53 protein-coding genes (1 of these 53 cut by a window edge) are annotated in these 57,421 nt (G+C 69.1%); 24 read left to right on the top strand and 29 right to left on the bottom strand.

The window, feature by feature from the left end; translation table 11 throughout:
- On the bottom strand, positions 1–374 hold the beginning of the coding sequence (gene secA, locus ACFV2O_RS30605; protein ID WP_379254935.1) for a preprotein translocase subunit SecA. 2,491 nt of this gene lie to the left of the window's left edge; only the first 374 of its 2,865 coding nucleotides appear in the window; its start codon is at positions 372–374; its stop codon lies beyond the left edge, outside the window.
- Positions 375–766: 392 nt separating this feature from the next.
- Between secA and ACFV2O_RS30600 the strand changes: the two genes are divergently transcribed.
- From ACFV2O_RS30600 to ACFV2O_RS30570, 7 genes are all read left to right on the top strand, one after another.
- Positions 767–2,188: a wax ester/triacylglycerol synthase family O-acyltransferase gene (locus tag ACFV2O_RS30600; protein WP_379254933.1), complete on the top strand. Its 1,422-nt coding sequence runs from the start codon at positions 767–769 to the stop codon at positions 2,186–2,188.
- A 10-nt stretch (positions 2,189–2,198) separates the two neighbouring features.
- Entirely contained in the window at positions 2,199–2,744 is a 546-nt protein-coding gene (locus tag ACFV2O_RS30595; protein WP_379254974.1) for a DUF6912 family protein, read from the top strand.
- 125 nt (positions 2,745–2,869) lie between these two features.
- Positions 2,870–4,024, top strand: coding sequence for a ferredoxin reductase (locus ACFV2O_RS30590; RefSeq protein ID WP_356967366.1), 1,155 nt, complete (start codon positions 2,870–2,872; stop codon positions 4,022–4,024).
- Positions 4,025–4,069: 45 nt separating this feature from the next.
- A complete protein-coding gene (locus ACFV2O_RS30585; protein WP_379254932.1) occupies positions 4,070–5,506 on the top strand; it encodes a fatty acid desaturase in 1,437 nt (478 codons plus the stop codon).
- Between the two features lie 99 nt (positions 5,507–5,605).
- Positions 5,606–6,862 carry a fatty acid desaturase family protein gene (locus tag ACFV2O_RS30580; RefSeq protein WP_379254930.1) on the top strand — a complete coding sequence of 419 codons (1,257 nt, stop codon included), beginning with the start codon at positions 5,606–5,608 and terminating at the stop codon, positions 6,860–6,862.
- A gap of 103 nt (positions 6,863–6,965) precedes the next feature.
- Positions 6,966–7,586, top strand: coding sequence for a 5,6-dimethylbenzimidazole synthase (gene bluB, locus ACFV2O_RS30575; RefSeq protein ID WP_356967412.1), 621 nt, complete (start codon positions 6,966–6,968; stop codon positions 7,584–7,586).
- A 136-nt stretch (positions 7,587–7,722) separates the two neighbouring features.
- On the top strand, positions 7,723–7,893 hold the full coding sequence (locus ACFV2O_RS30570) for a hypothetical protein (RefSeq protein WP_356967360.1): 171 nt from the start codon (positions 7,723–7,725) through the stop codon (positions 7,891–7,893).
- A gap of 32 nt (positions 7,894–7,925) precedes the next feature.
- Here the strand turns inward: ACFV2O_RS30570 and ACFV2O_RS30565 are convergent, their stop codons facing one another.
- Positions 7,926–9,218, bottom strand: coding sequence for an acetyl-CoA C-acyltransferase (locus tag ACFV2O_RS30565; RefSeq protein ID WP_364432462.1), 1,293 nt, complete (start codon positions 9,216–9,218; stop codon positions 7,926–7,928).
- 305 nt (positions 9,219–9,523) lie between these two features.
- Here ACFV2O_RS30565 and ACFV2O_RS30560 point away from each other — a divergent pair, with 305 nt between their 5' ends.
- Genes ACFV2O_RS30560 through ACFV2O_RS30545 form a run of 4 tightly spaced genes read left to right on the top strand, consistent with a single transcriptional unit; the run spans position 9,524 to position 12,399 of the window.
- On the top strand, positions 9,524–10,225 hold the full coding sequence (locus ACFV2O_RS30560) for a multiprotein-bridging factor 1 family protein (protein WP_379254929.1): 702 nt from the start codon (positions 9,524–9,526) through the stop codon (positions 10,223–10,225).
- A gap of 10 nt (positions 10,226–10,235) precedes the next feature.
- Positions 10,236–10,673 carry a hypothetical protein gene (locus ACFV2O_RS30555; protein WP_379254927.1) on the top strand — a complete coding sequence of 146 codons (438 nt, stop codon included), beginning with the start codon at positions 10,236–10,238 and terminating at the stop codon, positions 10,671–10,673.
- A 47-nt stretch (positions 10,674–10,720) separates the two neighbouring features.
- On the top strand, positions 10,721–11,245 hold the full coding sequence (locus ACFV2O_RS30550; RefSeq protein ID WP_355077130.1) for a hypothetical protein: 525 nt from the start codon (positions 10,721–10,723) through the stop codon (positions 11,243–11,245).
- A complete protein-coding gene (locus tag ACFV2O_RS30545; RefSeq protein ID WP_379254926.1) occupies positions 11,242–12,399 on the top strand; it encodes an MAB_1171c family putative transporter in 1,158 nt (385 codons plus the stop codon). Before ACFV2O_RS30550 ends, ACFV2O_RS30545 begins: the two co-directional genes overlap by 4 nt.
- Here the strand turns inward: ACFV2O_RS30545 and hpf are convergent.
- The 15 genes from hpf to cofD form a co-directional block, all read right to left on the bottom strand.
- Positions 12,375–12,983, bottom strand: a complete 609-nt coding sequence (hpf, locus tag ACFV2O_RS30540; protein ID WP_379254973.1) for a ribosome hibernation-promoting factor, HPF/YfiA family — start codon at positions 12,981–12,983, stop codon at positions 12,375–12,377. The two genes, ACFV2O_RS30545 and hpf, sit on opposite strands and share 25 nt — an antisense overlap.
- A 300-nt stretch (positions 12,984–13,283) precedes the next feature.
- Positions 13,284–13,928 carry a ComF family protein gene (locus ACFV2O_RS30535; RefSeq protein WP_379254924.1) on the bottom strand — a complete coding sequence of 215 codons (645 nt, stop codon included), beginning with the start codon at positions 13,926–13,928 and terminating at the stop codon, positions 13,284–13,286.
- Between the two features lie 217 nt (positions 13,929–14,145).
- Positions 14,146–15,969, bottom strand: coding sequence for an MtrAB system accessory lipoprotein LpqB (gene lpqB / locus ACFV2O_RS30530; RefSeq protein ID WP_379254922.1), 1,824 nt, complete (start codon positions 15,967–15,969; stop codon positions 14,146–14,148).
- Entirely contained in the window at positions 15,966–17,918 is a 1,953-nt protein-coding gene (gene mtrB / locus ACFV2O_RS30525; protein ID WP_379254971.1) for an MtrAB system histidine kinase MtrB, read from the bottom strand. The genes lpqB and mtrB overlap by 4 nt, the downstream gene beginning before the upstream one ends.
- Positions 17,919–17,962: 44 nt before the next feature.
- Positions 17,963–18,640: an MtrAB system response regulator MtrA gene (gene mtrA / locus ACFV2O_RS30520; RefSeq protein ID WP_039800350.1), complete on the bottom strand. Its 678-nt coding sequence runs from the start codon at positions 18,638–18,640 to the stop codon at positions 17,963–17,965.
- Between the two features lie 78 nt (positions 18,641–18,718).
- The gene (locus tag ACFV2O_RS30515) at positions 18,719–19,366 is read right to left on the bottom strand and encodes a dTMP kinase (protein WP_355077139.1); all 648 of its coding nucleotides are present in this window, start codon (positions 19,364–19,366) and stop codon (positions 18,719–18,721) included.
- A gap of 136 nt (positions 19,367–19,502) precedes the next feature.
- Complete coding sequence (gene ahcY, locus ACFV2O_RS30510; RefSeq protein ID WP_355077141.1) at positions 19,503–20,981, bottom strand: adenosylhomocysteinase; 1,479 nt, start codon at positions 20,979–20,981, stop codon at positions 19,503–19,505.
- A 105-nt stretch (positions 20,982–21,086) separates the two neighbouring features.
- Positions 21,087–22,223: an alkane 1-monooxygenase gene (locus ACFV2O_RS30505; RefSeq protein WP_355077143.1), complete on the bottom strand. Its 1,137-nt coding sequence runs from the start codon at positions 22,221–22,223 to the stop codon at positions 21,087–21,089.
- Between the two features lie 190 nt (positions 22,224–22,413).
- The gene (locus ACFV2O_RS30500; RefSeq protein WP_355077145.1) at positions 22,414–23,034 is read right to left on the bottom strand and encodes a TetR family transcriptional regulator; all 621 of its coding nucleotides are present in this window, start codon (positions 23,032–23,034) and stop codon (positions 22,414–22,416) included.
- A 40-nt stretch (positions 23,035–23,074) separates the two neighbouring features.
- The gene (locus tag ACFV2O_RS30495; protein ID WP_355077147.1) at positions 23,075–23,257 is read right to left on the bottom strand and encodes a rubredoxin; all 183 of its coding nucleotides are present in this window, start codon (positions 23,255–23,257) and stop codon (positions 23,075–23,077) included.
- Positions 23,254–23,427 carry a rubredoxin gene (locus tag ACFV2O_RS30490; RefSeq protein ID WP_355077148.1) on the bottom strand — a complete coding sequence of 58 codons (174 nt, stop codon included), beginning with the start codon at positions 23,425–23,427 and terminating at the stop codon, positions 23,254–23,256. Before ACFV2O_RS30490 ends, ACFV2O_RS30495 begins: the two co-directional genes overlap by 4 nt.
- Positions 23,424–24,683: an alkane 1-monooxygenase gene (locus ACFV2O_RS30485; RefSeq protein WP_379254919.1), complete on the bottom strand. Its 1,260-nt coding sequence runs from the start codon at positions 24,681–24,683 to the stop codon at positions 23,424–23,426. The genes ACFV2O_RS30490 and ACFV2O_RS30485 overlap by 4 nt, the downstream gene beginning before the upstream one ends.
- 187 nt (positions 24,684–24,870) lie before the next feature.
- A complete protein-coding gene (locus ACFV2O_RS30480; RefSeq protein WP_355077151.1) occupies positions 24,871–25,389 on the bottom strand; it encodes an NUDIX domain-containing protein in 519 nt (172 codons plus the stop codon).
- Between the two features lie 34 nt (positions 25,390–25,423).
- Positions 25,424–26,770: a coenzyme F420-0:L-glutamate ligase gene (locus ACFV2O_RS30475; RefSeq protein WP_379254918.1), complete on the bottom strand. Its 1,347-nt coding sequence runs from the start codon at positions 26,768–26,770 to the stop codon at positions 25,424–25,426.
- On the bottom strand, positions 26,767–27,720 hold the full coding sequence (gene cofD, locus ACFV2O_RS30470) for a 2-phospho-L-lactate transferase (RefSeq protein WP_355077377.1): 954 nt from the start codon (positions 27,718–27,720) through the stop codon (positions 26,767–26,769). The genes ACFV2O_RS30475 and cofD overlap by 4 nt, the downstream gene beginning before the upstream one ends.
- A 537-nt stretch (positions 27,721–28,257) precedes the next feature.
- On the opposite strand from cofD, the gene ACFV2O_RS30465 reads away from it, so the two are divergent.
- The 7 genes from ACFV2O_RS30465 to ACFV2O_RS30435 all read left to right on the top strand — a co-directional run bounded on the left by ACFV2O_RS30465 (position 28,258) and on the right by ACFV2O_RS30435 (position 34,743).
- Complete coding sequence (locus tag ACFV2O_RS30465; RefSeq protein WP_029901515.1) at positions 28,258–28,491, top strand: WhiB family transcriptional regulator; 234 nt, start codon at positions 28,258–28,260, stop codon at positions 28,489–28,491.
- Positions 28,492–28,615: 124 nt separating this feature from the next.
- Entirely contained in the window at positions 28,616–29,095 is a 480-nt protein-coding gene (locus tag ACFV2O_RS30460) for a metallopeptidase family protein (RefSeq protein WP_168434228.1), read from the top strand.
- Between the two features lie 296 nt (positions 29,096–29,391).
- Entirely contained in the window at positions 29,392–29,772 is a 381-nt protein-coding gene (locus tag ACFV2O_RS30455; RefSeq protein WP_039800382.1) for a DUF3499 domain-containing protein, read from the top strand.
- A 52-nt stretch (positions 29,773–29,824) separates the two neighbouring features.
- The gene (locus tag ACFV2O_RS30450; RefSeq protein WP_355077155.1) at positions 29,825–31,201 is read left to right on the top strand and encodes a phosphomannomutase/phosphoglucomutase; all 1,377 of its coding nucleotides are present in this window, start codon (positions 29,825–29,827) and stop codon (positions 31,199–31,201) included.
- Between the two features lie 118 nt (positions 31,202–31,319).
- Positions 31,320–32,522: a tobH protein gene (locus tag ACFV2O_RS30445; RefSeq protein ID WP_355077157.1), complete on the top strand. Its 1,203-nt coding sequence runs from the start codon at positions 31,320–31,322 to the stop codon at positions 32,520–32,522.
- The gene (manA, locus tag ACFV2O_RS30440) at positions 32,522–33,742 is read left to right on the top strand and encodes a mannose-6-phosphate isomerase, class I (protein WP_379254915.1); all 1,221 of its coding nucleotides are present in this window, start codon (positions 32,522–32,524) and stop codon (positions 33,740–33,742) included. The genes ACFV2O_RS30445 and manA overlap by 1 nt, the downstream gene beginning before the upstream one ends.
- 74 nt (positions 33,743–33,816) lie before the next feature.
- Complete coding sequence (locus ACFV2O_RS30435) at positions 33,817–34,743, top strand: cation diffusion facilitator family transporter (protein ID WP_356967334.1); 927 nt, start codon at positions 33,817–33,819, stop codon at positions 34,741–34,743.
- A 23-nt stretch (positions 34,744–34,766) separates the two neighbouring features.
- Here ACFV2O_RS30435 and ACFV2O_RS30430 read toward each other — a convergent pair whose 3' ends face one another.
- Together ACFV2O_RS30430 and ACFV2O_RS30425 are read right to left on the bottom strand one after the other, a co-directional pair.
- Positions 34,767–36,236 (bottom strand): phytoene desaturase family protein, encoded by a 1,470-nt coding sequence (locus ACFV2O_RS30430; protein ID WP_379254913.1) that lies wholly within the window; start codon positions 36,234–36,236, stop codon positions 34,767–34,769.
- A gap of 39 nt (positions 36,237–36,275) precedes the next feature.
- Positions 36,276–36,455, bottom strand: a complete 180-nt coding sequence (locus tag ACFV2O_RS30425; protein ID WP_379254911.1) for a hypothetical protein — start codon at positions 36,453–36,455, stop codon at positions 36,276–36,278.
- 126 nt (positions 36,456–36,581) lie between these two features.
- Between ACFV2O_RS30425 and ACFV2O_RS30420 the strand changes: the two genes are divergently transcribed.
- A complete protein-coding gene (locus ACFV2O_RS30420; protein ID WP_355077166.1) occupies positions 36,582–36,797 on the top strand; it encodes a DUF4287 domain-containing protein in 216 nt (71 codons plus the stop codon).
- Positions 36,798–36,851: 54 nt separating this feature from the next.
- Here the strand turns inward: ACFV2O_RS30420 and ACFV2O_RS30415 are convergent, their stop codons facing one another.
- A complete protein-coding gene (locus ACFV2O_RS30415; protein ID WP_355077168.1) occupies positions 36,852–38,210 on the bottom strand; it encodes a cation:dicarboxylate symporter family transporter in 1,359 nt (452 codons plus the stop codon).
- Positions 38,211–38,332: 122 nt separating this feature from the next.
- Between ACFV2O_RS30415 and ACFV2O_RS30410 the strand changes: the two genes are divergently transcribed.
- Together ACFV2O_RS30410 and ACFV2O_RS30405 are read left to right on the top strand one after the other, a co-directional pair.
- Complete coding sequence (locus tag ACFV2O_RS30410; RefSeq protein ID WP_356967325.1) at positions 38,333–39,904, top strand: ATP-binding protein; 1,572 nt, start codon at positions 38,333–38,335, stop codon at positions 39,902–39,904.
- A complete protein-coding gene (locus ACFV2O_RS30405; RefSeq protein ID WP_379254908.1) occupies positions 39,901–40,602 on the top strand; it encodes a response regulator in 702 nt (233 codons plus the stop codon). The genes ACFV2O_RS30410 and ACFV2O_RS30405 overlap by 4 nt, the downstream gene beginning before the upstream one ends.
- Here ACFV2O_RS30405 and ACFV2O_RS30400 read toward each other — a convergent pair whose 3' ends face one another.
- The 3 genes from ACFV2O_RS30400 to ACFV2O_RS30390 all read right to left on the bottom strand — a co-directional run bounded on the left by ACFV2O_RS30400 (position 40,603) and on the right by ACFV2O_RS30390 (position 44,293).
- Positions 40,603–41,904, bottom strand: coding sequence for a cytochrome P450 (locus ACFV2O_RS30400; protein ID WP_379254906.1), 1,302 nt, complete (start codon positions 41,902–41,904; stop codon positions 40,603–40,605).
- Positions 41,905–42,010: 106 nt separating this feature from the next.
- Positions 42,011–42,733, bottom strand: a complete 723-nt coding sequence (locus tag ACFV2O_RS30395) for a TIGR03089 family protein (protein ID WP_379254904.1) — start codon at positions 42,731–42,733, stop codon at positions 42,011–42,013.
- Between the two features lie 3 nt (positions 42,734–42,736).
- Positions 42,737–44,293, bottom strand: a complete 1,557-nt coding sequence (locus ACFV2O_RS30390; protein ID WP_379254903.1) for an LCP family protein — start codon at positions 44,291–44,293, stop codon at positions 42,737–42,739.
- Between the two features lie 162 nt (positions 44,294–44,455).
- Between ACFV2O_RS30390 and rfbD the strand changes: the two genes are divergently transcribed.
- From rfbD to ACFV2O_RS30375, 3 genes are all read left to right on the top strand, one after another.
- Positions 44,456–45,274, top strand: a complete 819-nt coding sequence (gene rfbD / locus ACFV2O_RS30385; protein WP_379254970.1) for a dTDP-4-dehydrorhamnose reductase — start codon at positions 44,456–44,458, stop codon at positions 45,272–45,274.
- A gap of 424 nt (positions 45,275–45,698) precedes the next feature.
- Complete coding sequence (locus ACFV2O_RS30380) at positions 45,699–46,595, top strand: glycosyltransferase family 2 protein (RefSeq protein ID WP_355077177.1); 897 nt, start codon at positions 45,699–45,701, stop codon at positions 46,593–46,595.
- Positions 46,596–46,639: 44 nt separating this feature from the next.
- Positions 46,640–47,719 carry an NDP-sugar synthase gene (locus ACFV2O_RS30375; protein WP_356967317.1) on the top strand — a complete coding sequence of 360 codons (1,080 nt, stop codon included), beginning with the start codon at positions 46,640–46,642 and terminating at the stop codon, positions 47,717–47,719.
- Positions 47,720–47,853: 134 nt separating this feature from the next.
- Here the strand turns inward: ACFV2O_RS30375 and ACFV2O_RS30370 are convergent, their stop codons facing one another.
- The 6 genes from ACFV2O_RS30370 to ACFV2O_RS30345 form a co-directional block, all read right to left on the bottom strand.
- Positions 47,854–49,449, bottom strand: a complete 1,596-nt coding sequence (locus ACFV2O_RS30370; RefSeq protein WP_379254902.1) for a carboxylesterase/lipase family protein — start codon at positions 49,447–49,449, stop codon at positions 47,854–47,856.
- A 211-nt stretch (positions 49,450–49,660) separates the two neighbouring features.
- A complete protein-coding gene (locus ACFV2O_RS30365; protein ID WP_379254901.1) occupies positions 49,661–53,434 on the bottom strand; it encodes an ABC transporter ATP-binding protein in 3,774 nt (1,257 codons plus the stop codon).
- The gene (locus ACFV2O_RS30360; protein ID WP_379254899.1) at positions 53,431–54,777 is read right to left on the bottom strand and encodes an LLM class flavin-dependent oxidoreductase; all 1,347 of its coding nucleotides are present in this window, start codon (positions 54,775–54,777) and stop codon (positions 53,431–53,433) included. Before ACFV2O_RS30360 ends, ACFV2O_RS30365 begins: the two co-directional genes overlap by 4 nt.
- A 12-nt stretch (positions 54,778–54,789) precedes the next feature.
- A complete protein-coding gene (locus tag ACFV2O_RS30355) occupies positions 54,790–55,512 on the bottom strand; it encodes an ABC transporter ATP-binding protein (RefSeq protein ID WP_379254898.1) in 723 nt (240 codons plus the stop codon).
- Positions 55,488–56,336: an ABC transporter permease gene (locus ACFV2O_RS30350; RefSeq protein ID WP_355077189.1), complete on the bottom strand. Its 849-nt coding sequence runs from the start codon at positions 56,334–56,336 to the stop codon at positions 55,488–55,490. Before ACFV2O_RS30350 ends, ACFV2O_RS30355 begins: the two co-directional genes overlap by 25 nt.
- A gap of 34 nt (positions 56,337–56,370) precedes the next feature.
- Positions 56,371–57,414, bottom strand: a complete 1,044-nt coding sequence (locus ACFV2O_RS30345; protein WP_364432540.1) for an ABC transporter substrate-binding protein — start codon at positions 57,412–57,414, stop codon at positions 56,371–56,373.
- Positions 57,415–57,421: the final 7 nt, after the last annotated feature.

The raw sequence follows: 57,421 nt of genomic DNA, 5'->3' as shown, positions 1-57,421 counted from the left end.
TTCAGGTAGGCGGGCAGCACACAGGTGAGGGTCTTGCCCTCACCGGTCTTCATCTCGGCGATGTTGCCGGTGTGCAGCGCGGCGCCGCCCATGATCTGCACCTTGTAGTGCTTCTGGCTGAGCACCCGCCAGGACGCCTCCCGCGCGACGGCGAACGCCTCCGCCATCAGCTGGCCGAGCGGATCGGTCTCGCCGTCCTCGACCATCTCGGCGTACCGCTCGCGGAACTCGTCGGTTTTGGCCCGTAGCTCCAGGTCGCTGAGGTCCTCGTACTCCGGTTCGAGGGCGAGGACCTGGTCGGCGAAATGCGAGAGCCGCTTGACAATGCGACCCTCACCAATCCGTAGCAACCTCGTCAGTGTCAGCGCAGGCACGGGTCTCGTCAGTCCTCTGGTCGGTGTGTCAAATCGTGTCGTCGGCCCCCGGGCCGGTGCGGCCCACGCGGTTGCGCGGAATCCGCTGCATGCCCCATGGTAATGGTCTGTTGGATGTGCAGCGCCTGCGGCGCTGCGTGGACCTGCCACGAAGTGGTCGCGCCCGGCTGGAGAAGGTGTCCGCCGGGCGACCCGGATGGTTCGGCCATGCATCCCGGTCCGCCCTGTGATCGAATCGGTTCGCAGAACTCGAGTCGACCAGCGTGTCATGGGCCCCCGGCGCGGAAAAACGTGTACGGAATTCATCAGAAATGCCACAACCGCCGGGGCAACGGTTGATGCGGCAGCACAATGAAGCGGGGGCGGCATCGGGAAAAGGAGTACCGGGCAGCGTGATCACGAGACTGACGCCGCAAGACACGGCCTTCTACCGGCTCGAGTCGAGTAGCAACCCGATCCATATCGGCTCTCTCGCGATCGTGCGGAACACCGATCCCGGCGACAGCTCGGGCGCGCCGATCCTGGACTACGACCGGTTGGTCGATCTCGTCGAGAGCAGGCTCTCGCTAGTACCCAGATACCGGCGCAAAGTGCGGGAGATCCCGCTGTCGCTGGGGCGGCCGGTCTGGGTCGAGGACAGCCGTTTCGACATCACCTACCACATCAGGCGTTCGGCGCTGCCCGGTCCCGGCACCGACGAACAGCTGCACGACCTGGTCGCCCGCCTCGTCTCCCACCCCTTGGACCCGGCCCGGCCGCTGTGGGAGATGTACCTGATCGAACGGCTGTCCGACGGCCGCTGCGCCATCTTCACCAAGACGCATTCCGCCCTGGTGGACGGGGACACCGCGCTCGAGATCGGCCATGTGATCCTCGACGCGGGGCCCGCTCCCCGCGAACTGGCCGGCGACGACTGGATCGCGCCGCGCGAACCCGGTGAGATGGAACTGCTGGTCGGCGCGCTCGCACACCTCGCCGCACAGCCACGCAAAGCCCTCGAGGTCGCCCGGGAGGCGAGCGCGGGCGCGTTCGCGGTGGTCGGGACGGCGGGCAAGGCGGTCGAGTCGGTGGTCGCCGCCGTGCGCACCGCGGCGACCGGTGCGCCCGCCAGCCCCCTGAACACGCGTACCTCGCGAAACCGGCGCTTCGACGTGGTGCGCACCGACCTGGCGGATTACCGGACGATCCGCAAGCGGTTCGGCTGCTCGACCAACGACGCCATCCTCGCCGTGGTCACCGGCGCTCTGCGCAACTGGCTGCTGTCGCGCGGGGAAGCGCTCACCGAGTCCACCACGCTGCGAGCTGTGGTGCCGATGTCGGTGTACGTCGAGGGAAACGAGGGCGACCAGACGCACTCGGCGAGCGAGGTGTCGTCGTTCCTGATCGATCTGCCGGTGGGCGAACCGAACCCGGTGATGCGGTTGTCGCACATCGCGCACGCCTCCGAACTCAACGGTCGTCAGCGGCGCGGCGTCCGCGCGCGTACGCTCGTGCACCTGGCCGGTTTCGCTCCGGCCAGCCTGCATGCGATGAGTGTGCGAGCGGCGAGTACGTTCGCAGAACACACGTTCAATCTGGTGATCACCAACGCGCCGGGTCCGCAAGCGCCGATGTACATCGGCGGCGCGCGGATGCTGGAGATGTACCCGGTGTCGCCACTGCTGCGCAATCAGGCGTCGAGTATCGGGATCACGTCCTACGACGGGCGTGTCTTCTACGGTCTCAACGCCGACCGCGACGCGATGGCCGACATCGGCGTGCTCGCCACGGCGGTGCGCGATTCCATGGAGGAGATGCTCGGTGCCTGCGTCTGATCAGAAGAAGCTGCGGGTCTACATCCCGGCCACGGTGCCGATGCTGCGCGATCTGGTCGGCAACCGTGAGCTGGCCCCCGTCGGCGGGACCGCGTTCGCGGTGACGCCCGCGCTGCGCGAGGCCTACGCCTCCGGCGACGACGAGGAACTCGGCGAAGTCGCCATGAACGAGGCCGCGCGCGCCTCGCTGCGACTGCTGGCCGCCGAACGCGAGGCGATCGGATCGGAGGACTCCGACGACGAGGCCGCGCCGGCGGCGGGCGGTAACCCGGTTTACCGCCGTGCGGTGATCGCCGCCGACGTGACCGGCGCGAAGCTGCGGCCCGACCTCGACGACGCGGTGGTCCGGCTGGCGGGCCCGATCGGCTACCAGCAGATCGCCTCGGTGCACGTCGACCTGGCCGACGCCGAACCACAGGTCGCCAAGGCCGTCGACGTGGTGGACGCGGCCGATCTCGGCGACACCGACGCAGAGTTCGTCCTCGGCGACGCCGAGGACCATCAATTGGCCTGGTACGCGGCCCAAGAGCTGCCGTTTCTGCTCGAGCTCCTCTGAATCGCCGCGGCGGGCGCCCCACTGACCTGCCGTCGTAACCTACGATGCCGTAACCTTGCTGGCGAGGCCTCCGATCGGCGAGACGGCGGCCCGCGCATCCGACGACAGGGAGACCAACGGCAGCGATGGGTTCGAAAATTGGGAGCTCCGTGCGAAGCGTCCGTGCGTGGCTGGAGGCGCCCGCCGCGAGCGTCGCCGAGCGCGGCGGCAAGCTGAACGTGCTGCGCGGAGCCTTTGCGCGCGTGACCACACCGCTGCTGCCCGACGACTACCTGCACCTGGCCAACCCGCTGTGGTCGGCTCGCGAGCTGCGGGGACGCATCGTCGAGGTACGCAAGGAGACCGCCGATTCCGCGACGCTGGTGATCCAGCCGGGATGGGGCTTCGACTTCAAATACCAGCCCGGCCAGTACATCGGCATCGGCATCCTGGTGGACGGCCGCTGGCATTGGCGCTCGTATTCGCTGACCTGTCCGCCGAATTGGTCCGACCCCGGCCACGGCGGCAAGCGGCTGATCTCCATCGCCGTGAAGGCGATGCCGGAAGGCTTCCTGTCCAGCCACCTGGTCAGCGGCGTGCCGGTCGGCACCGTCGTCCGGCTCGCCGCCCCGCAGGGCGGTTTCGTACTGCCGTCCCCGCCGCCGGAGAAGGTGCTGTTCCTCACCGCGGGCAGCGGCGTCACGCCGGTGATCGCCATGCTGCGCGCGATGGACCGCCGCGAGGTGTTCACCGACGTGGTGCACCTGCACTCCGCGCGCACCTCCGACGACGTGATGTTCGGCGCGGAGCTGGGCGCGCTGCGCGACCGCAATCCCGGCTTCGACACCCGCCTGCATCTCACCGCCGAGCGGGGCAAGTTCGCCCTCGCCGATCTCGATACCGAGATCCCGGACTGGCGGGAACGCCAGACCTGGGCGTGCGGCCCGGCCGGAATGCTCGACGAGATCGAGAACCACTGGCGCGACGCGGGGCTGTCGGACCGGCTGCACGTGGAGCGCTTCGAGATCGAACGCTCCGCGGTCGGTGCGGGCGGCACGGTCACCTTCGGCAAGACCGGTCGCAGCGTCGATGCCGACGGCGCGACCAGCCTGCTCGAGGCCGGTGAGTCCGCCGGTGTTCAGATGCCGTTCGGCTGCCGGATGGGCATCTGCCAGACCTGCGTGGTCACCTTGAGTTCCGGACACGCGCGCGACCTGCGCAACGGTGAGGAGCGCCGCGAAGGCGACAAGGTGCAGACCTGCATCTCGGCGGCGGCGGGCGACTGCACCCTGGACGTCTAGTCCGGCAGGTACCCTCGAGGTGTATCGAGTAGGGAAAGGACCCCGGTGGCCATCACCGACATCAAGGCGTTCGCGCATCTCACGGCGGCCGATATCGAGACACTGGGGCAGGAACTCGATTCCATCCGGCGTTCGGTGGAGCTGTCGCGCGGCGAGCGCGACGCGAAGTACATCCGGCGCACCATCGCGGCGCAACGCGGTCTCGAGGTAGCCGCCCGGGCGGTGCTGTTCGGCAGCCGCAACCGCTGGGCCTGGCTGGCAGGCACCGCGATGCTGTCGGTGGCCAAGATCATCGAGAACATGGAGCTCGGGCACAACGTCAGCCACGGGCAATGGGACTGGATGAACGACCCGGAGATCCACTCCAGTTCGTGGGAGTGGGATATGACCGGCCCCTCCGCGCAGTGGCGCCGGGCGCACAACTACTCCCACCACACCTACACGAATGTGCTGGGCAAGGACGAGGACCTCGGTTTCGGCATCCTCCGGATGACCCGGGACGAGCAGTGGCGGCCGATCCATCTGGTGCAGCCGCTGGCGAACCTGCTGCTCGCCGCGACCTTCGAGTGGGGCATCGCGCTGCACGACTGGAGCATCGACAAGGAGCTGTCGGACACCCCGCGCTGGGAGGTCGCCTCCGGTCCGAACGTGGAGTTCGCCCGCAAGATCTGCCGTCAGGTGGCCAAGGACTACCTCATCCATCCCGCGCTGACGGGTCCGGCGTTCAAGCACACGCTGAAGGCCAACGCGATGGCGAACCTGGTGCGCAATCTGTGGGCGTACGCGGTGATCTTCTGCGGGCACTTCCCCGACGGCGCGGAGAAGTTCACCGTCGAACAGCTGGAGAACGAGACCAGCGGCGAGTGGTATCTGCGCCAGATGCTCGGCAGCGCGAACTTCGAAGCGGGGCCCGCCATGGCGTTCATGAGCGGCAACCTCTGCTACCAGATCGAGCATCATCTGTTCCCCGACCTGCCGAGCAACCGGTATCAGGAGATCGCGGTACGGGTCCGCGAGCTGTGCGACAAGTACGACCTGCCCTACACCACCGGGTCGCTGGGCAAGCAGTACTTGCTGGCCTTCCGCACGATCCACAAGCTGGCCCTGCCGGACCGGTTCCTCAAGGCCACCGCCGACAACGCGCCGGAGACCTCCTCGGAGCGCAAGTTCGCCGGTATCACGCTGCCGTCGCTCGGCGCGGAGTCCACGCACTGGCTGCGCGTCGATCCGGAGACCGGCGAGCGGCGCGGCCTGCGTTCGGCGCTGCACGAGGCGAAGATCGCGCTGCGGGAGAAGGCGCGGCAGGAGAAGGAGATGCTCCGCGAGGCCAAGGCGGCCCTACAGGAGAAGGCCGAACACGAGCGGCAGGTGCTGCGCGAGGCCAAGCTCGCGTTCCAGGAACGGGCCCGTCATGAACAAGCGGCGCTGCGCGAAAAAGCGAAGCGGGACAGGCGTTTTCGCTTTCCGGGCAGGGCGCGCTAACTTACCATTCGACAGCCGGGATAGCAATAAGGTATTTGACACATCCGTGCGACGCACCTCGCAACCTACGGTTTCGTAACTTACGGTAAAGTAACCCGCATGGCGATCTCGGATGTCAAGGAATACGCGCACCTCACCGAGGCCGACGTGGAAGCACTCGGCGCGGAATTCGACGCGATCCGGCGGGAAATCGAAGCCTCGCGCGGCGCACGCGACGCGAAGTACATCCGCAACGTCATCCGGTTGCAGCGCGTTCTCGAGATCAGCGGCCGTGCGGTGCTCTTCGCGAGCCCGAAGCGCCCCGCGTGGCTGGCAGGCGTCGCACTGCTCGCCACCGCCAAGATCATCGAGAACATGGAGATCGGGCACAACGTCATGCACGGGCAGTGGGACTGGATGAACGATCCGGAGATCCACTCCAGCTCGTGGGAGTGGGACAACACCGGCGCGGCCAAGCACTGGAAGCACACCCACAACTACCTGCATCACAAGTACACCAACGTGCTCGGCATGGACGACGACATCGGCTACGGCCTGCTGCGGGTGACCCGCGACCAGCGCTGGAAGCCGTTCAACCTGGGCAACCCGGTCTACAACCTGCTGTTGCAGCTGTTCTTCGAGTACGGCGTCGCCATCCAGCACCTGGAGCTGGGCAAACTGGTGGCGGGCCGGTACAAGCCCGGTTCCCCCGAACGGGCCGAGTTCGAGCGCAAGCGCGACGAGGCGCTCACCAAGATGGGCAAGCAGGTCCTCAAGGATTACGTGGTCTTCCCCGCCCTCACCGGTCCCGCGTTCTTCTCCACGCTGACGGCCAACCTGGCCGCGAACGCGATCCGCAACATCTGGTCCAACGCGGTGATCTTCTGCGGGCACTTCCCCGACGGGGCGGAGAAGTTCACCAAGGCCGACATCGACGGCGAAACGCACGGCCAGTGGTACCTGCGCCAGATGCTCGGCAGCGCCAACATCTCCGGCGGCCCGGTCATGCACTTCATGACCGGCAATCTGAGCCACCAGATCGAACACCACCTGTTCCCCGATCTGCCGAGCAACCGGTACGCCGACATCGCCGTGCGGGTGCGCGAGCTGGCCGACAAGTACGACCTGCCCTACACCACCGGCTCGCTGCCGGTGCAGTACTTCAAGGCGTGGCGCACCATCCTCAAACTGGCGTTGCCGAACAAGTACCTGCGGGCCACCGCCGACGATGCGCCCGAGACCGCCTCGGAACGCAAGTTCGGGGGCAACACCGCCGCCTCCATCGATCCGGTGACGGGCCGCCGCCGCGGTCTGCGCACCGCGCTCGCCGGGGGACGGCGGCGGCTGGCCCGGCGCCGCGTGTCCGCGGCACGCTGACTTCCACTGCCGCCACGCCGCGGTCGGTCGGCGACGCAGGAGCCCACGCCGTGTGCGGCGAGTTCGCCGGGTTTGATTGACTCGGGCGGTGCATGCTGAAGTTCTGAGCGTCTACGAGGCCATCCGGCGCCGTCGTGACGTACGCGCGGAGTTCACCGGCGAACTCGTCGACGACGCGACACTGTGGCGGCTGCTGGATGCCGCGCACCGGGCGCCGAGCGTCGGGAATTCGCAGCCCTGGGATTTCGTGGTGGTCCGCGAGCCGGCGACGCTGCGCGAGTTCGCCGATCACGTGGCACAGAAGCGCATCGAGTTCCGCGACGCGCTGCCACCCGAGCGCGCCGCCACCTTCGAGCCGATCAAGATCGAGGGCATTTCGGAGAGCGGTACCGGGATCGTGGTCTGCTACGACCACGATCGCGGCGGGCCGCAGGTGCTCGGCCGGGCCACGGTGCCCGAAACCGGTATCTACTCCGCGGTTCTCGCCATCCAGAACCTTTGGCTGGCCGCCACCGCCGAAGGCATCGGCGTGGGGTGGGTGTCGTTCTACGATCCCGGTTTCCTGTCCGATCTGATCGGCCTCCCGGAGGGCGTCCGCACGGTCGCCTGGCTGTGCGTCGGGCCGGTGCGCGAGTTCCAGCGCATTCCGGATCTGGAGCGCTTCGGCTGGCGCGCGGGCAGACCCCTCACGGACGCGGTGCACCGCGAGACCTATCGGGGCTGACCTTCCGCGCATCGTTACCCAAATGTGCGGATCGTTCATGCTTCAATCGGATCCCCACTGGGTACGACAAGGGCGAAACTGTCACTTACGCAGTGCGCTTCATCGTGGTTTTCGTCGGTTCCAGGAGGTTTGTGCAATGGCCAATGTCGATGCTGTTCGGCTGTCCAGCGAGCTGGGCATCGATCTGGCACAGGCGACGTTGCGCCTGCGTCGAGAAGGCGTCCCCGGCGAGACCAAGCACCAGACCTGTCTGCGCATCCTCGCGGACGAGGGGCGCAAGCGCCGGGGCTTCACAGGCAAGGCCTGAGAGAGGCTCCGGCAGGGCCACTTATAGTCGCCTCAGACGCGTTCGAGCACCGCCGATGCGCCGATGCCGCCCGCGGCGCAGATACCGAGCAGGGCCGCGTTCTTGCCCGTGCGAGTCAGTTCGTTGGCCATGGTGGTCACCATGCGCGCCCCGGTGGCGCCGAACGGGTGACCGAGCGAGATCGAGCCGCCGTGCACGTTCAGCTTGTCGACGTCCACCTCGCCGACGGCGGTATCGCGATCCAGCCTTGTCTTGGCCCATTCGTCGCTGGCCAGTGCGGTAAGCACCGCCAATGTCTGGGCGGCGAAGGCCTCGTGGATATCCACGAGATCGACGTCGGCCAAGGACATTCCGGCTTTCTCCAGCGCGCGTGGCATCGAGATGGCCGGCCCGATGAGCACCTGATCGGCCGGGTCGACGCTCACGTAGCTCCACGACCGGAACGCCGCCAGCGGCCGATATCCGAGGGCGTGCGCTTTCTCTTCGCTCATCAGCAGCACCGCGGCGGCACCGTCGGTGAGCGGGCTGGCGTTGCCAGCGGTCACGCTGCCGTCGGCGGCGAAAACCGGTTTCAGCGCGGCCAGTTTCGCGACGCTGGTGTCGCCGCGCACCAGACCGTCGCGCCGGATCTCCGCGTCTTCGGGCGTGCGGATCCGCAGCACCTCGTCATCGAACCGGCCGGAGTCGATGGCGGCCGCCGCGCGGTGATGCGAGCGGGCGGCGAACTCGTCCTGGTCCGCGCGGCTCACGCCGTGGATACGAGCCATCTTCTCGGCCGACTCGCCCATCACCTCGCCGGTGGTGCGCTCGGCGATCTTGGGCCTGCTCGGTAGCAGGTCGGTGAACGGCGCCAAGCGCGCGACCGCGGACAAGTAGTCCTTCGGCTTCGGCTTGCCCAGCGCCAGCGGCGCCGCCGCGTGCACGACCTTTTGCGGCAGCTTGACCTCGGCGTTGGAGGTGGAATCGCTGCCGCCCGCGATCATGACGTCGTATTCGCCCCGCTCGATCGCGGCCGCCGCCGAGGTGACCGCCTGGAGACCGGAGGCGCAGGCCCTGGTCACGGTGTAGCCCTCACAGCCCGGGTCCAGCGCCAGGTCCAACGCGACTTCGCGGGCGATGTTCGGCGCCGCGCTGGGCAGGATGACCCCGCCCCACACGATCGCCTCCACTTCCGCGCCGGGCAGCCCGGTGCGCTCCAGCAGTCCACGGACCGCGGCGTCGGCCAGCGCGATGGAGTCCATCCGGGTGTATCCGGTGAACGCACGCAGGAACGGCGTGCGCGCACCGGACACGATCACAGCACGGCGAGCAGCTCTGGTGGCCATGCGATTTCCTTTCGAAAGCCTGGGACCACCAAACTTACTTCAAAGTAAGTTCACCGTCGACCCCCTTCGCCGACGGTGAACCCCGACGCAGCGACGATCCCCTCCACCGCCGCTGATCCGGTCCGCCGCGCGCCGTTGCGCGACGGACCGAGACGCCCGTCCCGGCGAACGCCCCTGCCCGTTCCGGAACCGTCGCATGCACTCCGTCATCCGACGCAAAGAACCGTAACAAACTTTCGACCAACTTTCCAAATAGTTTCTATTTGTTTGCCTTGCGCCTCCCATCGGCTTACCATGAACGCACTATGCATAGCCCTTCGGAGCTGTCGCGGCAGAAGAGATTCGGGCGAATCATCAAAGAACGCCGGGACGAGCTCGGCCTTACCCAGCTACAGATCGGCGACCTCGGGGGACCTTCGGCGCCGACCATCAGGAAGATCGAGGACGGCGAAGCGACCATCAGCATGCAGACGCTGAACAAGCTCGACGCGCCGCTGCGATGGCTGCCGGGCAGTGCCGCACGCACCTACGCGGGCGGCGTACCCGCCGCCGACGAACCCGCGAACTCCGCGCGCGGCGCGGGCGACTCGGTGGTGGCGGGGCCGGACGCGATCCGCTTCGAAATCTCCGACCTGACCGGCCTTCTCGCGGCATCGGGCAGTCTCAACGACGCCGTCGAGCACGGCCGCACCACCGACCCGTCGGTGGTCGCCGCGATCGCGGAACTCAACCGAGTGGTCTCCAAGCTGTCGGCGCGCTACGCGACCGCCATGCTCGAACGCAACGGTGGACCGGGCAAGCAGTTGCATCCGCTGGTGGAAATGGCCTTCGCGCACTTGCTCGCGGTCCCCGCGGAGTCCAGCGACCCCGACGAGCTACAGGAACGCCGGTACCGCCGCTGGCTGGCCGGTCGATCGGAGGATATCGATGCAGCGACGGAAGCCCGATTCCGCGCACGCTGGCTGGCGGCCAACCTGGCCACGACAGCGGTTCGAAACGGCGAGTGACGAGGCAGCCATGACCGACCACGGATCGAATCGCACGGAGCTGACCCTCAGCCACAAGATCAATCGGCTGTTCTCCGTCGTGCATCCGCGCAACGCACCGGAACGCAGCACCGAATCCGTCGCCGAGCAGATCGGCGAATCCCTCGGTCGCACGGTGCCGCCCGGTTACCTGGAGCGCCTGCGCGACGGCGAGTTCGACGACCGGAACGCGGGCGCCACAGCGGATGTCGAGATCCTCGCGGCGGTGGCGCGCAGTTTCGGCGTGGCGGCCGACTATCTGCTCACCCGCGGACCCGCGGCGGACGCGATCGACCGGGAACTCGAACTCCTCGCCACCATGCGCGACGCGAACGTCGCCAGCGTCGCGCTGCGCGGTTCGAACATCGATCGGGCCATGCTCGCCAGGATCATCCAGAGCACCGAAGGATCGGTGCCGCCGAGTCGGTAACATGCTTCCCTACATGGGCCACTGAGCTTTTGTAGGAGACCGATCACATGGCCATCCAGGCCCGGTTCCGGAGCTTGACCCGGGACCTCCCGATACCCCACCCATGGAATCTGCAGACCTACCTCGATGCCGTCGCGGCCCACCGTGGTCGCAGCATCAGCCTGTTGCCGATCGATACCGCGCTGCTCGCCGGCACCGGTTGCGGCACGGGCAGCGGCCTGTGGATCGCGAAGCAGGACAGCGACGTCATCGTCTACGGCGCGGACACCACCGAATGGCATGCCGAGCACATCATCGTGCACGAACTCGGGCACATGTTGCTCGGGCACGGCCCGGAGCAGCACCGGCCCGGTGAGCCGCCCGCGGGCACGCCGACGGTGGCGGCGGTCGCCGACCTGCTGCCCTCGATCTCGCCCGAGTCGATCGCCCACGTGCTCGGCCGCACCGACTACGGCACCCTGCGCGAGCGCGACGCGGAGACCTTCGCCGACATGGTGATGCTGCACGCCATGCGTCCACCGCGTCGCGATTCGCTGCTGCACCGCACGTTCTTCCGCGACCGGCGGCGGTGAACTCGCCGATCCCCGCGCCGATCGCGATACCGCTGATCGTCTTCGTCGCGGTGGTCGTCCTCGGACGGTTGATCGTGCTGCACCACGCCGCCGTCGACCGGCTGCTCAATCGAGCCTTGCTGTGGGGCACCGCCACGCTGGTCCTGCTCGAGCGCGGCGTCGCTCCGGGGATCGGCAGTCTGCTGCACCAGCTTTCGATGGTCACACTGCTGATGGAGGTGGCCGGTCTGTACGGTGCGGCCCGGCTGTGGTCGGGCGCCGACCCGGTCTCCGCATCGGCTCGGCAGCGGGTCTACGACCTCACCGGACTGGTGGGTGGCGCGATCATCCTCGCCGTCGGCACTCCTGCGCGACAGGAGGGCAGGCTGCTGGGGCAAGCATCGGACTGGCCGACGGTAGTGGTCTGGTCGATCCTGTGGCTTCCGCTGCTCGCCGCCGGTCGGCTGGCCTGGCGCGCGGCACTGCGCGAATTGCGCTCGGCCGAATCCACCGCCGCCGAACGGATCGTCTACGCGACCCTGCTGGTGACGCTGGTCGTCGGTTCCGCGGGCCTGGTCGTCTCCGCCGTGCGGCTGGCGGCGCCTGGTACGGCCGCGGACCCGGCCATGGTGCGCTGGGCGGCACCGACTTTCGCCGCCTCGACGCTCGGCGCGGCGCTGCTCGCCGTGCCGCTGCTCGCCGGGCTGCGGGCCCGCGCGGGCTTGGACCGCGCCGGACGGTACTGCCGTCGCCTGCGGCCGCTGTGGCGCGATCTCACCGCGGCCGTGCCCGAGGTCGTGCTCGAGCCGGACATCACCCTCGGATCCGAAGCGCGGCTGATCCGGATGACGGTGGAGATCCGCGACGCCCTGATGCACCTGCGGCACTACCTGCCCGGGGAGACGAGCCGGCCGGACTACGTGGAACAGATCGTGCGGGCCATCGCCGCGAAGACGAACGGCGCGGCCGTGACCCCGCGGCAGTTCGACCAGCCCGTGCGGCTGCCCGTCGGCGACATCGACTCGGATCTGCGGCTGCTGCTCGCGCTGGCCCGCCGCTGGCCCGCCGACGGCGCATCGACGAAAATCTCCGGGCATCCGGCCGGTGAGCCGAATGCCCGGAGAAGTGGGGACGGGTGGTTTCCGTTTCGTCAGGCCAGGCGGATCAGGCCGTAGTCGAAGGCGTGACGACGGTAGACCACCGAAGGCCGGTCGGTCTCTTTGTCCTGGAACAGGAAGAAGTCGTGGCCGACGAGCTCCATTTGGTACAGGGCGTCATCGACGGACATGGGTGTCGCCGCGTGCTCCTTCGTGCGCACGATGTGGCCGGGACCCTCCTGGTAATCCGGTTCCCGCTCTTGGTGCGCGTGGGCGGCGCCGGACTCGGCGAGCCGGTCGAACAGGGAGTCGTCCACCAGATCGGCAGTGGCCTGGGCGACCGACAGCGGCGTCTTGTCGCCGTAGTGCACCCGGCGCCGGTCCTTGGTGCGGCGCAGCCTGCTCTCCATCTTCGCGGTCACCGACTCGAATGCGGCGTAGAAGCTGTCCGCGCAGGCCTCGGCCCGCACGACGGGACCCTTTCCGCGCGCGGTGATTTCGACGCGCTGACAGTTCTTGCGCTGACGACGGTTGCGCTCGTGGAACAGCTCGACGTCGAAGAGGAAGATCGACGGGTCGAAGCGTTCTAATCGGGAGAGTTTTTCCGCGACGTAGATACGAAAATGATCGGGCACCTCGACGTTGCGGCCCTTCACCACGATGTCGCCGCGCGGCGCTCGTGGTCGTTCCGCAGTGGGTTGCTCGAGTGCTTCCTGGGTGCTGGGCTCCAGCACCGAAGCGGCGGGATCTTTCACTGAAGGTCGTGAAGAAGTCGTCACGCGTACCTCCCGGATCTGGCCGCACCGACCGATTCCAGTGCGGCGGGATTGAACCGTGCCGAACGACGATTGCTCGGCACTAGACGTCCGAGGCGCCACCTCCAAACTTGCGGTTCGGGTGTGTGTCCGCGACGCTAGTCCGCCGACGGGCTGATCGCCAGTGTTCACGCAAATTTCCCGGAGTCAAGCAGCACAAGTAACCAGAACGCCACGTGTCGGCAACCCGGCGCGCTGTAGCGCGCGCACCGACTCGAAGGCCGTCGCACCGGTGGTCAGCACGTCGTCGACCAGCACTACCTCGGCATTCGCCGGTACTCCCCAGTCCGCGGCAGGGCCGGGCGTCGTGGTCACCCGCCCCTTCAGGTTGCGAGCGCGCTCGGCGGGTGTCAAGCCCACCGAATCGCGCACCCCTTGCCCCACTCGCAACACCGGCACCACTCTGCAGTTGGGCAGCCATCGGGTAGCTACCGACGCCGAGCGAAACACCGGATCGCCGCCCCGGCGCCGCGCCGCCACGCGTCGGCTCGGCGCGGGCACCAGTACCAACGGAACACCCGGCGAACGCAGCTCGGCGAGCGCGCCCGCGAACGCCTTTCCGAGTGGCAGCGCCAGATCCCGCCGTCCCCGTTCCTTGGCGGCGAGCACCGCCCGCCGCGCGGGCCCTGCGTACGGCCCCAGCGCCCAGCACGGAATGCCCGGGTCGTTGCGCGGCCACACCCGCACCGGCGGGCCGGCCAACGTGACGGCGCAATCGGCGCACCAATCGGCTCCGGAACGTCCGCAGCCCGCACAGGCGGCGGGCAACACCAGATCGAGCAGGGTTCGCATCGACCGAGTGTGCGCCCGCCCCCTGACAGAATCGCTCGAACATGTCGACAGCGATGCACCTGGCAGAACGTTATGCCTTGCGGCGAAGTCTTTTACGCTGCGCTCGCTCCCCTGCTCGAACCGCCATGCGCGGCCGCGCCGGATTCTTCCGAGTGTTAGCGAGCCTTCCGAAGTGCCGACGTGCGGCCGACCTCGCGTACTCGCGACAGATCGCCGCTCAGCCGGGCAGGACGGGCGTGGCGTTCGCGCCCAGACCCGGCACCTCACGCCAGTAGGGCTGGCCTTGGTCCGGGGCGGAGGTCAGCTCCAGCACCGCGCGTGAGTCGGCGACGTACTGGTGGTCGGGGCTCGCGCTCACTGAGCGCACCGGGGCGGTGAGATTCTGCGACGTCAACGGGGTCGGCTCCGAGCCGTCCACCGACACCGTGCTCACGGGGTCCACATTCCCCTCGCGCGCGATGATGATCGTGTCCGCGTCCAGCCAGTCCACCGACACCGCGGCCGTGCTGAGTCCGACACCGACGGGCACCGCCGAGGTCAGCGCCAGCTTCCCGTCCGGTTGGGGCGCGACGACCGCGACGTACACCCGGCCGTCGGCGATCATCGCCGCCCGCGCCCCGGTCCGGGAGATCCGGAGTTCGGTGATCGGTAGCCGCGGCGCCGTGGCCGAGGATGCCGCCGTCAACCTCGAGATGTCGACGTTCTGAATCGAGACGTTTCCGGTGCCGCGGTCGTTGACCGCGCGGATCACCCGGTCACCGTCGACCACCGCCCATGCCGCGCTGCCGTCCGCCGTCCACGAGGGCCGGGTGATGGTGAAGCCATCGGCCACCGGAAAAGCGTTGCCGCCGTAAGTGCCGACCATCAAGATCCGCGACGGCGCGCCCGGCGGTCGTCCGGCTTCCGCCACCGCGGCGACGAGCTGACCGTCCGCGGACAGCGTCGCCGACTGCAGATTGTTCACTCCGCCGAAGTAGCCGGGAGCGGGAGTGATACCGCCGTTGTCGGCGATCTGCACCAGCCCGCCGCCGCGCAGCGCGTGCAGCCCGACCTGGTTGCGCGCGGCGGTCGCCGGATTGAACTGCTGCACGTCCGCCACGCTCCAGCCGTTCGCGGCGAAGCGCTCGTCCAGCGGCTTGCCGTCGGCCAACAGCATGTACGGCCCGAGGATGTCGGCGCTGGACAAGGTGAGCACCACCTGCGCGGCCAGCAGTTCGCGCTCGCGCGGATTCAGCGCCGACGCGCCCGCGAAATCGATCCGGACACCGCCGAGCCCGATGCCGACGCCGTCGGGATCACCGTTGGCCTTGGTGATCGCCCCGCGCACCGCGATCGGCGGCGCCAGCTCACTGTGCAGCACCGAAGCCAGCGCGGGCTGCGGCCCCTCCAGCAGCGAGCTGATCAATCGCTGGGTCAGCTGCGCTTTCGGCACCGCGAGCCAGCGCAGGTCCGGCACGGCCATATTGCCGCCCGGATCGATGAAGTACAGCGCGTAGCGGCGGTAGGACTTGAAGAACGCGGTGGAGTCCATGACCACGCCGTCGGGCAACTCGTCGATGCGCCACTCGCCGTTGATCTTGGTCAGCTCGATCTTGTTCTCGACGAACGGAATGTCGTCGTTGGGCCGGTACCCGCCGTCCGCGGACAGCTCGCCGACCTTGCGCGCGCGGATCAGATAGTTGGCCTTGTCCCCGGAACGCGACTCCCGCAGGGTGTCCGGTTTCTCGACGATGACCGTGCCCGCCGCGTCATCCCACTGGGTGGAGGCCGCGGGGGTCATGTATTGCCTTGCGGCCAGATGCCGGTTGGCCGGATCGGCGGTGGCCTGAAGGAAATCGCGCAGCAGCAGATCCGGATCGCGGTTGGCCAGCGGGGCCGGCGGGCCCTCGGAGGTGGGCTCACGATTGATGGTGCCGAGCGCCTCCGGCGCGGAGGACTCGGGGAGGCTGGCACAGGCGGTGAGCGGCACCACGACCGCGAGGACCGCCGCTGTCAGTACGGTCAGCCGCCGCATCCGCGCAGATCCGACACGCATTCTCATGACTGTACGTCCCCCGGTTCGCGCGCCGCGCCGCCCCCGGTCTGCGCCGACTCCGAGGCGGGCGATCCGTTCGCCCCGGACGCGAGCGGCTCTTCGGCCGCGGCGCTGTCGGTGGGCGTCGCCGTACCGTCGGCCCCTCCGGGCGACTCGCTCACGCTCGGCTCCGCGGCCGCGTCGCCTTCGACGTCCGTGCCGTCCAGCTCATCGCTGTCGGTCTCGGCCGCCTCGCTCGCGCCCTCCGCACGCACGCCGACCGGATCGGATGTGCCCGCGTGCGCGCCCCGTGGCGCGGCGTCGGTCACCTGCGCGGCGCCCGGCTCGGCGGCGACCGGCAGCGCCGTATCGGTCATGTCGCGATCGGCGGGCGGTTCCGGCTCCACCACGTGCATCGTCTTGCGCGCGGGCTCCAGCGGCAGTGGGCTCGGGCCGAGCTTCTTACCGCGCACCAGCGGCAGCGTCAGGCGGAAGCTGGCGCCGATCCCGACCTCACCCCAGGCTTCGAGTCTGCCTTCGTGCAGGTTCGCGTCCTCCACGCTGATCGACAGACCGAGGCCGGTGCCGCCGGAGCGGCGCATGCGCGACGGGTCCGAACGCCAGAACCGGTTGAAGACCAGCTTCTCCTCGCCGGGGCGCAGGCCGACGCCCTGGTCCCGCACGACGACGGCGACCGCGTTGCTCTCGACGTCGCCCCGCATCCGGATCAGCACCGGCTTGCCCTCGCTGTGGTCGATCGCGTTGGCGAGCAGATTGCGCAGCACCCGCTCCACCCGGCGCGGATCGACCTCGGCGACGAGCGGATCCTCCGGCATGTCGCTGATGATCTCCACCCCGGCGTCCTTGGCGAGGTGGCGCACGGTCGAGATCGCGGCCCGCGCGCACATCCGCACGTCCAGCGATTCGACCTGGAGTTCGGCGACGCCCGCGTCGTGCCTGCTGATCTCCAGCAGGTCGTTGAGCAGGCCCTCGAACCGGTCCAGCTCGTTGACCAGCAACTCGGCGCTTCGGGCCAGGGCGGGGTCGAGGTCGTCGCTGCTGCCGTGGATCAGGTCGGCGGCCATGCGCACGGTGGTGAGCGGTGTGCGCAACTCGTGGCTGACGTCGGAGGTGAACCGGCGCTGCAGATTGCCGAATTCCTCCAGCTGGGTGATCTGGTTGGACAGGCTCTCGGCCATCTCGTTGAACGCCTGAGCCAGCCGAGCCATGTCGTCCTCGCCGCGTACCAGCATGCGTTCCTTGAGCCTGCCGTCGGCGAACCGGCCGGCGATCCTGGCCGCGGAGCGGATCGGAAGCACCACCTGCCTGGTGACCAGCGCGGTGATCGCGGCAAGCAGGACCAGCAGCACGATGCCGCCGACCAGCATGGTGCCGCGCATCAGCGACAGGCTGCGTTCCTCGTTGGCCAGCGGGAAGATCAGGTAGATCTCCAGGGTCGGAACCTCGGCGCTCGGGCTGCCGATGATCAGCGCGCGACCGCTGTAACCATCCGCGTCCTCGACGGTGGCGAACTGGTAGCTGACCTGGTTGCGCTGCACGAACCGGCGCAGCTCGTCGGGCACCTCCTGGATCGGGCCGCGAGGGATCTGCTGCGGCGGCATCCCGCCGATGACGCTCAGCGCCGAGACGAAGCTGCCCGCGGCGCCGGTGGACTGGCCGCTACCGCCGCGATTGGACAGTGCGTTGCGAGCCTCTTCCAGCCGCTGCGGTTGAGCACCGATGTCGTGCACACCGGCCAGCTGGCTCTCGACCGTGTTACGCGCGCGGTCCATCTCCTCGACCGCCGCGTTGATCTTGGCGTCCAGCAGCCGGTCGGTGATCTGGCTGGTCAGCACCACACCGAGGATCGTGATGACGATCAGCGACAGCGTCAGCGTGGACACGATGACGCGCAACTGCAGCGAACGACGCCACAGGTGGCCTAGGGCAATGCCGACCGCTTGGAACCAGGCCACCACCGGAGCCAGCGATCGTTCCAGACGCGCGAAGACGCCATGGATCACGGCGGTCCGGCCTTGTAACCGACACCGCGGACGGTCAGCACGATCTCCGGGTTCTCGGGATCCTTCTCCACCTTCGCCCGCAACCGCTGCACATGGACGTTCACCAGGCGGGTGTCCGCGGCGTGCCGGTAGCCCCAGACCTGCTCGAGCAGGACCTCACGGGTGAACACCTGGCGCGGCTTGCGGGCCAGGGCGACGAGCAGGTCGAACTCCAGCGGCGTCAGAGAGATCTGCGCGCCACCACGGCTGACCTTGTGCGCGGGCACATCGATCACGATATCGGCGATCGACAGCAGCTCGGCGGGCTCCTCCTCGGTGCGGCGCAGACGGGCCCGCACCCGGGCGACCAGCTCCTTCGGCTTGAAGGGCTTGACGATGTAATCGTCGGCACCGGACTCCAGACCGAGCACGACGTCGACCGTGTCGGTCTTCGCCGTGAGCATCACGATCGGAACTCCGGAATCGGCCCGCAGCACACGGCACACGTCGATGCCGTTCATGCCGGGCAGCATCAGGTCCAGCAGCACCAAATCGGGGCGGATCTCGCGAACCGCCGCCAGGGCCTGTGTGCCGTCGCCGACCACGTGCGGGTCGAACCCTTCCCCGCGCAAGACGATCGTGAGCATCTCAGCGAGTGCCATATCGTCGTCGACGACCAGAATCTTCGGCTTCATAACTACTATGTTGTCATCTCCCAGGCCAGGATCGGGCCGCCACGCCAACACTGGTGTGAACCCGCGGCACAACCAACCTTATCGACCAACGATTTCGGCGATGCGCGCGGCCAGCGTCGCCGGACCGTCGTCGGATCGGTATGTCCACCAGGGTCCGCGCCAGTCGCGTTCGGCCAGCTCACGGTACACCGCGCCGGTGCGATGCTGCAGACCGCCGTCGCGTTCGTAGACGTCGAGCGCGCGTTCGGCGTCGAGTTCGCCACGCCTGCGGGCACGCTCGGCGGCGAGCTCGGTGGGCACGTCCAGCAACACTTGCAGCGCGGGCTCGGGCAGAGCGAATCTGCCGAACTCCAATTCGCCCACCCATGTAACGATTTCGCCGTCCGCCGACTGCCCCAGCCGGGCGGCCGAATAGGCGGCGTTGGAAGCGACATAGCGATCGAGTAGCACAACGTCGTTGTCGGCCAACAGTTTCGACAGCTCGTCCGCGGCGTCCGCGCGGTCGAGCGCGAACAGCAGAGCCATGCCGCTGACCGAGCCCGCGAGGTCGCCGTGCGCGCCGCGCAGCGCCTCGGCGGCCAGATCGGCGTGCACCGAGACGCGGTAGCGCGGGAAGGCCATCGTCGCGACGCGCAGTCCGCGACCACGCAGATCGGCGACCACCCGCTCGATCAGCGTCCGCTTACCCGCGCCGTCGAGCCCTTCGACCGCTATCAGCACTCCCATGACCAGGCACACTACCCCGCCGCACACCGGACGCCCGCAGCGGCTGACCAGCGTGGATGCCGGGCGCTGCGGGCGGGCGCGAGGTGACGGGCGCCGGTGTCCCCGCCGACCGTCGGCGGGGACACCAGCGGCGCGTTCAGTAGCGGTAGTGATCCGGCTTGTACGGGCCCTCGACGTCGACGCCGATGTACTCGGCCTGATCCTTGGTGAGCTTGGTCAGCTCGCCGCCGAGCGCTTCGACGTGGATGCGCGCGACCTTTTCGTCCAGGTGCTTCGGCAGCCGGTAGACCTCGTTGTCGTACTCCTCCGGCTTGGTCCACAGCTCGATCTGCGCGATCACCTGGTTGGAGAAGCTGTTCGACATCACGAACGACGGGTGGCCGGTCGCGTTGCCGAGGTTGAGCAGACGCCCCTCCGACAGCACCAGGATCGAGCGGCCGGTCTCCTTGAACGTCCACAGGTCGACCTGCGGCTTGATCGTCAATTTCGTTGCGCCGGAACGCTCCAGCGCCGCCATGTCGATCTCGTTGTCGAAGTGACCGATGTTGCCGAGGATGGCCTGGTCCTTCATCGCCTTCATGTGGTCGAGGGTGATGATGTCCTTGTTGCCGGTCGCGGTGATGACGATGTCGGCCTCGCCGATCGCCTTCTCCACGGTCACCACGTCGTAGCCGTCCATCAGCGCCTGCAGCGCGTTGATCGGGTCGATCTCGGTGACCTGCACCCGGGCGCCCTGTCCGGCAAGCGATTCCGCGCAGCCCTTGCCGACATCGCCGTAGCCGCAGATCAATATCTTCTTGCCGCCGATGAGCACGTCGGTGCCGCGGTTGATGCCGTCGATCAGCGAGTGGCGGGTGCCGTACTTGTTGTCGAACTTGCTCTTGGTGACCGAGTCGTTGACGTTGATCGCGGGGAACACCAGTTCGCCCGCCGCCGCGAACTGGTAGAGCCGCAGCACGCCGGTGGTGGTCTCCTCGGTGACGCCCCGCACCGATTCGGCGATCTTGCTCCACTTGCCGCGATCGGACTCGAAGCGCTCGCGCAGCAGGTTCAAGAAGACCTTGTACTCGGCCGAGTGGTCCTCGTCCTCCGGCGGCACCACGCCCGACTTCTCGAACTGCGCGCCGCGCAGCACGAGCATGGTGGCGTCGCCGCCGTCGTCGAGAATCATGTTGGCCGGCTCGCCCGGCCAGGTGAGCATCTGCTCGGCGGCCCACCAGTACTCCTCCAGGGTCTCGCCCTTCCAGGCGAACACCGGGGTGCCCTTCGGCTCCTCGACGGTGCCGTTGGGGCCGACGACCACGGCGGCCGCCGCGTGGTCCTGGGTGGAGAAGATGTTGCAGGAGGCCCAGCGGACCTCGGCGCCGAGGCTGGTCAGGGTCTCGATCAGCACCGCGGTCTGCACGGTCATGTGCAGCGAGCCGGAGATGCGCGCGCCCTGCAGCGGCCGCACCTCGGCGTACTCACGGCGCAGCGCCATCAGACCGGGCATCTCGTGTTCGGCCAGACGGATCTCTTTGCGGCCGAAATCGGCCAGCGACAGATCCGCCACCTTGTAGTCGATGCCGTTGCGGACATCGGCGGTCAACGACGTGCGAAGTTCTGAGGTGGTCATCAGCCTCTCCTGGTTCGGCAAGTACCGAGGCAAGGCTAGTCGCTCACGACGGGGTGCGGTTTACGCGGCCGTCCCTCCGACGGGCGGACCGGCCTCGGACTCGGCTCACGCCGTGACGCCGCGGGCCGCCAGGATGCGACGCCGCTTACGCGGCTGAATGTTCGCCAGTGTGATGTCGCCGCCGTAGTGGGCGAGCACGCGGCCGTCCATAATCCGCCGCCACAGCGGCGGGACGGCGGCCAGCACGATCATGGCGGCGTAGCCCGCGGGCAGTTGCGGGGCCTGCTCGGAGGTGCGCAGCGTCTGGTAGCGGCGGCCCGGGTTGGCGTGGTGATCGCTGTGCCGCTGCAGGTGGAACAGGAAGATGTTGGTGACCAGATGGTCGCTGTTCCAGCTGTCGCGCGGCGAGCAGCGGGCGTACATGCCGTTCGGGCGGCGCGCCCGCAGCAGGCCGTAGTGCTCGACGTAGTTCACCGTCTCCAGCAGGCCGAAGCCGATCACGGCCTGCAGCAGCAGCCAGGGCAGCACCTGGTAGCCGAACGCCGCGACCAAGGCGCCGAACAGCACTAGCGTCATCGACCAGGCCTGCAGGATGTGGTTCTGCACGCTCCACCAACCCTTGCCCTTGCGTGCGAGCCGCTCGCGCTCCAAGACGATCGCCGAGCGGAAACTTCCGGACACGCTGCGCGGCAAGAACTCCCACAGCGACTCGCCGAGGCGCGCGCTGGCCGGATCCTCCGGAGTAGCCACCCGCACGTGATGGCCGCGATTGTGCTCGACGAAGAAGTGCCCGTATCCGGACTGGGCGAGCGCGATCTTGGCCAGCCAGCGCTCCAGGCGCTCGACCCGGTGCCCGAGCTCGTGGGCGGCGTTGATGCCGATACCGCTGACGAATCCGAGAGTGGCGGCCAGACCCAGCTTGTCGACCACGCTCAGTTCGTCCCCGGCCCACATGTAACTCGCGATCACCAAGCCGATCAGCTGCACGGGGAGCATCAGGTAGGTGCACCACCGGTAGTACCGGTCGTTGGAGAGCCGCTCGTAGTCCTCGTCCCTCGGATTGTTGCCGTCCACGCCGATCGACCAGTCCAGCACCGGGATCACGATCAGCACGATGATCGGGCCGATCCACCAGAAGATGGGGATGCCGGTGTGCAGCACCAACTGCGAGGGCAGCAACGCGGACGCAGGCGGAAGCAAGCCGAGGACCCACAGATGGCGTTTGGGATCGGGCGATCCCACGGGTTTGCCAACCGTTTGCACTTTTGCCCCACTCGAAGAAGACCCGAACACCGTCGCATGAGAATACTTCTTGAGTTGTTGTCTGTTACAACCAAGTGGTGGGTTGAGACATGATCGCTATTACAAGCTACTCAGTCGGTTTTCAATGTGCTGCATATGCGCCAGTCGCGCGCCGGTTGCCCGCGCGGGCTCAGCTCTGCACCCGCGCGGCCAGGATCGCTTCGACGTAGGGACTCAGCAGCGCGCTCAATTCCGCGGGCGCGTCCCGCCCCGGACCGGGCGGAGTGGGAATGTAACTGAGGGCGATCCGCACCAGCGCGTGCGCGATGACGTCCGATTCGGCCGCCGTCGACGCCACCCAGCTGTACTGGAAGGCGCGCGACAGCCGCGCGGTCGCGTGCTCGAGCAACGGCCCCGCGTCCAGGGTGATCAGGCGCAGCAGATCCAGCTTCACCTCGCCCGCGACCAGCGACTGCACCAGCGGGTCGGAGGCCGCGTCGAAGAAGAAGTTCGCCATGCCGTCGCGGAACGCCGCGCGGACGTCACCGACGTTGCCGTTGATGGCGGCGTCGACGTGATCGACCAGGAAGTCGGCCAGGCGCAGGGCGTAGGCCTGGGTGAGGCCGCCGCGTGAACCGAACTCGTTGTACAGGGTCTGCCTGCTCACGCCCGCCCTGGCCGCGACGTCGCCGAGCGTGATCTTGGACCAATCCCGCTCGGTGAGCAGCTCGCGCATCGCGTCCAGGACCGACGTCCGCAGCAGGTCCCGCGCGGCCTCCTGGTAGGGAATCCTGGTTCCGGTGCGCGGCATACCCGCGACACTGTCACGGGCGCCTGCCGCAGTCAAAATCTCACGACCGTTCGATTTCGACCATGAAGAAATCCGCCTTGGCGGCGCCGCAGTCCGGACAGGTCCAGTCGTCGGGAATGTCGTCCCAGCGGGTTCCCGGCGCGATGCCGTCCTCCGGCCAGCCCTCGGCTTCGTCGTATTCGAAGCCGCACTGGATGCACTGATAAAGCTTGTACTCGTTCATTTCGTGGCCCCTATCGGTTCGAAGTCGATCTTCTCCCGCACGCCGCAATCCGGGCAGCACCAATCGTCCGGCACCGTCTCCCACCGGGTGCCCGGCGGAAAACCTTCGTGCGGCTCACCTTTCGCCTCGTCGAAGACGTAGTCACAGACGGGGCAGCGATACGCTTTCACGCCGCGTCCTTTCCGGCAGCGTTTTCCGCCTGACCCGAGCCGTAGCGCGCCAGCACTTTCTCCCGCTTGCCGGGATCTATGTTGGCCCGGGTGATGTCGCCGTCGTAGTGCGCGAGTACGCGCTTGTCCATGACGCGACGCCACAGCGGCGGGAAGTAGGCGAGCATGATCATGCTGGCATAGCCGCTCGGCAGGTTGGGCGCGCCGTCCCAGCTGCGCAGCGTCTGGTAGCGGCGGGTCGGATAGGCGTGATGATCGCTGTGCCGCTGCAGGTGGTACAGGAAGATATTGGTGACTATGTGGTCGCTGTTCCAGCTGTGCACCGGGGCGGGCCGCTCATACCGGCCGCTCGCCGTGCGCTGCCGCACCAGGCCGTAGTGCTCCAGGTAGTTGACCGCCTCCAGCAGGCTGAAGCCCACCACGGCTTGCAGGATCAGGTACGGCAGCAGCTCGATGCCGAACACCGCGACCAAGGCCGCGAACAGCACCGCCGACATCAGCCAGGCGCTGAGTACTTCGTTGCGCAGACTCCACGGCTTCTTGCCGAGCCGGTCCAGCCGGACCTTCTCCAGCTGCCAGGACGACTTCAGGCTGCCCCATACCGTGCGCGGCCAGAAGGCCCAGAACGTCTCGCCCACACGGGAACTCGCCGGGTCCTCGGGCGTCGCGACGCGCACGTGGTGGCCGCGGTTGTGCTCGATGTAGAAGTGCCCGTAGAAGGACTGGGCCAGCGCGATCCGCGACAGCCAGCGCTCCAGGTCCACCTTCTTGTGGCCGAGTTCGTGTGCGGTGTTGATGCCGATGCCGCCGATCATGCCGACCGTGATCGCCAGCCCGATCTTGTCCACCAAGTGCAGCCCGCCATCGATGCCGAGCCAGCTCACGTCGTCGGCGGTGATCAGATAGGCCGCCATCACCAGCGAGGCGTATTGGAACGGCAGGTACAGGTAGGTGAGGTAGCGGTAGTACTTGTCGTTCTCCAAGTACTCCATCACCTCGTCCGGCGGGTTGTCGCCGTCCGGGCCGAAGAAGATGTCCGCGATCGGGATCAACACGTAGATCAGGATGGGCCCGAGCCAGAACGGCACCTGCGCGAGGCGATGCCAGCCCAGCTCGTTCAGCCCCCAGATCAGCGGCAGACCGATGATGAACAGGCCGGCCGGAGCGAACAAGCCCCACAGCCACATATAGCGCTTGCGATCCCGCCAGGCCGGCACCTCCACCGGCTGAGCGGACATGTCCGCGTGCGTCGACATCGTTGTCTCCATTCCCGAAGAGCACGCCACATGTGACGTGCATTACCTCACTTCTGGACGATATACGGACATTTGTCGCTTGTCTAGACAAATCACGCAATTTGTAAACTTCCCTCCGGGTCCAACGAACCGAGCCCCGGCCGGAGACAACTCCGCCCGGGGCTCGGCGTGGAATGAAGGGACCGACTCAGCGCAGCAGCACGTCGGCGTCGGCGGGTAGGGCGTTCACCGGCCACCAGCGCAGGTCGGTGGATTCGTGGCTGCGAACCGGGATCGCGCCCGCGGGGGCGGTGATGCGGAACAGCAGGTCGAGGTGTCTGGTGGGGACGCCGAGCGAGCAGGTGATCGGATGCGCTTGGGCGCCGTAGAGCCCTGGCTCCAGCCGTAGGTTCGCGATGCCGGATTCCTCGGTCGCTTCGCGCAACGCGGCGCCGGCGACCGTCTCGTCCCGCTCTTCGCAGTGGCCGCCGAGCTGGATCCAGCGTCCGACCCGCGGGTGCAGAGTGAGCAGCACCTCGCGGCCGTCGTGGGAGAAGACGACCGCGGAGGCGGTGATGTGGCCCGGCGCGTGCTCACGCAGGCAACCACGCGGGGCCGAACCGAGGAAGGCCAGCATCGCTTCCCGCAGCGATCGCTCCGGATCCGTTCCGGGACACCAAGTCTCGAGCAACTCGGTGGCCGAAGCGTGCAGCGACTCGACGCTCACCGGCGACACTCTCGCACTGCGGAATCGAGGCGCTTCACAGCTCGACCAGCCCGGACCCCGCGCCCGCGGGCTGCCGCGGGGTCGGCTCTTCGAGCGGATGACCGATGGCGATGGCGCCCAGCGGACTCCAGTCCTCGGCCACGCCCAGCACGTCCCGGGTGACCTCGGGGGCGAAGATCGTCGACCCGATCCAGCAGCTGCCGATGCCCTCGGTGGCCAAGGCGACCAGCAGGCCCTGCACCGCCGCGCCCACCGCGACAGTGAACATGGCGCGTTCGTTCGCTCGCCTGCGCTCGTCCGGATAGTCGTGCGCGCCGTCCGGCACACAGAACGGAATGATCACCTCGGGTGCGTCGAACAGAATGCGCCCTCGCGCGACCCTGCGCTCGATCCGCTCCGGCGGCAGGCCGTCCGCGGTCAGATCGGTGCGCCATTTCTCCGCCATCGCCTCGAGCAGACGAGCGCGCAACTCCGGCGTGCGCAGCCACACGAACCGCACGGGGCGGGTGTGGTGCGGAGCGGGCGCGGTCAGCGCGACCGACACGGCCGAGCGGATCCGTTCGGGATCGACCGGCACGTCGGCGAACTGGCGAATCGAGCGACGCAGGAGAATCGCCTCCTTGCGACCGCGTTCGATGGCCTCCGCGGTGCCCAGCCAGAACAGGTCGTCGGTGCCGCCGCGCAGGAGATCGGCGGCGCCCGATCCGTCGTCGACGATCGGCAGCCCGCGCACCACGGCGACCGGGACACCCCCGAGTTTGCCCTTGACCAGGTCCGCGGCGGCGGCCAGCTCGTCCGCCACGGCCACCTGGGTGACGAAAAGCTCGTTGCCCTGGCCGTCGACCGCGCCCGCGTAGTCGTGCAGCACCCGCAAGCCCGCGGCGCCGATGGCCGCGTCGGTCTGCCCGTTGCGCCAGGCTCGGCCCATCGTGTCGGTGACGAGCACCGCGACCGTCACGCCCAGCCGTTCGGCGAGCGCGGCGCGCAGCGCCTTGGCGCTGGCGTCCGGGTCGGTGGGCAGCAGTACGAGCTCGCCCTTCTCCACGTTCGAGCCGTCGACACCGGAGGCCGCCTGCACGATGCCCAGCTTGTTCTCGGTGATCAGGGTGCGGCCCTTGCGGGCGAGCACCCGCACCGCCTCCTGGTCGACGAGCCTGCGCCGGGCCGCGTCGCGCTCATCGGGGTCCAGCGGCGCTTCCACGATGCGTCCCTCGACCTTGGCGACGATCTTGCTGGTGACCACCAGCACGTCACCGTGGGCCAGCCAGGGCGCGCAGCGGGCGATGTGCTCGGCGAGGTCGTCGCCGGGCCGGAATTCGGGCAGCCCGGTGACGGGCAGGATGCGCAGCTCTCCGGCCGCGTGGTCGGTCGGTGTGCTCACAGGGCGACTCCAGCGAGATCCAGCGCCTGACGCACCATTTCGGCGGTGGTCGGCGGGTCGGTCATCAACAACGGCACGCTACGCACCTCGACCCCTGGCACTTCGGCGGTGTCGGTGCTGTGGATCAGCCAGCCGTCCAGGATGCCGGTGGCGGAGCGTGCGCCGTAGTGCCGGCCGATCGCCTCGGCCGTCGTCTCCACGCCGATGACCGACAGGCACTCGTCGGCCATACCGCGCAGCGGCTTGCCGTCGATCACCCCGGACACGCCGATCACCTTCGCCGGGGTGGTGCGCAGCGCGCCCCGGATGCCGGGCACGGCGAGGATGGCGCCGATGCTCACGACGGGGTTCGACGGCGCGAGGAGGACCACGTCGGCGGATTCTATGATATTGATCACATTTGGGGCAGGTTTGGCTTCATCGGCGCCAATTGTGGCGAATCCATGGGTGTCGATGTTCGCGCGGTAGCGAACCCACCACTCTTGAAAATGGATCGCGCGCCGTTCGCCAGGCTTGTCCGGATCCGACACCACGACATGCGTTTCACAGCGATCGTCGGTTGCCGGGATCAGTTTCACGCCCGGCTGCCACCGGTTGCACAGCGCCTCGGTGACCGTGGAGAGCCGGTATCCGGCGCGTAACATTTCGGTGCGGATCAGATGCGTGGCGATATCGCGGTCCCCCAAGCCGAACCAGTCCGGCTGGGCATGATATTTCGCGAGCTCCTCCTTGGCGTGCCAGGTCTCGCCGACCCGGCCCCAGCCGCGCTCCGTATCGATACCGCCGCCGAGGGTATACATGCAGGTGTCGAGGTCGGGGCAGATCTTGAGCCCATGCATCCAGACGTCGTCGCCGACGTTCACGATCGCGGAGACGTCCGCCTCGGGCAGCAGCTCCCTGACGCCCTGAAGGAAACGCGCGCCACCGACACCGCCGACCAGCACGGCGATCCGAGGTCCGTTCGCGAGCGTGGCGTCCGCTTGTTGTCCAGTCACATCCGCACAGCCTATGCGCTGACGCGAAGGCTCCCGTTCGCGGCAAATTTGCTATACATTTGCTATCGCAGATCACAAGAGGGACTCGGAATGCGGCTGCGGATAGTAACGGAATAGCGACGGCGGCTTGACCATCGCAGCGTCCGGCGTGTCTAATCACAGACATGTCATTCCGGGTTCGCGCGAGAGATCAACGCGCGAACGGCATTTCGAACAAGTGTTCGCATCGGTGTGACAAGCTCGGGGACGTCCGCGGGACAACGTCGCGGGGTATGGCCGTCGGTATGCGTGTTGGTCCGACGGAAAGAATCATTCTGCGCTAACACACAGTGAGGAGGCGGAGCGATGGCCAACGAGATGGTCTCGCCGACCGATTCCACAGCAGGCGCAGCACGTGGCGTCTGCGCAGATAACGGCGGCTGGAAGGACCAAGAGGGGGGTGACGGAGTCACGGCGCCCCGGCTCAGCCTGGTCGTGACCGGCTTCGACGAGATGTTCGAATCCATCGAAGAGCAGTGGCAGGAGCGCGCCCTGTGCGCGCAGACCGATCCGGAGGCGTTCTTCCCCGAGAAGGGCGGCTCGACCCGCGAGGCCAAGCGGATCTGCATGGGTTGCGAGGTACGCGACGAGTGCCTGGAGTACGCGCTCGCGCACGATGAGCGCTTCGGCATCTGGGGCGGCCTCTCCGAGCGGGAGCGCCGCCGCCTCAAGCGCGGCATCGGCTGACAGACATCCGCGATGCCCGGAGCCGCCCGTCCACCGTGGCGCTCCGGGCACGCGCGACACGACCGGACAGTTCCCGACCGCCTCGATGCGGACGACCGGAGCCGACTGGCCTAGATTTTCTCTCATGGCACGTTCCCGTAAGCGTCGACCGCCGACCGCGCGGTCGGTGATCCGCCGCGGCCGCGGAGTGCGCGGGCCGATGCTGCCACCCACCGTGCCCGCTTGGCGGACCCGAGGCCAGAAGTTCGACCGGCTGGTGCTGGAGGCGTTCGCCCCCTTGGACTCCCGCTGGCACGACCGGCTCACCAAGCTCGACATCGCGGTCGACGACGTTCCGAAAATCCGTCCGCTGCATCCCGATTCGGTCACCTGGCCGGATGAGGTCGTGGCCGACGGCCCGGTTCCCCTCTCCCGGCTCATCCCGGCGGGCGTCGATCGGCACGGGGCGGCGACCAGGGCGCGGGTGGTGCTGTTCCGCAAGCCGCTCGAGCTGCGCGCCAGCGATCCCGACGACCTGGTGGATCTATTGCGCGAAGTCCTGGTCCAGCAGGTCGCGACCTACCTCGGCGTCGATCCGGACGTGATCGACCCGGAAGCGGAGTGAATCGCACCCATCCGGGTGGCGGCGGCTCCCGAATGCCGTTGCGGGGCAGGCGCGGGCGTGTAGGCCGGTCACCGGCTGGGTACTCCGTGAACCCACGCCACGACGCACACCGATGTCGCGCACCGGCGACACCGTCGCCCGCGCGTACGGCGAAGTCGTCCAGATCACCGCGGGGCCCGTCACGGCCCTGTGGGACGTCGTGCTGCCCTCCTTCCGCGACGCACGGACCGAGATTCTTCAAGCGTGTCTGTCCCCATCGACGCGCCAGGGGGGTTACTCTCATCGGCGTGATTCCCATGCGTCGTTGCTGCCGACCAGGCTGCAAGAATCCGGCCGTCGCGACGCTCACCTATGTGTACTCGGACTCGACGGCGGTGGTCGGACCACTCGCGACGGTCGCCGAACCGCACTCCTGGGATCTCTGCGAAACGCACGGCTCACGCATCACCGCTCCGAAGGGTTGGGAACTGGTTCGCCACGAAGGCGGATTCTCCTCCAGCACACCGGACGACGACGACCTGACCGCGCTGGCGGAGGCGGTGCGGGAGGCGGGGTTGCGCCGCCGCCCACCGGAGCGCGAACAGCGTGGCTATCGCGACTACGCTCCCCCGCCGCCGCGCACCACGCGAACGGGTCGCCGCGGCCATCTGCGGGTGCTGCCCGACCCGCCGTCCTGATCGGACGAGGACGGTGTCGGACCGGTCCGGCGCAACCACTAGGGTATTGGGCATGACAGTCGCCCGCTCTGCCGAATTCGTGAACGCGGTGATCAAGGCCTACGACGTTCGCGGTGTGGTCGGTGATCAGATCGACGCGGAATTCGTCAGGGACGTCGGCGCCTCCTTCGCACGGCTGATGCGCGCCGAGGGCGCGAACCGGATCGTCATCGGTCACGACATGCGGGATTCCTCCCCCGAGCTGTCGGCCGCCTTCGCCGACGGCGTGCTCGGCCAGGGCCTCGACGTGGTGCACATCGGTCTCGCCTCGACCGACCAGCTGTACTTCGCCTCCGGCCGCCTGGACTGCCCGGGCGCCATGTTCACCGCCAGCCACAACCCGGCCCGCTACAACGGCATCAAGCTGTGCCGCGCCAAGGCCCTTCCGGTCGGGCAGGACACCGGCCTGGCCGCCATCAAGAACGAGCTCGTCGACGGCGTGCCCGCGTACCCGGGCGAGCGCGGCAGCGCGACCGAATCGAACCTGCTCACCGAGTACGCCGACTTCCTGCGCGGCCTGGTCGATCTGGACGATATCCGCCCGCTCACCATCGCGGTGGACGCGGGCAACGGCATGGGCGGGTACACGGTGCCCGCGGTGCTGGGCACGCTGCCCCAGGTGACGATCGTGCCGCTGTACTTCGAGCTGGACGGCACCTTCCCGAACCACGAGGCCAACCCGCTGGACCCGGCGAACCTGGTGGACCTGCAGAAGCTGGTCCGCGAGTCCGGCGCGGACATCGGCCTCGCCTTCGACGGCGACGCCGACCGTTGCTTCGTGGTGGACGAGAACGGCGACCCGGTGGCGCCGTCGGCGATCACCGCCCTGGTCGCCGAGCGCGAACTGGCCAAGGAGCCCGGCGCGGTGATCATCCACAACCTGATCACCTCCCGCGCGGTACCGGAGCTGGTGCACGAACTGGGCGGAACGCCGGTACGCACCCGGGTCGGCCATTCCTTCATCAAGCAGGAGATGGCCGCCACCGGAGCGGTGTTCGGCGGCGAACACTCCGCGCACTACTACTTCCGCGACTTCTGGGGCGCCGACTCCGGAATGCTCGCGGCGTTGCACGTGCTGGCCGCGCTGGGCGAGAAGGACCGGCCGGTGTCGGAACTGATGGCGTCCTACGCCACCTACGCGGCCTCCGGCGAGATCAACTCCACCGTCGCCGACGCCGAGGAGCGGACGCTGGCCGTGGTGGACGCCTTCGCCGACCGGGCGCACTCGGTGGACCGGCTGGACGGGGTGACCGTGCAATTGGCCGACAACGCCTGGTTCAACCTGCGCGCGTCGAACACCGAGCCGTTGCTCCGGCTGAACGTCGAGGCCCGATCGGCGGAGGAAGTAGACGCACTCGTGACCGAGATCCTGAGCATCGTGCGGTCCTGACTGGAATAGTGGAATCACAGGCCTTGGATTCGCCCGACTCGGTCTCGGTGTGGCAGCTGGACCGGGTGGGCGCGGGGGCGGAAAAGACACAGCGCGATGAGGGGAGGTGGAACGCCCGATGATCGCTGGAACACCGGTGCTCGACCTCGACGATGCCGCTTCACTCGAAGCCGCCGACGCAGGCGGCGCCCTTCGCTCGGCCGCCTCTGGCGGCGCCCAGGTGCGTGCCACCGCGGCGGCCGTCGGTGAGGACGCGCTGGCCCGGCTGGCCGATCTGCGACCGCGCAGCGTGGTGCTGGTCTCCGGTTCCGGACGCGCCGCACGTGCCGCCGGACTGCTCGTGGCCGCGCTCGGCGACCGCGCGGGCCTACCCGTCGTGCCCGCCGCCGCCCTGCCGCCGTGGGTGGGGCCGCTGGACGTCGTCCTGGTCTCCGGCGACGACGCGGGTGATCCGCGCCTGATCGACGCCGTCGACCGGGCGCTGCGTCGCGGCGCCGAGGTGGTCGTCGCCGCGCCGCACGAGGGTCCGCTGCGCGCCGCCGCTGCCGGACGCGCCGCCGTCCTGGAACCCAGGGTCCAAGTTCTCGGGTACAACCGCCTGTTGCGCTTCCTGGCCGCCGGAATCGCGGTCCTGCGCGCGGTCGACCCCCAGCGCACCGGCGCCGCGGTCCCGGAACTCGCCGACCTGGCCGACGTGCTGGACGCGGAGGCGCTACGCGACGGCCCGCACAACGAGGTCTTCCACAACCCAGCCAAGACGCTGGCCGCCCGGATGCAGCAGCGGGGCATCGTGCTCGCGGGCGACTCGCCCGCCGCCGCCGAACTGGCCGAGCACGGCGCCGAGGTGCTGTTGCAGTCCGCGGGCAAGGTCGCCACCGCGGTGGATCTGGCCGAGGCCGTGGCCGCGCGGACCCGGATGGCCGAAGCGGCAGGCGAATCCGCGCCCGACTTCGACCCGATGTTCCACGACGAGGAGTTGGACGGGCCCGCGCCGGTCGAGCGCGTCCGGGTGTTCGTGCTCAGCGCCGATCGCGATCGGGCGGCGGCACGCCGTCGCATCGCGGTGTTCGGTGGCGAGGGCGGGAACCTGGTGGACGCCGATCTGGTGAACGCCGACGTCGACCTGCTGCACACCGAGATGACCGACCCCGCCGCGCCCGCGCAGACCCATGCCGAGGAGTCCGCGCAGGCGAACGGCACCGAACTCGAACAGCTCGCGGTGCTCGCGCTGCGACTGGAGATGGCCGCCGCCTACCTGCGGTTGCTCGGCTCGCGGACGGCTCCGGCCGACAGCCAGGGGCAGTACGGGGGAAGCTACTAGTGCACGAACTCGTTGGTGCGCTGCGCTCGTATGCCTGGGGCTCGCGCACCGCGCTCGCTCAGCTGTGCGGCAGGCCGGTGCCGTCGGCGCATCCAGAGGCCGAACTGTGGTTCGGCGCCCACCCGGCCGATCCGGCGCACGTGAAATCCGGTGACCGCACCACCTCGCTGCTGGAACTGATCGCCGCCGACCCGAGCCGGGAACTGGGCTCGGCCGCAGCACGATTCGACGAGAAGCTGCCGTTCCTGCTCAAGATCCTGGCCGCAGAGGAGCCGCTGTCGCTGCAGGCGCACCCGAGCACGGAGCAGGCGCGGGCCGGGTTCGCGCGAGAGAACCAGGCGAAGGTGCCGCTGGACTCCCCACTGCGCAACTACCGCGACGAGAACCACAAGCCCGAGCTGGTCGTCGCGCTGGACCGGTTCGAGGCGCTGGCCGGTTTCCGCGATCCGCACCGCACCGTCGCACTGCTGCGCGCACTGGCGGTGGACGGCTTGCGCCCGTACTGCGAACTGCTTGCCGCGCAACCGGACAAGGCGGGCCTGCGCACGCTGTTCACCACCTGGATCACGCTGCCGCACCACGTGCTGACCACGCTGCTGCCCGAGGTGCTCGACGGCTGCGTGCGGTATCTGTCGGGCAAGGGCGCCCGTGAGTTCACGGCCGAGGCGCGCACGACCCTCGAATTGGCCGAGGCCTATCCGGGCGACGCGGGTGTGCTGGCGGTGCTGCTGCTGAACCGGGTGACCCTGGAGCCGGGCCAAGGATTGTTCCTCGCGGCCGGCAATCTGCACGCCTACCTGCGCGGGGTGGGCGTGGAGATCATGGCCAACTCCGACAACGTGCTGCGCGGCGGGCTCACCCCCAAGCACGTCGACGTGCCGGAGCTGTTGCGGGTGCTGGATTTCGAGCCGATCGACTTGCCTGCCGTGTTGCCCGAGCCCGCCGGTGACGGGTCGGTGCGCTATCGCACGCCCGCACCGGAGTTCGCGCTGCGCCGCTTCGACCTGGTCGCGGGTTCCGCCCGGGTGCCGCTGACCGCGGCGGGACCGGGCATCGTGCTGTGCACCGCGGGGACGGTGCGGCTGTTCCGCAACGACTCGTCGCTGGAGCTCACCCGCGGCGGCGCGGCGTGGATCTCCGCCGTGGACACCGATATTCGCGCCCAAGCGGTGGACGGCGACGTCCAGCTGTTCTGCGCGTCCGTCGGCGCGACCGGCTGACCGATCCGGAACGCCGGATTCCAGGTGTCCTAGTCTGTTCGCGGGTATCTCGAAAACAGAGAGGACATGCTTCCATGTCGGCTGGCGGTGGCAAGAAGGCGATCATCGCGGCGTTGTCCGCGAACGCGGGGATCGCCGCGGCGAAGTTCGTCGGTGCGGCGATCACGGGCTCGGGATCGATGCTCGCCGAGGCCGTGCACTCCGTGGCCGACACGGGCAACCAGGCACTGCTGCTGCTCGGCCAGCAGCGCGCCGCGAAGGAAGCCGACGAGCTGCACCCCTTCGGCTATGCGCGCAACCGCTACTTCTATTCGTTCATCGTTGCGCTCGTGCTGTTCACCCTCGGGTCCGGCTACGCCATCTACGAGGGCATCCACAAGATCCAGCATCCGGAGGAGCTGAGTTCGCCGATCGTGGCGGTGATCATCCTGGTGATCGCGATCGCGTTGGAGTCATACAGCTTCACCACCGCGGTGCGCGAGTCCGCGCCGCTCAAGGGTGACGCGAGCTGGTGGCGGTTCATCCGCAATTCGCGCAGCCCCGAGCTGCCGGTGGTGCTGCTGGAGGACACCGGCGCGCTGATCGGCTTGGTCTTCGCGTTCGCGGGCGTCGGCCTGACCATGCTCACCGACGACCCGGTCTGGGACGGCGTCGGCACGCTGGCCATCGGCGGGCTGCTCGGCGTCATCGCGATCGTGCTGATCGTGGAGATGCAGAGCCTGCTGATCGGCGAGGGCGCCACGCCGCAGGAGAACCGGCTGATCCGCGCGAACCTGGTCGACCGGACCCGCATCGACCGGGTGATCCACCTCAAAACGCAGTACCTCGGCCCGGAGGAACTGCTCGTGGCCGCGAAGGTCGGCGTCGTTCCCGGACTCGACATCGCGGCGATCGCCGGTGCCATCGATGAGGCCGAGTCCCGCGTCCGCGCGGCGGTACCCGCGGCGCGCGTCATCTACCTCGAACCCGATCTCTACCGCACCGAGCCCGCCACGAGTTAGCGACTCGGCGATCGGGGCAGTCCTCAGCGATGCTGGAAAGCCGGGGTGCGTAAGAGGTCGAGCGGATCGGTGCGGATGTCGAAGCGGTCGCGCAGGGCGTGGCGCGCGGCGTGCAGCCCGCACATACCGTGTACCCCGGGGCCCGGGGGCGTCGCGGACGAGCAGAGATAGACACCGGGAATCGGTGTGGCGTATGGGTTCCAGCGCGGAGCGGGGCGGAAGGCGAACTGGCGCAGGGTCATCGCGCCCGCCGAGATGTCGCCGCCGATGTAGTTGGCGTTGTGCGCGGGCATTTCGGTGGCGGTGATCACGTTCTTGGCGACGATCAGATCGCGGAAACCCGGCGCGAACCGCTCGACCTGGCCGATCACTTCCTCGCTGACATCGCGGGTGGAGCCGTTGGGCACGTGTGCGTAGGTGTAGAACGTGTGGCCGCCCTCGGGCGCGCGAGTGGGATCGACCACGCCCGGCTGGATGGACAGCACGTAGGGCCGGTCGGCGTGTCGTCCCATCGCCACGGCGTGCTCGGCGGCCATGGCCTCGGCGCGGGTGCCGATCACGTGCACCGTTCCGGCCAGCGCGCAGCCCTCGGCTCGCCACGGCACCGGCCCGGAAAGGGCGAAGTCGATCTTGCAGGCCGCGCCGCCGTACCGGAAACGCCCCAGGCGCTTCGCGTACCGCGCGGGCAACCGATGCCCGGCGATACGCAGCAGTTCGGCCGGGGCGAGGTCGAGCAGAACGGCGCGGGCGCCGGCGAACTCGTCGATCGAGTCGACCCGGTGGCCGGTGTGCACCCGTCCGCCGAGACGTTCGAGTTCGGCGATGAGGGCGTCGGGAATCGCCTGACTGCCGCCGCGCGGAATCACCCAGCCTTCGACGTGGGCCAGCGTGCCGAGCAACAGCGCCGCGCCCGCGGCGGTGACGGCGCGCGGGGGAATGATCGCGTGGGTGGCGATGCCGGTCAGCAGGGCGGGCGCGACCTGGTCGCGAAACCTCATGTCCCACAGCGGCGAGCCCTGCTCCAGGGTGCGCAGGCCGAAACGGATCGAGGTCGCGAGCCCGGACGGGATGCGGCGCAGATCCGACATCGCGATGTCGACCACGTCCGGCCAGTGCCGCACCAGCGGAGCGAACAGTTTGCGCCACGCCGGGCCGTCGGCACCGAGGTCGTCGACCGTCCGATCCAGATCTCGCCAGGCCAGTCCGGCCACACCGCCGTCGAGCGGATGCGCGTAGGAGACCTCCGGTGCGAGCAACTCGACACCGTGCGCGGTCAGGTCGAACGCGCGGAACAGCGGCGCGGCCGCCGCCATCGGATGCGCGCCCGCGCACAGATCGTGCCGGTAGCCGGGCAGAGTGAGTTCCGCCGTACGGGACCCACCTCCGGCCGTCGCCTCGGCCTCGTACACCTCCACGGCGAGCCCCGCCCGAGCCAGGATCACCGCGGCGGCGAGGCCGTTCGGTCCGGAGCCGACCACCACCACATCAGCCATACCCCCACGCTACCGGCGACGGGCATGCCGACACGGACGTCAGGCCCGCGCCGCGCCCACGGCGGCGAGCCGTTCCGCCACCAGCAAGGCCAGGCGTCGATCGCGCAGTTCCGGCCGCAGCCGTCCACCCCCGCCCAGCGTGGCCAGGCCGTGCAGTGAGCTCCAGGCGACCTCCGTGCGGGCGCCGAGGTCGGGCGCATCGACGAAGGGCCGGAACATGGCTTCCAGCTCGCCGAAGGCCGCCCGCAGCGGCGAGTCCGCGGCGGCATGACGGGCCGGTGCGATGATTTTCCGGCAGCTGCCCCGTCTGCACCATCGAACGCACGACGAGCAAGGAGATCGACCATGGCGACCAAGCCGCACGGCCCCGCGTCCTACTTCCCCTCCATCGAGGCCAAGTACGGCCGCACCATCGAAGAGTGGAAGGCCGCCATGCGCGAGACCGGTTTGGCCGCACACAAGGAACTCGTCGAGTGGCTGAAGACCGAGCACGGTTTCGGGCACGGCCACGCCAACGCCCTCACCCAGCACCATCTGCACCCGGAGAAGTGGGAGGCCTGATCCCGGACGCCACGAAGGGCCCGCAGATCCTGCGGACCCTTCGTCGTGCGCGCGCTATGCCTGGACCAGATCCTTGGCCTCGGATTCCTGCGCCTGCGCGGGCGTCCCGTGGTCGTCGTCGACCATGGTCCGCTCGTCGAACGGCAACTTGCGATCGAGCACTTCGCGCACCCGATCCACGTCGACGGTCTTGGTCCAGGTGCCGATCAGCACCGTGGCGACCGCGTTGCCGGAGAAGTTGGTCAGCGCCCGCGCCTCGGACATGAAGCGGTCGATGCCGACGATCAAGCCGACACCGTCGAGCAACTCGGGCCGATGACTCTGCAATCCGCCCGCCAGCGTGGCCAGCCCCGCGCCGGTGACGCCCGCCGCGCCCTTGGACGCGATGATCATGAAGACCAGCAGCCCGAGTTGCTCGCCGATGGACAGCGGCTTGCCCATCGCCTCCGCGATGAACAGCGATGCCATGGTCAGGTAGATGGCGGTGCCGTCCAGGTTGAACGAATAGCCGGTGGGCACAACGACGCCCACGGTGGTGCGCTCGACGCCCATGTGGTCCATCTTCGCGATCAGCCGTGGCAGCGCCGATTCCGACGACGAGGTCGCGACGATCAGCAGGTACTCCCGCGCGAGGTAGCGGACCAGCTTGAAGATCGACACCCGCGACACGCTCCACAGCAGCAGACCGAGCACGCCGAAGACGAAGACCACGCAGGTGAGGTAGAACGCGAGCATCAGCGTGCCCAGCTTCGCCACGGCGTCCAAGCCGGTCTTGCCGACCACGTTGGCGATCGCGCCGAACGCGCCGATCGGCGCGAGCCACAGGATCATCACCAGGATGCGGAACACGAGTTTCTGCAGCAGCGCCACGCCGCGCAGGATCGGCTCGCCCGTCGTGCCCATGGCCTGCACCGCGAATCCGACCAGCAGCGCGACGAACAGCGCCTGCAGCACGTTGCCGGTGGTGAGCGAGGACAGCAGCGTGGACGGCACGATGTTCTGGACGAATTCCCAGGTACCGCCCGCGCTGTGCGCGGTATCAGCGAGGTTGTGACCGGCTTTGGCCGAAGTGGCGATGTTCAATCCCGCGCCGGGTTGCAGCAGGTTGCCGACGACCAGACCGATGCCGAGCGCGATGGTCGACATGACCAGGAAGTAGCCGATGGCCAGTCCGCCGACCTTGCCGACGGTGGCCGCCGCGCGCACCGAGCCGATCCCGAGCACGATGGTGCAGAAGATGACGGGAGCGATCATCATCTTGATGAGATTGACGAAAATGGTTCCCAGCGGGGCGAACGACTGCGCGGCGCCCGGCGCCAGCCAGCCGACGAGGACGCCCGCGACCACCGCCACGATGACGGACAGATAGAGCCAATGGGTGCGGTCGCGCCGCGTTCGAGTCGTGTCGCTCATAGCGAGGATTTCCCTTCGAAAGGTACCGACGCGAAGTGGCTCACGCCTTCCAGGCAGAATGATGGTCGGCCGGGTGATCCCGGTCACTGTTTGGTGCATTACGTTCAGCGGAGGCAGAGCTTGTGAGACGCGGTCGGCTCTCCCTCGCCGGGCAGGCGTTCGTCTTCCAGTTGGTCGTGTTGGCGGTGATGATCGGGATCGGCGTGGTGCTCGCGGTCCTGGACGCCAGGCACGACAGCGACGTCACCACCACCAGGGAGGTCACCGACGTCGCGGTGAGCGTGGCCGACGCGCCCTCGACCATCGACGCGCTGCACAGCGCGGATCCGACGGCGCTGTTGCAGCCGGTGACCGAGGAGATCCGGCGCGAGACCGGCATGGATTTCATCGTGGTCATGGCGCTGGATCGGACCCGCTACACGCACACCAACCCCGCGATGATCGGACTGCCGTTCAGCGGCACCATCGATCGCGCGCTGGCGGGCGAGACGTTCACCGAGACCTTCACCGGCACGCTCGGCCCCTCCATCCGGGCGGTGACTCCGGTCCACGACCACGGGCGGATCGTCGCCCTGGTCTCCGCTGGCGTGACCCGCGCGAAGATCGGCGACCAGGTCGCCACTCAGTTCCCGCTGATCCTCGGCGTCGCCGCGGCCGGGCTGGCGCTGGCCGCGGGCGGATCGTTCCTGCTGAGCCGCAGGCTGCGCAGGCAGACCCACGGCCTGGCGCCGGACGAGTTGCGCGCGATGTACGAGCACCACGACGCCGTCCTGCATTCGGTGCACGAGGGCCTGGTGGTGTTCGGCGCGTCCGGCGAGGATGCCGAGGTGGTCAACGACGAGGCGCGCCGCCTGCTCGACCTGCCCGCGGGCGACGTGCGGCGCAGCGACCTCCCGCTGTCGCTGCAACGGATGAGCTGGGGCACCGTCCGCGACGAGATGCACGTCACCACCGACCGGATCCTGCTGGTCAACCAGGACACCGTGGAGTGGGAAGGCCGGGCGATCGGCACGGTGATGACCATCCGCGACCACACCGAGTTGCAGGCGGTGATGGGCGAACTCGATTCCGTGCGCAGCTTCGCGGCGTCGTTGCAGGCGCAGGCGCACGAGTCGGCCAACCGGTTGCACACTGTGGTCACCATGGTCGAACTGGGTCGCCACCGCGAGGCCGTCGAGTTCGCCACGGCGGAACTGGAGCTGTCCCAGTCGCTGATCGATCGGTTGTTCGCCGCGGTGGGCGCGCCTGCCCTGGCCGCTCTGCTGCTCGGCAAGGTGAACCAGGCCGCCGAACGCGGCATCGAGCTGACGATCACCGACGACACCGCGCTCGACTCGGTGGACCCGCTGTCCCCGCACGAAACCGTCACGCTGGTGGGCAACCTCGTCGACAACGCGATCGATGCGGCGGCGGACAGCACCTCCGGCTGGGTGGAGGTCACGCTGCGCCACCAATGGGCGGACGCCCCGGACGAGTCCACGCTCTACATCCGGGTCGCCGACAGCGGCCCCGGCATGTCGGCGGAGACGTTCGCCCGCGCGTCCCAGCGCGGTTATTCGACCAAAGCCGACCACCACGGGCTCGGTCTCGCGCTGGTCCACCGGCTGGTGGCCCGTCACGGGGGAAGCATCCATACCGAACGGGATCCCGAAAGCGCGGTCACCGTGACGATCCCACGAAAGGAGGCACGATGATCCGCGTGCTGATCGTCGAGGACGAGCCGCTGATCGCCGAAGCACACCGCGCCTACGTGGAGCGCATCGCCGGATTCACACCCGTCGGCATCGCCCACACCGGACGCGAGGCGATGCGCGCGGCGGCCGACGCCGCGGCCGAGGGCACGCCGATCGATTTGGTGCTGATGGACATCGGTCTTCCGGACGCCAGCGGCCTCGACGTCGCCGCCGCACTGACCGGCCTGGCGCCGCGCCCGGACGTCATCGCCATCACGTCCGCGCGGGACCTGGCCATGGTGCGCACCGCGGTGTCGCACGGCGTCGTGCTGTATCTGCTGAAGCCGTTCACCTTCGCCGCGTTTCGCGACAAACTGGACCGCTATCGCGAGTTCCGCACCGCGCTCCCTGCCGGGGAGAGCGCCATCTCCCAGCACGACATCGACCGGGCGTTGAGCGCCCTGCGCACCCCCGACCAGCGCGCGACGACTCCCAAGGGCGTCGCGCCGCAGACCCTCGACGAGATCTCCCGCACCGTGCGCGCGGCCGAGGCCGAAGGTGTGACGGCCGCGGACACCGCGACCTCGATCGGCGTCTCGCGCATCACCGCATGGCGTTATCTGGAGAAGCTGGCCGACGACGGGTTGGTCGTCCGCCGCTCCGACTACGGCCGGGCCGGGCGCCCGAAGACCCGCTACGTCTGGAAGACCACGGGCTGATCAGACCGGCTCCGGGGCCTGCGCGCGCTGGCCGAGGTGCACCGGCATGCGCTCGTACCCGTGCAGGGTGAACAGCGCGCGCCGCCGCAGCGGACCGTCCAGCCGCAGGTCGGGGAACCGCTCGAACAGGGCTTGCAGGGCGTAGACGCCTTCCATCCTGGCCAAACTCGCGCCCAGGCAGACGTGCACGCCGCTGCTGAAGGACAGGTGGTCCTTGGCGTTGTCGCGCCCGACGTCGAAACGCCCTGGATCGGCGAAGACCGCGGGATCGCGGTTGGCGCCCGCCAGCGACAGCACCACTGTGTTGCCCTCGCGCACCCGGACGCCGTCGATCTCGACGTCGGTCAGCGCGGTCCGCGCGGTGGTCTGCACCGGGGAGTCGAAACGCAGGATCTCCTCGACGGCGTTCGGCCACAGCTCCGGCTCCTCGCGCAGCCGCTCCAGCTGATCCGGATGGGCCAGCAACTGCGCGACGCCGTTGCCGATCAGGTTGACCGTCGTCTCGAAGCCCGCGCCCATGAGCAGGCTCGCGGTGGCCTTGAGCGCGTAGGAGTCCAGTTCGCCCGCGGCGACCAGGCTGCTGAGGATGTCCTCGCCCGGCGCGCGACGCAACCGTTCGATGTGCTGGTCGAGGTAGTCGTTCATCACCTCCATGGCCCGCATCGCTTTCCGGTGCGCGTGCCAGGGGATGCCGACGTCCAGCAGGGGCGTCATCTGATCGCCCCAGTCCAGGAACAGCGCCTTGTCCTCGTCCGGGAAACCGAGCATCTCCGAGATGATCGCGATCGGCACCTGGGCGGCGAACGAGCGGATCAGGTCCGCCGAACCGTGCGCGGGCAGATCGTCCAGCAGTTCCTCGGTGACCGACTCGACGCGGTCGCGCAGCCTGCGGATCGCGCGCGGGGTGAAGGCCGAGGCCACCGGTTTGCGCATGGCTGTGTGCTCCGGCGGATCGATGACCAACATCGACGGCGGCTCCACCGGATTCGGGGGCAAGGGGAAGCGCTCCGCGAGCTTCTGCAGCGGCTTGGGAATGTTGAAGCTCTCCGTGGTGCGCACACCGAAGCGGCTGTCGCGCAGGATGGAGCGGCACAGCTCGTGGTCGAAGGTCGCCCACGCGATCGAGGTGCGCAACAGCCTCGTCTCGCCGCGCAGACGTTCGATCAGCGGATAGGGGTCGTCGAAGCCGGCCGGTCCGCCCATCAGTTCGGCGAATGGGTCACCGCGACGCGCCTGCAGGCGCAGGACGAGACGAGGCGCGCCCTGCACGGACAACCAGCGGAACCAATAATGTGGCTTCATAAGTCCAACCCCGTCGTCGTCGCCGATGAGTCCACCGTACGGAACCCGGCCCGCTTGTGGAACGTCCTCAGGTCGGATTCGGCGCTTATACCGTGGTAGGAGCCGCTCAGCCGCGCTGCGCGGTCACCCGCTCCGAGGCGACGCGCCGCTCGCGCAGCGCGGGATCCGGGTTGACCACCTGCACCAGCGAAGCGCCCGCGGCCAGCACCGCGAGATATCCGTCGATCAGTTCGGCCGGGGTGTCCCACGGCGTGCTCGACAGCACTCGGTCGCCTTCGGCGAAGCCCTGGCGCATCGCCGATTTCCGTGCCTCGGCGAGCACCTCGGCGACCGGCATGCCGTCCAGCGCGACGCCGGCGCCGCGGGGCAGGAACTGGTCGCCGTGCACGCGCACCGAGGTGGCGAAGTCGGTGACGCCCACCGGCAGGTCGCGCACCGGCGAGCCCATGGCGTTCAGCGACAGGGCCGCGACCTCGCCCGCTCCGTCGGCGTCGTCCAGGCGGTCCGGGGTGACCAGGGCCAGATCGGCGTCCCGGTCCGGATGCAACACCACCTCGGTGCCCGCCCACCAGCAGCCCAGCAGCACCGCGGCGGTCTGCCAGTGCGCGGGGAGCAGGACGGCGACCCGCGCGCCCGGGCTCAGGCCGAACTCGTCGCGAATCAAGTTGGCGGTCTTGGCCGCCCAATTCGCCAGCGTCGCGCCGGACAGCTCGATGCGGGCGCCGGTGGCGTCGTCGTAGTAGGTGACGCGCGGACCCGCGGGTTCGCGGGCGAGGATGGGATCGAGCACCGCTTCGGTGAGAGTATGTGCCTGGTCGATGTCACGCATGGTTCAGTTCACGCATTTCGGTCCGTTCTGGCCTGCGTCGATCGGTGGAGCGGGCGGGACTGGTGTGGCCGCGGTCGACGTTCCGGACAGGTCGAACATCCGGCTCGCCGACGAGCCCGGACCAGAATAGTCGCTCGCCAGCACGACACTCACCGAATCCGGGGACAGAGCCGGATCGGCGAGCACCGTCAGCCCGCCGAGCGCCTTGGCGACCGCCTGCGCCTTCGGACTGGAGGTGTCCGCCGCGAGCACGCGGCTGCCGGTGACGTGGCCGCCGCTGTAGTTGGACACCGTGCCTTGACGGAAGCCCTTGGCGCTCAAGGCCTGCGCGACCTCGGCCGCGAGTCCGCCGATGCCGCCCGCGTTGTAGACGCTGACCGTCACGGTCGCGGGATCGAACCCCGGCTCGGCGTTGCGCGGGGCCGGGTCGCCGCCGACCAGCGAGGCGACGTAGGACTTGACCGCCTTGGGCTCGACCTTGACCACGGATTCACCGTTGCCGGTCTCGCCGTTGAGATCGGCGACCGGAATGGTCTCGAATTTCACCTGCCCGCCGGACAGATCCTTCAACCGCTGCAGGAACGCCAGCACGTCCCAGTCCTCGTCCAGCACGATCGTCCGGCCCACCGCGTCGCTGAGTTGCTGGAGCTTGGCCGGGTTGCCGAGCATCTTCGCGCTGAGCAATTGCTGCACCAGCTGTGCCATGAACACCTGCTGGCGCACGATGCGGTCGATGTCGCCGCGCGGCAGATCGTGGCGTTGGCGCACGAAACTCAACGCCCGCGGCCCGTCCAGGCGCTGGCGTCCGGCGGGGAACTTGGCGCCGGACATCCACTCGTCGACCGGGTTCCGCAGACATACCTCGACGCCGCCGACGGCGTCGGTGAGCAGCGCGAAGCCGAGCAGGCTCACCTCGGCGTAGTGATCGACGGTGATACCGGTGAGCCCGGCCACCGTTTTGATCAGCGCCTGCCTGCCCGCCTGGGTGGACTGCCGCTCCGCGTCGACGTTCGAGACGCCCTGGTCGAGGAGCTTCTGGAACTGTGCCGCCTTGGTCGCGCCGTAGGCGGAATTGATCTTGCCCATGCCGAGGCCGGGAATGCCGACGTAGGAATCGCGCGGGATCGAGATCGCGGTGGCCGAGCGTCCGTCGTTCGGCACGCGCAGCAGCACGATGGTGTCGGTGTTGGTGCCGACCTCGTCGCCCGCGTGCAGCATCGCGCGCTCGGCGTCCGACAGCGGGTTGCCGTGCGCGTCGGTACGACTGTCCACACCGACCAGCAGGATGTCCACCGCGCCGTCGCGACCGCCGCCGAGGCCCAGATCGCCGAGACGCTCGATGTCGGCCACCAGCCCGTCGACGCTGTGCCAGGCGAAACCGGTGAGCACCAGCACGATCACGGCGGCGGCCACGGCGAGCGAGCGCAGCGGCCCGAAGGCCCGGTCGCCGGGCCCGGTCGCCCGCGACGCCGCCGATGTGCCCCTCCGCTGCGACAAGTCCGCATCCTCTCGCCGAAACTCGGTGTCCTGGCGACGCGTGCGCAACCGATCCGCCACCATGGTTACCGCTCGCCCCGCCCGGTTTCGGGATCCCCCGATAGCACAAGGCTATCGAACGGCGGGCGCGAACGGCCGCAACCGAGGACGTGGCGGCGTGCCAGACTTGCGCCCGTGACCGACCCCACCGCGCCCGACTCCACCGCGTCCGCTCGCCTCGTCGTCATGGGCGCGCACGGGCAGGTAGGCCGGGAACTGCGTCGTCTCGCTCCGGCCGCCAGCGGCTACGGGCGCGCCGAACTCGACATCACCGACCCCGCCGCCGTGCGCGCGGTGCTCACGCCCGGCGACGTGGTGCTGAACTGCGCCGCCTATACCGCCGTCGACCTGGCCGAAACCGAAACCGAGGCGGCGTACGCGGGCAACGCCACCGGACCGGCCGTGCTCGCCGACGTCTGCGCCGACCTCGGTGCCCGGCTGATCCATCTGTCCACCGATTACGTCTTCCCAGGTACCCAGGATCGGCCGTACGACACAGCCGATGTGACCGGACCGACGTCGGTCTACGGGGCGTCCAAGCTCGCCGGGGAACAGGCGGTGCTGAGCCGCTGCCGGGACGCGCACGTGGTGCGCACCGCGTGGGTATACACCGGGCGCGGCGGCGATTTCGTCGCCACGATGCTGCGGCTGGAGCGCGAACGCGACACGGTCGACGTCGTCGACGACGAGGTCGGCTCGCCCACCTACGCCGCCGACCTGGCCGTCGCGCTGCTGGAATTGGCGGGCAGGCCGGACGCGCCGCGGGTGCTGCACGCCACCAACGCCGGGCGGGCCAGCCGATTCGAGCTCGCCCGAGCGGTGTTCGCCGGTGTCGGCGCCGATCCGGGGCGCGTCCGTCCGTGCGACTCCTCCGCGTTCCCCAGACCCGCACGCCGCCCGGCGTTTTCGGTGCTCTCGCCGCGGGCCTGGAACGACGCCGGGCTCACGCCGCTGCGGGATTGGCGGACCGCGTTGGGAGATGCGCTGGCGCGGCAGGCCGATTGAGGCGTACCTCCGCATTCATTCCGGTCATGCGGGCTGATGGACGACAGCTGGCTCCCTCCGCCAGGCGTACCTTGCCTTCGCGGCATGCCGAGCCATCGACGGAGGGGTCGAGCTGCGCGCGTTGGGCCTACCTCCGCGATCACGCGCAGGCTGTCGACCGACGATGTCCGGCTGCGCCCGTCGGGCGTACTCTCGCACCCCGGTCATGCGCAGATTGTCTCCCGCAGCGCCCGTCAGGCGTACTGCGCTTTCGTTCCGGCCACGCGCAAGGTATCGCCCCGAGGATGTCCCGCTGCGCCAGCCGGGCGGGCCTCCGCTCGACACACGACGCGCGCTCGCCTGTCCGGCATCCTCCACCTCGGCTGCGGACGAGCGCGAGCCATCGACGGACGGCTTGCGGTTGCGCCCGTTAAGGTTGGCTGTCGTGAGTGATTCCGAATCCGCCGCGCCCGCGGGCCTGGCCGTCGTCACGGTGACCTACTCGCCGGGTGAGCACCTAGAGCACTTCATCAGCACTCTAGCCGGGGCCACCGCCGAGAAACCTCAGGTGATCCTCGCCGACAACGGGTCGGTCGACGGTGTGCCGGAGCTGGTCGCCGAGGCCAATTCGCACGTGCGGCTGCTGCGCACCGGCGGCAACATCGGTTACGGCGGCGCGATCAACCGGGCGGTCGCGGAGATCGATCCGGCGATCGAATTCGTCGTGATCGCCAACCCGGATATCCGCTGGGGCACCGATTCCATCGACAAACTGCTCGCCGCCGCCAAGCGCTGGCCGCGCGCGGGCGCGCTCGGTCCGCTGGTGCTGGAGCCGGACGGCAGCGTGTACCCGTCGGCCCGCCGGGTGCCCGGCCTGCTCGACGGCGCCGGACACGCGATCCTGGGCACGGTGTGGAAGTCCAACCCGTGGACCCGCAGGTACCGGCAGGAGAACGAGGAGATCTCCGAGCGAGCCGTCGGCTGGCTGTCGGGGTCGTGCCTGCTGGTGCGGCGCGCGGCGTTCGACTCGATCGACGGTTTCGACTCGCGCTACTTCATGTACATGGAGGACGTCGACTTCGGCGACCGGATGGGCAAGGCGGGTTGGCACAACGTTTTCGTGCCGGACGCCGAGGTAACCCATGCCAAAGGTCACGCAGCGGGCCGCCATCCCGAAGTGATGCTGCCCGCCCACCATGCCAGCGCCTACCGGTTCCAGGCCGACCGGCATCCGCACTGGTGGCAGGCTCCGCTGCGGTTGGCGCTGCGGGCCGGACTTGCGGTCCGCTCGCGGATTGCGGTTCGATCTGCCCTGCGCCAGCAGGCGCGCGACGCCGGGTAACCGGCGACGGCGGCGAGAAACGACCTTGTGAACAGGGGAGCTTGATGGCAGGAAATACAGGCACCGACGCGGTGATCCTGGTCGGCGGGCAGGGCACGCGGCTGCGGCCGCTGACCCTTTCGGCGCCCAAGCCGATGCTGCCGACGGCCGGGCTCCCGTTCCTGACCCATCTGCTCGCCCGTATCGCCGAGGCCGGGATCACGCACGTGGTGCTGGGCACGTCGTTCAAGGCCGAAGTGTTCGAGGAGCACTTCGGCGACGGCTCCGAGCTGGGCTTGGAGATCGAGTACGTCACCGAGACCGAGCCGCTCGGCACCGGCGGCGCGATCCGCAACGTGCTGCCCAAGCTGCGCGCGGACAACGTGATGGTGTTCAACGGCGACGTGCTCGGCGGAACCGACCTCGGCGCGGTGCTCGACACCCACGAGTCGACCCGCGCCGACGTGACGCTGCACCTGGTCCGGGTCAGCGACCCGCGCGCGTTCGGTTGCGTGCCCACCGACGAGGACGGCCGGGTCACCGCGTTCCTGGAGAAGACCCAGGATCCGCCGACCGATCAGATCAACGCCGGGTGCTACGTCTTCCGCCGGGAGTACATCGAGAAGATCCCGGCGGGGCGTCCGGTGTCGGTGGAGCGCGAGGTGTTCCCTGCGCTGTTGACCGAGGGCGCCCGCGTCCAGGGGTACGTCGACGCTTCCTACTGGCGCGACATGGGCACGCCCGAGGACTTCGTGCGTGGCTCCGCCGATCTGGTGCGCGGCATCGCGCCCTCCCCCGCCCTGCCGGGGCAGCGCGGTGAATCGCTGGTGCATCCCGGCGCGGGTGTCGCTCCGGGTGCGGTGCTCATCGGCGGCACGGTCGTCGGCCGCGGCGCCGAGATCGGCGCGGGCGCGCGCCTGGACGGCGCGGTCGTCTTCGACGGCGCGGTGATCGAGGCGGGCGCGACGGTGGAGCGCACCATCATCGGCTTCGGGGCGCGCATCGGCCCCCGCGCGCTGGTCCGCGACGGCGTCATCGGAGACGGCGCGAACATCGGCGCCCGCTGCGAACTGCTGCGCGGCGCTCGCGTCTGGCCCGGCGTGGAGATTCCCGACGGCGGCATCCGCTTCTCCACCGACGTCTGAGGCGCTCACGCTCGCCGGGTGCCGCGATCGACCAGGCATCCGGCGGCGGCGCGATCGGGCTGGTGTTGCCGCCACTTCCGGCGCCTGCCGACGGCGCGGACGACCCGAATCGCGTGCTGTGCGAAGAACGTCTGCTAGGAGAACCCGACGGCTTGCTGTCCCCAGGCGGTGTGCAGGTCGCGGTCGGGGTCGTCGACCACGCGATCGACGCCGTCGATGAGCAGTGTGGCGCGGGCGCCCAGGCGATACGGCCGCCAGTGCTTGGAGCCGTCGAGCGCGGCGGGGACGCCGTGCGCGGCGAAGGCCAGCCAGCGGCGCATCACGCGCCCGGAGACGTCCATGGCCGCTTTGCGGCCGCCGAGCCAGAAGGTCGGATCGAGGTTCAGCGTCCCGAAATTGCCGAAGACGTAAGGCAATTCGGTGGCGTGACCGGCGCCGACACGGGCGGCCCTCAGCATCGGGGTCGCGTAGTCGAAGCGGTACATCCACGTGGGCGAGTGCTCGGCGTGACCGTCGGCCACCCAGTGCGCCGGCATCCGGAACGCCGCGTCGGTCGACATCGCCAGCGCCCCGCGCGCCTTTTTCAGGTCCGGGTAGGCCGAGGTGATCTCGGCGATGCGCTCCGCGGACATCTCCGGGTGGCTCGCCGCGACGTCGCGCAGCATCGCGTTCACCGCGTCCGGGGTCACCGGCATGATCGGCGAGCGCAGCAGCCGGAACAGCGACGCCTCGTCCTTGTTGGTGCCGATGATCAACGGCACCCGGTGCGACTGTCCGCGCTGGAACCGGTCGATCGGGTAGGTCGGCAGCAGATCGCCATCGACCACGGGCGCGGCCGCAAGCCGGCCCGGCTCCTTCAGCGGTATCTCGTCGAGCAGGACGCCCGCCGCCGCCACGATCCGCTCGATCGGGCAGTCCAGCAGCTCTTCGGCCCTGGTCGCGGGCAGCTCGATCAGCTCGAGGAACCGCTGCGCCACAGTCGCGGCCCGTTCCTGCCCGAACACCGTCGTGGCGGGCGGGCTCTGCGCGATCGCCCGGTGGAACAGCCCGGCGGCGCGGGGGGCGGTCAGCAGCGCGGTGACGCAACCCGCGCCGGAGGACTCGCCGAAGAGCGTGACGTTGCCGGGATCGCCGCCGAACGCGGCGATGTTGTCGCGTACCCATTCCAGTGCGGCGATCTGGTCGTGCAGACCGAGGTTCGGCGCGAAGTCGTCGCCGAGCGAGGAGAAGTCGAGGAAGCCGAGCGCACCGAGCCGATAGTTGACCCCGACGACCACGACGTCACCGGCCGCGGCCAGCTTGCGCCCGTCGTAGATCTGCTGCGCGGCGGTGCCCAGGCAGTACGCGCCGCCGTGCAGCCAGACCAGCACCGGGCGCGGCTCGGTGTCCGGGCCACGGGTGGGATCGCCCGTCTCCGGCCGCGGTGACCAGACGTTGAGCCACAGACAGTCCTCGCCCATGGTCAGGCCGGAGTCGACGGGGACCATGGTGCCCATCGTCTGCGGCGCGATCTGCCCGAAAACGGTGCAGTCGCGCACCCCGTCCCAAGGCTGCGGGGCCCGTGGCGGAGCGAATCTGGCCGGACCGGTGGGAGCCGCCGCGTAGGGGATGCTGCGCCAGACCGACACCGGCCCTTCGCGCACACCACGCACGTCGCCGTAGGCCGTTCGCGCGATGGGCTCGGCCGAACCGTCGGGACCGGGCACCGCCTCGGAGAACTGAGCGCGCATCGCAGACCTCCTCATACTTCTTTTTCGAGAGTACGTCGAAGATCAGTACGAGAGCGTCGCGATGCCGTGACATTGCCGCGTCGACTCCCATTCATCCGCTGTTCAGGCCCCTGGCCGGCGCCGCGGTGTCGAATCGGTCACGCGAGCGCAGGCGCCCACCGCCACCTGGGGATAGCCAGGAGAATGCTCCTGCTGTCACGGTGGCGCGGGATCAGGTCGCGGCCTCCGGTTCCCGGTCACCGACCGACGCCGTGTCGTCGCCGACATACGCCGCCCACAAGCGGCGATACGGCCCGTCCTCGCCGAGCAGTTGCGCGTGCGTGCCGGTCTGCAACAGCCGCCCCTCGCCCACCACCGCGATGAGATCCGCGTCCGCGGCGGTGGCGAGCCGGTGCGCGACCACGATGGTCGTGCGCCCGGCGGTGAGCACGTCCACCGCGGCCCGCACCCTGGCCTCGGTCGCCAGATCCAGCGAGGCGGTGGCCTCGTCCAGGATCAGGATGTCCGGCTCGACGAGCTGGGCCCGCGCGAGCGCGAGCAGCTGGCGCTGGCCCGCCGACATGCTGCGTCCGTGGTCGCCGGTGGGCTGGTAGTACCCGTGCTCCAGCGCGGCGATCATCTCGTGCGCGCCCACCGCCCGCGCCGCCCACTCGATGTCGGCGGGCGTGGCCTCCGGCTTGCCGTAGGAGATTGCCGCGCGCACGGTGTCGCCGAACAGGAACGGTTCCTGCGGGACCACGCCGAGCCGCTTGCGATACTCGCGCAAGCGATAGTCGCGCACGTCGACGCCGTCGACCAGCACCGCGCCCTCGGTCGGGTCGTAGAACCTGGCCAGCAGCTTCACCAGCGTCGACTTGCCCGCGCCCGTCTCGCCGACCAGCGCCACCTTCTGCCCCGGCTCGATGCGCAGATCGATACCCGAGAGCACCGGCTCGGCGCGGGTCTCGTAGGTGAATCCGACTCCGCGCAACTCGATCGCACCGTTCAGGCGGGACACCGCACGCGCGTCGGCGGCGTCCGGGGTGGCGACCGGCGTGCGCAGCAGTTCGCCGAGCCGATCGACGCCGACCACGGCCTGCTGGTAGCTGTCGAAGACCTGGGACAGCTGCTGGATCGGCGCGAACAGCAGATCCACGTAGAGCAGGAAGGCGATGAGCGTGCCCGCGGTGAGCACGGCCTCGCGCACCTGGTGCACGCCCACCGCGAGCACCGCAGCCGTGGCCACCACGGACATGAACTCGATGAACGGGAAGAACACGGCCATCAGGATCTGGCTGCGCAGGCGCGCGTCGCGATAGTCCCAGGACCGCCGCTCGAACTCGGCCCGATTGCGCTCCTCGCGCCGGTAGGCCTGGGTGACCTTGATGTTGTCGACGTTCTCCTGCAGGTAGGCGTTGACGATGCTGACCCGCTCGCGTGCGAGGTTGTAGGCGGGCACCGACGCACGCCGGAACGCCGCCGTCGAGATCACCAGCAGCGGGAGCAGCGCGAGTACCACCAGCGCCAGCCGCGCGTCGATGACCAGCAGTGCGATCACGACGCCCGCGATGGTCACCGTGCTGGTGAGCGCGGTGGCCAGGCCGGTTTGCAGGAACGCGGAGAGCCCGTCGACGTCGGTGGTCATCCTGGTCATGATCCGGCCGCCGAGTTCGCGCTCGTAGTACTGCAAGCCGAGCCGTTGCAACTGCGCGAAGGTCTTCACTCGCAGGCCGTACAGCAGCCGCTCGCCCGCGCGCCCGGTGACCCGTACCTGCGCGACGCTGATCGCCCAGTCCACCGCGACCACGAGCAGCGCGAGCGCCGCCGCGACCAGCAGCACGTCGCGCGCGCCGGCCAGGACGCCGTGGTCGATGCCGTAACGCACCAGGAAGGGAATCAGCACCTGCGCCAGGGCGTCGAGCCCCACCAGACCGAGCCCGGCCAGCAACGGCGCCGCGAACGGCCGCAGCAGCCGCGGCAGCGAGAACTCCGGATCCGGTGTGTGCGAGAAGGATTCGGAGACCTCCGGTTCGCCGGTCAGCGCGGGAAGGCGGTCGATCAGCTCCTGCACGTCACCGCTGGGCGGCGCGGCGGCGAGCATCCCCGGCCCCGCCGCCCGGCCCGCTCCGGCAGGAGCACCGGCGGCACGCTGGGAGAACGCCTTCGCCACCTGCTCCAGGGTGCGTGCGCCGTCATCATCGTCCCCGGCGGGCTCGACCCACAGCGGGGAGGTCGGCGCCTCGGGCCGAGCGAGCCCGGCGTCCACGCCGATTCCCGTCACCTCCGGCGGGGTGAACAGCGCGCGGAACAACTCGCCGGAGTGTTGCAGATCGCGCAGCGTGCCCAGTTCCGCCACCCGTCCGTCGTCGAGCACGGCCACCCGGTCGGCGAGCGCCAGGGTGGACAGGCGATGCGCGACGACGATGGTGGTACGCCCGCGCACCTCCGCCGCGATCCTGGCGTAGATCTGTTCCTCGACCTGCGCGTCGATGGCCGAGGTGGCGTCGTCGAGAACCAGGATGGGCGCGTCGGTGAGCAGCGCGCGGGCCAGCGCGATGCGCTGCCGCTGCCCGCCGGACAGCCGCTGCCCGCGCTCGCCGATCCTGGTATCCAGTCCTTCGGGCAGCGTCTGCACGAACCCGTCGGCCGCGGCGAGATACAAAGCGTGCCAGACCTCTTCGTCCGTGGCCGCCGGACGTCCATATGCCACGTTGGCCCGGATGCTGTCGGCCATCAGGTGGGTGTCCTCGAACACCATCGCCACTTGGTCGCGGGCGTCGGACAGGTAGCGGATGTCGACGCCGTCGAACAGGACGGCCCCGGCGTCCGGGTCGACCAGACGCGGAAGCAATTGCGCCAGTAGCGATTTGCCGCTGCCCGCACCGCCCGCGATCGCCATGGTCTCGCCCGGCTCGACGGTCAGTTCCAGCCCGTCGAGCACCCGGGTGCGGTCGAAACCGAAACCGACGCCGCGGAACTCGACGCGCGGGGGCGTACTGCCGCGCACCGTCTCGACCTGGGGACGTTCCACCGGCGTCGGCGCCTCGATCACCTCGCGCACCCGGTCCAGCGACGCCTTGCCCTGCTGGCTGACCGTCAGCAGCATGGCGAACTGCCGGATCGGGCTGACGAACGAGCCGAGATAGGTCATGAACGCCAAGAAGGTGCCCAGCGTGATGGACTGCGACAGCGCCAGCAGCCCGCCCGCGATCAGGATCAGCGCCTGTCCCGCCGCGGGCACGGCCTGCATCGCCGGGGTGAACCGGCTGGTGATGCGCGCGACGCGCAGCCGGGAGCGGTACAGCTCCCGCGCCTTCGCGGCCAATCCGTCGAGTTCGTGCCGTTCCTGGCCGAATCCCTTCACCACTCGCACCCCGGCGACCGCGGCCTCCACCCGCATCGCCACCTCGGCGGCGCGGGCCTGCGCGTCCCAGTTGGCTGGGAAGAGTTTGCGCTGGCTGCGCCGGGTGATGATCCACAAGGCGGGAACCACGAGCAGCGCGATCACGGTCAGGGCGGGCGACATCAGAGTCATCAGGGTCAGCGCACCGGCGAGCAGCACCACATTGCCCGCCACCATGGGAATGAGCTGCACGAACATCTGGATCAGCGTGACGTCGGTGATCGCCCGGCTGACCACCTGACCGGTCCGCAGGTCCGCCTGCTCGCGGCCGTCCAGCCGCAGCAGCGCGGCGAACAGGTCCCGGCGCAGATCGTGCTGCACACCCAGCGACAGCTGGGACGACGCCACCCGGCGCGTGAACGATGACCCGAATCGCGCCGCGCCGACGAGCAGCAGCAGCGCCGCCCACGGCGCCACCGACGCCGCGGTGGTGGTGAGCGTGTCCACCACGTGCCGCACGATGAGGGGCAGCACCGCCGTCAGCAGCGCCGCCGCGAGCGCACCGGCGCCCGCGGCCACGACCAGGCGGCGGTGCTCGAGACAGCGGCGCGTCAGGTACCGGATCCATCCCGGCTGGGACGGATCCGGTTGAACCGAGCTCATCGGGCGACCACGAGCGCGTCCGCGGTGTCGTACTGGTTGGCCGGCCGGTCCAGGCCGTAGTGCCCACGCAGGGTGGTCTCGGTGTACTCGGTGCGGAACAGCCCGCGCTGCTGCAGGATCGGCACCACTTGGTCGACGAAGCGCTCCAGTCCGGAGGGCAGCACGGCAGGCATGATGTTGAACCCGTCGGCGGCGCCCTCCCGGAACCAGTGCTCGATGGTGTCGGCCACCTGCTCGGGCGTGCCCGCGAAGGTGCGGTGCCCGCGGCCGCCGCCGAGCCGCCCGATCAGCTGGCGCAGCGTGAGTCGTTCGCGCCGGGCGAGGTTCACGATGAGCGTGAACCGGCTCTTGGCGCCCTGGATCTCGTCCTCGGTGGGCAGATCCTCGGGCAGTTCGCTGTCCAGGTCGAGTTGCTCGATCGGAAGTTTGAAGTGCGCGGCCAGCTGGCGGCGCGCGTACTCCGGCGAGATCAGGCGCTCGAGTTCGGCGTCGAGTTCGCGTGCCTGTTCCTCGGTGTCGCCGATGACGGGGACGATCCCGGGCAGGATCTTGATCGTCTCCGGGTCACGGCCCAGCGCGACCGCGCGCTGCTTGAGATCGGTGTAGAACGCCTTGCCGTCCTCGAGCGTCTGCTGCGCGGTGAACACCGCTTCCGCGTAGCGGGCGGCGAAGTTCTTGCCGTCCTCCGAGGAGCCCGCCTGCACCAGCACCGGGTAGCCCTGCGGCGAGCGCGGCACGTTCAACGGACCGTCGACCTTGAAGAACTCGCCGTGGTGGCCGATCTTGCGAACCTTGCTCGCGTCGGTGTGGATGCCGAGGCTCTTGTCCGCGACGATCGCGTCGTCGTCCCAGCTGTCCCACAGCTTGGTGGCCACGTCGACGAACTCGGCGGCTTTCTCGTAACGCAGCTGGTGGTCCGGGGTGTCGTCCAGACCGAAGTTGCGCGCGGCGTCGGCGCCCGCGGTGGTGACGATGTTCCAGCCGACCCGGCCGTTGCTCACCCAGTCCACCGAGGAGAACCGGCGTGCCAGGTTGTAGGGATCGTTGTAGCTGGTGGAGGCGGTGGCGATCAGGCCGATCCGGCTGGTCTGCACGGCCACCGCGGTGAGGATCACGGTCGGCTCCAGCTTGCCGCTCGGCCTGCGGCCGGGATCGCCCATCAGCACCGGGCTGTCGGCGAAGAAGATCGAGTCCAGCTTGCCGCGCTCGGCGGTGCGGGCCAGCTCGACGTAGTAGTTGATGTCGGTGTGCGCGTACGGATCGCTTTCCGGCAGCCGCCAGGCCGCCTCGTGGTGTCCCACCGACATCAGGAAGGCGTTGAGGTGCAGTTGTTTACCGGACATGGTCGGGTCCTTTCAGACAGCGGCCGGGGCGACGCCCAGCGAAGCGAGCAATGCGCGACGGACGCGCTGGAATTCGGGCAGACTCGGGTCGCGCTCGGCGGGCAGGTCCACCGGCACGTCGACCGTGATGCGCCCCTCGTCGAGCACGAGCACCCGGTCGGCGAGCGCGATCGCCTCGTCCACGTCGTGGGTGACCAGCAGCACGGTCGGGCGGCGGCGCCGGATCAGTTGCCGCAGCAGCTCGTGCATCTTGATCCTGGTCAGCGCGTCCAGCGCGCCGAAGGGTTCGTCGGCCAGCAGCAGGTCCGGCTCGCCCACCAGGGAGCGGGCCAGCGAAACCCGTTGCTGCTCGCCGCCGGAGAGCTGGTTGGGCCACGCCCGTTCGCGTCCGGCGAGACCGACCTCGGTGAGTACCCGCACCGCCGCGGCCTTGCGCGAGCGCGGCTGGCCGTAGAGCACGTTGGCCAGCACCCGTTGCCATGGCAGCAGGCGGGAGTCCTGGAACACCACCGACGTCTTGGCGGGCACCCGCAGCGTGCCCGACCCGGCCACGTCGTAGTCGAGTCCGGCCAGCGCGCGCAGCAGCGTGCTCTTGCCCGACCCGCTGCGGCCGAGCAGGGCGACGAACTGCCCGGCCGGGATCGTCAGCGTGATGCCGTCCAGCACCGTGCGTTCCCCGAAACCGCGGGTCAGTCCGCGGACCTGTACGCCTACCCCGCGATCGTCCGTCGCCACGACAGCACCTTCCGCTCGACCAGCCGGATGACACCGTCGGACAACAGTCCGAACGTGCCGTAGACCGCGAGGCCCACCAGGATCACGTCGGCCTGACCGTAGTTCTGGGCGTTCTGCATCATCTTGCCCAACCCGTCGATGGCGTTGACGGATTCGACGACGATCAGCGCCAGCCACGCGCCGGTCACCGAGAGCCGAAGGCCGAGGAAGAAGCCGGGCAGCGAACCGGGTACCACGACCTTCCTGATGAACGTGGCCCGCGAAACCCGCTGCACCTCCGACAGTTCCACCAGCCGCTGATCGATGGTGGTGAGCGAGGCGTGCGTCTGGATATACATGGTGATCACCACGCCGAGGGTGATCAGCACGATCTTGAACGATTCGCCGATGCCGAGCCAGAGGATCATCAGCGGAATCAGGCCGAGGCTTGGGATCGCCCGCTTCACTTGGATCGGGCCGTCCACCAGCGACTCACCGAATCGGGACAGGCCCGCGATCAGGGCGAGCGTCGTGCCGACCAGCACGCCGATGCCGAGGCCGATGCCCGCGCGCTGCAGCGAGGCGGATACGTTCGCCGCCAGCGAACCGTTGACGAGCAGGTCCCAGCCCGTTTCCAGCACGGTCCACGGCGCCGACAGCTTGCGTTCGTCGAGCCAGCCGAAGTGCGCGCCTGCCGCCCAGAGGCCGAGCACTACTAGGACGCCGAGCATCCGGGCGAACGGAACGGACTTGCGCAGCCCGAGCCTGCGCAATTGCCTGCGTTCGACGAATCCGTCGGTCCGTGACGGCGGCGCCGCTACGGTGCGAGTCAGTGCGATGGTCATGGCGACTCCTGTGTTGTGCGGGCGCTCGAGCGGTTCACCGGGTGTCCTGGGTGCGGTAGTTCGCGGTCACCGCCTCGGCGGCGACTCGTTCGAAGCGGCGGTCGAAAAGTTCGTTCGCGTCGAACCGCTTGCCGAAATAGCCCGAACCGGTGAGCAAGTCGACGGTGTCCTGCTCCCATGCGATCGCTTTGTCCCAATTGTCCGGGAAATAGGGGCGCGGTGTCGTATCCAGAATTCGCCTGCCGTCCGCCGCGGAGACTTCCTGGTCTTTCACGTAGTAAGAGGAGATCCATTGTTCCTGGTGCTCCCAGGCCCAGACATCGCCGCGCGCCCAGAACTCGACGAATTGCCGGACGGCCGCGAGTTTGGCCGAGTCGCGCAGGACCGCGGTCGGCGCCCACAGCACGGTCAGCGCGTCCACCGCGGGCGTGGCCACCGCCGTGGCGCCTTGCCCGCGGTATTTGTCCAGGTATTTGGTCAGCGTCGGCTCCCCCAGCGGGGCGACGTCGATCTGCTTGCCCTGCAACGCGGTAAGGAACTGCGGGCTGTTGAGTTCCACCAGCTGCACTTCGTTCAGGCCGATGCCCGCGGCGCGCAGGGTGCGCAGCACCACCACGCCCTGGGCCTGGCCAGGCGAGAAGCCGATCTTCTTGCCGCGCAACTCCTGGATCGAGTTGACGGTCACGCCGGGTGCGGTGGCCAGCTGATAGTTCGGGATGTCACGGACTTTGACGCCGACGATCTTGGCGTCGAGACCGGTCGCGTGGGCGTGGATGGGCGGGATGCCCGCGTTCGTCGCGATATCCACCGAACCGCCACGGAAGGCCTGGATGACATCGGGGCCCGCGGAGACGGCGGGCCAAGCCGACACGGTGAACGGCAGCTTGCCGATCTCACCGGAGGTTTCCAGCGCGACGCGGGTGGTGTTGACCGCCACCGACAACGAGGTGCCTGCCGGAACGGTGGTCGGCAGAGCGGATTTCAGATCGGTGTCGCCGCCCTCATCGGTGGCGCACGAGACGGCGAGCAGAGCGGTGGCGGAGGTGACGAGTGCTAATCGCCGGAGAGAATTGCGCACGGTGATT

This window comes from Nocardia sp. NPDC059691, assembly GCF_042733915.1.
GTDB classification, from domain to species: domain Bacteria; phylum Actinomycetota; class Actinomycetes; order Mycobacteriales; family Mycobacteriaceae; genus Nocardia; species Nocardia sichangensis.
The sequence above is the reverse complement of the archived record's forward strand: the minus strand, read 5'-3'. Positions and strand labels throughout refer to the sequence as shown.

Excerpts from the sequence above, each read along its gene's own strand:
- ACFV2O_RS30590 (WP_356967366.1), top strand. The coding sequence starts at position 2,870 with ATGGGTTCGAAAATTGGGAGCTCCGTGCGAAGCGTCCGTGCGTGGCTG.
- ACFV2O_RS30580 (WP_379254930.1), top strand. The coding sequence starts at position 5,606 with ATGGCGATCTCGGATGTCAAGGAATACGCGCACCTCACCGAGGCCGAC.
- ACFV2O_RS30570 (WP_356967360.1), top strand. The coding sequence starts at position 7,723 with ATGGCCAATGTCGATGCTGTTCGGCTGTCCAGCGAGCTGGGCATCGAT.
- ACFV2O_RS30565 (WP_364432462.1), bottom strand. The coding sequence starts at position 9,218 with ATGGCCACCAGAGCTGCTCGCCGTGCTGTGATCGTGTCCGGTGCGCGC.
- ACFV2O_RS30560 (WP_379254929.1), top strand. The coding sequence starts at position 9,524 with ATGCATAGCCCTTCGGAGCTGTCGCGGCAGAAGAGATTCGGGCGAATC.
- ACFV2O_RS30555 (WP_379254927.1), top strand. The coding sequence starts at position 10,236 with ATGACCGACCACGGATCGAATCGCACGGAGCTGACCCTCAGCCACAAG.
- ACFV2O_RS30550 (WP_355077130.1), top strand. The coding sequence starts at position 10,721 with ATGGCCATCCAGGCCCGGTTCCGGAGCTTGACCCGGGACCTCCCGATA.
- ACFV2O_RS30535 (WP_379254924.1), bottom strand. The coding sequence starts at position 13,928 with ATGCGAACCCTGCTCGATCTGGTGTTGCCCGCCGCCTGTGCGGGCTGC.
- lpqB (WP_379254922.1), bottom strand. The coding sequence starts at position 15,969 with ATGAGAATGCGTGTCGGATCTGCGCGGATGCGGCGGCTGACCGTACTG.
- mtrA (WP_039800350.1), bottom strand. The coding sequence starts at position 18,640 with ATGAAGCCGAAGATTCTGGTCGTCGACGACGATATGGCACTCGCTGAG.
- ACFV2O_RS30515 (WP_355077139.1), bottom strand. The coding sequence starts at position 19,366 with ATGGGAGTGCTGATAGCGGTCGAAGGGCTCGACGGCGCGGGTAAGCGG.
- ahcY (WP_355077141.1), bottom strand. The coding sequence starts at position 20,981 with ATGACCACCTCAGAACTTCGCACGTCGTTGACCGCCGATGTCCGCAAC.
- ACFV2O_RS30500 (WP_355077145.1), bottom strand. The coding sequence starts at position 23,034 with ATGCCGCGCACCGGAACCAGGATTCCCTACCAGGAGGCCGCGCGGGAC.
- ACFV2O_RS30495 (WP_355077147.1), bottom strand. The coding sequence starts at position 23,257 with ATGAACGAGTACAAGCTTTATCAGTGCATCCAGTGCGGCTTCGAATAC.
- ACFV2O_RS30485 (WP_379254919.1), bottom strand. The coding sequence starts at position 24,683 with ATGTCGACGCACGCGGACATGTCCGCTCAGCCGGTGGAGGTGCCGGCC.
- ACFV2O_RS30465 (WP_029901515.1), top strand. The coding sequence starts at position 28,258 with ATGTTCGAATCCATCGAAGAGCAGTGGCAGGAGCGCGCCCTGTGCGCG.
- ACFV2O_RS30460 (WP_168434228.1), top strand. The coding sequence starts at position 28,616 with ATGGCACGTTCCCGTAAGCGTCGACCGCCGACCGCGCGGTCGGTGATC.
- ACFV2O_RS30455 (WP_039800382.1), top strand. The coding sequence starts at position 29,392 with ATGCGTCGTTGCTGCCGACCAGGCTGCAAGAATCCGGCCGTCGCGACG.
- ACFV2O_RS30450 (WP_355077155.1), top strand. The coding sequence starts at position 29,825 with ATGACAGTCGCCCGCTCTGCCGAATTCGTGAACGCGGTGATCAAGGCC.
- ACFV2O_RS30445 (WP_355077157.1), top strand. The coding sequence starts at position 31,320 with ATGATCGCTGGAACACCGGTGCTCGACCTCGACGATGCCGCTTCACTC.
- ACFV2O_RS30435 (WP_356967334.1), top strand. The coding sequence starts at position 33,817 with ATGTCGGCTGGCGGTGGCAAGAAGGCGATCATCGCGGCGTTGTCCGCG.
- ACFV2O_RS30430 (WP_379254913.1), bottom strand. The coding sequence starts at position 36,236 with ATGGCTGATGTGGTGGTGGTCGGCTCCGGACCGAACGGCCTCGCCGCC.
- ACFV2O_RS30425 (WP_379254911.1), bottom strand. The coding sequence starts at position 36,455 with ATGTTCCGGCCCTTCGTCGATGCGCCCGACCTCGGCGCCCGCACGGAG.
- ACFV2O_RS30420 (WP_355077166.1), top strand. The coding sequence starts at position 36,582 with ATGGCGACCAAGCCGCACGGCCCCGCGTCCTACTTCCCCTCCATCGAG.
- ACFV2O_RS30415 (WP_355077168.1), bottom strand. The coding sequence starts at position 38,210 with ATGAGCGACACGACTCGAACGCGGCGCGACCGCACCCATTGGCTCTAT.
- ACFV2O_RS30405 (WP_379254908.1), top strand. The coding sequence starts at position 39,901 with ATGATCCGCGTGCTGATCGTCGAGGACGAGCCGCTGATCGCCGAAGCA.
- ACFV2O_RS30400 (WP_379254906.1), bottom strand. The coding sequence starts at position 41,904 with ATGAAGCCACATTATTGGTTCCGCTGGTTGTCCGTGCAGGGCGCGCCT.
- ACFV2O_RS30395 (WP_379254904.1), bottom strand. The coding sequence starts at position 42,733 with ATGCGTGACATCGACCAGGCACATACTCTCACCGAAGCGGTGCTCGAT.
- ACFV2O_RS30390 (WP_379254903.1), bottom strand. The coding sequence starts at position 44,293 with ATGGTGGCGGATCGGTTGCGCACGCGTCGCCAGGACACCGAGTTTCGG.
- rfbD (WP_379254970.1), top strand. The coding sequence starts at position 44,456 with ATGGGCGCGCACGGGCAGGTAGGCCGGGAACTGCGTCGTCTCGCTCCG.
- ACFV2O_RS30375 (WP_356967317.1), top strand. The coding sequence starts at position 46,640 with ATGGCAGGAAATACAGGCACCGACGCGGTGATCCTGGTCGGCGGGCAG.
- ACFV2O_RS30370 (WP_379254902.1), bottom strand. The coding sequence starts at position 49,449 with ATGCGCGCTCAGTTCTCCGAGGCGGTGCCCGGTCCCGACGGTTCGGCC.
- ACFV2O_RS30365 (WP_379254901.1), bottom strand. The coding sequence starts at position 53,434 with ATGAGCTCGGTTCAACCGGATCCGTCCCAGCCGGGATGGATCCGGTAC.
- ACFV2O_RS30360 (WP_379254899.1), bottom strand. The coding sequence starts at position 54,777 with ATGTCCGGTAAACAACTGCACCTCAACGCCTTCCTGATGTCGGTGGGA.
- ACFV2O_RS30350 (WP_355077189.1), bottom strand. The coding sequence starts at position 56,336 with ATGACCATCGCACTGACTCGCACCGTAGCGGCGCCGCCGTCACGGACC.